The 56,643-nt window shown below is 63.6% G+C and carries 50 protein-coding genes and 4 pseudogenes (2 of these 54 cut by a window edge); 17 read left to right on the top strand and 37 right to left on the bottom strand.

The window, feature by feature from the left end; genetic code table 11:
• From AC0V7N_RS02935 to AC0V7N_RS02915, 5 genes and pseudogenes are all read right to left on the bottom strand, one after another.
• Window positions 1-1,196, bottom strand: partial view of a hypothetical protein gene (locus AC0V7N_RS02935; RefSeq protein ID WP_496627695.1) — the 5' portion only. 1,513 nt of this gene lie to the left of the window's left edge; the window shows 1,196 of its 2,709 coding nt (coding positions 1-1,196); the start codon lies at window positions 1,194-1,196; its stop codon lies beyond the left edge, outside the window.
• Between the two features lie 212 nt (window positions 1,197-1,408).
• Window positions 1,409-3,066 (bottom strand): annotated as a pseudogene (locus tag AC0V7N_RS02930) (FAD-binding dehydrogenase).
• An 85-nt stretch (window positions 3,067-3,151) separates the two neighbouring features.
• Complete coding sequence (locus AC0V7N_RS02925; RefSeq protein WP_475454534.1) at window positions 3,152-4,141, bottom strand: Gfo/Idh/MocA family protein; 990 nt, start codon at window positions 4,139-4,141, stop codon at window positions 3,152-3,154.
• Window positions 4,142-4,225: 84 nt separating this feature from the next.
• Window positions 4,226-4,309: pseudogene (locus tag AC0V7N_RS02920) on the bottom strand (cytochrome b); the annotation flags it as partial.
• Window positions 4,310-4,428: 119 nt separating this feature from the next.
• Window positions 4,429-5,319: a LysR family transcriptional regulator gene (locus AC0V7N_RS02915; RefSeq protein WP_475454532.1), complete on the bottom strand. Its 891-nt coding sequence runs from the start codon at window positions 5,317-5,319 to the stop codon at window positions 4,429-4,431.
• A gap of 96 nt (window positions 5,320-5,415) precedes the next feature.
• Between AC0V7N_RS02915 and AC0V7N_RS02910 the strand changes: the two genes are divergently transcribed.
• Window positions 5,416-6,411, top strand: coding sequence for an aldo/keto reductase (locus tag AC0V7N_RS02910; protein WP_475454530.1), 996 nt, complete (start codon window positions 5,416-5,418; stop codon window positions 6,409-6,411).
• Between the two features lie 255 nt (window positions 6,412-6,666).
• On the opposite strand, the gene AC0V7N_RS02905 is transcribed toward AC0V7N_RS02910, so the two are convergent.
• From AC0V7N_RS02905 to infC, 8 genes and pseudogenes are all read right to left on the bottom strand, one after another.
• On the bottom strand, window positions 6,667-7,269 hold the full coding sequence (locus AC0V7N_RS02905; RefSeq protein WP_475454528.1) for a nucleotidyltransferase family protein: 603 nt from the start codon (window positions 7,267-7,269) through the stop codon (window positions 6,667-6,669).
• Between the two features lie 38 nt (window positions 7,270-7,307).
• Window positions 7,308-9,716, bottom strand: coding sequence for a phenylalanine--tRNA ligase subunit beta (pheT, locus tag AC0V7N_RS02900; RefSeq protein ID WP_475454527.1), 2,409 nt, complete (start codon window positions 9,714-9,716; stop codon window positions 7,308-7,310).
• On the bottom strand, window positions 9,713-10,135 hold the full coding sequence (locus AC0V7N_RS02895; RefSeq protein ID WP_475454525.1) for a GFA family protein: 423 nt from the start codon (window positions 10,133-10,135) through the stop codon (window positions 9,713-9,715). The genes pheT and AC0V7N_RS02895 overlap by 4 nt, the downstream gene beginning before the upstream one ends.
• Window positions 10,132-11,229 (bottom strand): phenylalanine--tRNA ligase subunit alpha, encoded by a 1,098-nt coding sequence (gene pheS, locus AC0V7N_RS02890; protein WP_475454523.1) that lies wholly within the window; start codon window positions 11,227-11,229, stop codon window positions 10,132-10,134. Before pheS ends, AC0V7N_RS02895 begins: the two co-directional genes overlap by 4 nt.
• Before the next feature lie 142 nt (window positions 11,230-11,371).
• Window positions 11,372-11,773 (bottom strand): 50S ribosomal protein L20, encoded by a 402-nt coding sequence (gene rplT, locus AC0V7N_RS02885; RefSeq protein ID WP_023672281.1) that lies wholly within the window; start codon window positions 11,771-11,773, stop codon window positions 11,372-11,374.
• 88 nt (window positions 11,774-11,861) lie between these two features.
• Complete coding sequence (gene rpmI, locus AC0V7N_RS02880; RefSeq protein ID WP_006201248.1) at window positions 11,862-12,065, bottom strand: 50S ribosomal protein L35; 204 nt, start codon at window positions 12,063-12,065, stop codon at window positions 11,862-11,864.
• Window positions 12,066-12,247: 182 nt separating this feature from the next.
• Window positions 12,248-12,873, bottom strand: a pseudogene (locus AC0V7N_RS02875) (methyltransferase family protein).
• Between the two features lie 295 nt (window positions 12,874-13,168).
• Window positions 13,169-13,705, bottom strand: a complete 537-nt coding sequence (gene infC, locus AC0V7N_RS02870; protein ID WP_010912915.1) for a translation initiation factor IF-3 — start codon at window positions 13,703-13,705, stop codon at window positions 13,169-13,171.
• Between the two features lie 222 nt (window positions 13,706-13,927).
• Here infC and AC0V7N_RS02865 point away from each other — a divergent pair.
• The 5 genes and pseudogenes from AC0V7N_RS02865 (at window position 13,928) to AC0V7N_RS02845 (ending at window position 18,255) form a co-directional block, all read left to right on the top strand.
• Window positions 13,928-14,697: pseudogene (locus AC0V7N_RS02865) on the top strand (alpha/beta hydrolase).
• A gap of 2 nt (window positions 14,698-14,699) precedes the next feature.
• Entirely contained in the window at window positions 14,700-15,842 is a 1,143-nt protein-coding gene (locus AC0V7N_RS02860) for a benzoate/H(+) symporter BenE family transporter (RefSeq protein WP_475454519.1), read from the top strand.
• A gap of 117 nt (window positions 15,843-15,959) precedes the next feature.
• A complete protein-coding gene (locus AC0V7N_RS02855) occupies window positions 15,960-16,442 on the top strand; it encodes a DUF2852 domain-containing protein (RefSeq protein ID WP_475454517.1) in 483 nt (160 codons plus the stop codon).
• Between the two features lie 98 nt (window positions 16,443-16,540).
• Window positions 16,541-17,299 carry a M48 family metallopeptidase gene (locus AC0V7N_RS02850; RefSeq protein ID WP_475454515.1) on the top strand — a complete coding sequence of 253 codons (759 nt, stop codon included), beginning with the start codon at window positions 16,541-16,543 and terminating at the stop codon, window positions 17,297-17,299.
• 320 nt (window positions 17,300-17,619) lie between these two features.
• Window positions 17,620-18,255, top strand: a complete 636-nt coding sequence (locus AC0V7N_RS02845) for a macro domain-containing protein (RefSeq protein WP_475454513.1) — start codon at window positions 17,620-17,622, stop codon at window positions 18,253-18,255.
• 35 nt (window positions 18,256-18,290) lie between these two features.
• On the opposite strand, the gene AC0V7N_RS02840 is transcribed toward AC0V7N_RS02845, so the two are convergent.
• On the bottom strand, window positions 18,291-18,509 hold the full coding sequence (locus AC0V7N_RS02840) for a hypothetical protein (protein ID WP_475454511.1): 219 nt from the start codon (window positions 18,507-18,509) through the stop codon (window positions 18,291-18,293).
• A 112-nt stretch (window positions 18,510-18,621) separates the two neighbouring features.
• Here AC0V7N_RS02840 and AC0V7N_RS02835 point away from each other — a divergent pair, with 112 nt between their 5' ends.
• The 6 genes from AC0V7N_RS02835 (at window position 18,622) to AC0V7N_RS02810 (ending at window position 24,358) form a co-directional block, all read left to right on the top strand.
• On the top strand, window positions 18,622-19,281 hold the full coding sequence (locus AC0V7N_RS02835; RefSeq protein WP_475454509.1) for a phosphoribosylanthranilate isomerase: 660 nt from the start codon (window positions 18,622-18,624) through the stop codon (window positions 19,279-19,281).
• Between the two features lie 87 nt (window positions 19,282-19,368).
• Window positions 19,369-20,589, top strand: coding sequence for a tryptophan synthase subunit beta (gene trpB / locus AC0V7N_RS02830; RefSeq protein ID WP_496627694.1), 1,221 nt, complete (start codon window positions 19,369-19,371; stop codon window positions 20,587-20,589).
• Window positions 20,590-20,651: 62 nt separating this feature from the next.
• Window positions 20,652-21,491 (top strand): tryptophan synthase subunit alpha, encoded by an 840-nt coding sequence (trpA, locus tag AC0V7N_RS02825; RefSeq protein WP_475454505.1) that lies wholly within the window; start codon window positions 20,652-20,654, stop codon window positions 21,489-21,491.
• 47 nt (window positions 21,492-21,538) lie between these two features.
• Window positions 21,539-22,465, top strand: coding sequence for an acetyl-CoA carboxylase, carboxyltransferase subunit beta (accD, locus tag AC0V7N_RS02820; protein ID WP_475454503.1), 927 nt, complete (start codon window positions 21,539-21,541; stop codon window positions 22,463-22,465).
• 119 nt (window positions 22,466-22,584) lie between these two features.
• Window positions 22,585-23,910 carry a Mur ligase family protein gene (locus AC0V7N_RS02815; RefSeq protein ID WP_496627693.1) on the top strand — a complete coding sequence of 442 codons (1,326 nt, stop codon included), beginning with the start codon at window positions 22,585-22,587 and terminating at the stop codon, window positions 23,908-23,910.
• Window positions 23,911-23,938: 28 nt separating this feature from the next.
• Window positions 23,939-24,358: a VOC family protein gene (locus tag AC0V7N_RS02810; protein ID WP_475454501.1), complete on the top strand. Its 420-nt coding sequence runs from the start codon at window positions 23,939-23,941 to the stop codon at window positions 24,356-24,358.
• Window positions 24,359-24,469: 111 nt separating this feature from the next.
• Here the strand turns inward: AC0V7N_RS02810 and AC0V7N_RS02805 are convergent, their stop codons facing one another.
• From AC0V7N_RS02805 to AC0V7N_RS02735, 15 genes are all read right to left on the bottom strand, one after another.
• Entirely contained in the window at window positions 24,470-24,883 is a 414-nt protein-coding gene (locus AC0V7N_RS02805; protein ID WP_475454499.1) for a type II toxin-antitoxin system VapC family toxin, read from the bottom strand.
• On the bottom strand, window positions 24,880-25,128 hold the full coding sequence (locus AC0V7N_RS02800) for a type II toxin-antitoxin system VapB family antitoxin (protein WP_475454497.1): 249 nt from the start codon (window positions 25,126-25,128) through the stop codon (window positions 24,880-24,882). The genes AC0V7N_RS02805 and AC0V7N_RS02800 overlap by 4 nt, the downstream gene beginning before the upstream one ends.
• A gap of 124 nt (window positions 25,129-25,252) precedes the next feature.
• Window positions 25,253-25,534 (bottom strand): cupin domain-containing protein, encoded by a 282-nt coding sequence (locus tag AC0V7N_RS02795; RefSeq protein ID WP_027040659.1) that lies wholly within the window; start codon window positions 25,532-25,534, stop codon window positions 25,253-25,255.
• Window positions 25,535-25,762: 228 nt separating this feature from the next.
• Complete coding sequence (trxA, locus tag AC0V7N_RS02790; RefSeq protein ID WP_475454494.1) at window positions 25,763-26,089, bottom strand: thioredoxin; 327 nt, start codon at window positions 26,087-26,089, stop codon at window positions 25,763-25,765.
• 75 nt (window positions 26,090-26,164) lie between these two features.
• Entirely contained in the window at window positions 26,165-29,677 is a 3,513-nt protein-coding gene (gene addA, locus AC0V7N_RS02785) for a double-strand break repair helicase AddA (protein WP_475454492.1), read from the bottom strand.
• Entirely contained in the window at window positions 29,674-32,808 is a 3,135-nt protein-coding gene (addB, locus tag AC0V7N_RS02780) for a double-strand break repair protein AddB (RefSeq protein WP_496627692.1), read from the bottom strand. The genes addA and addB overlap by 4 nt, the downstream gene beginning before the upstream one ends.
• Window positions 32,805-33,533: a nucleotidyltransferase family protein gene (locus AC0V7N_RS02775; RefSeq protein WP_475454490.1), complete on the bottom strand. Its 729-nt coding sequence runs from the start codon at window positions 33,531-33,533 to the stop codon at window positions 32,805-32,807. The genes addB and AC0V7N_RS02775 overlap by 4 nt, the downstream gene beginning before the upstream one ends.
• Complete coding sequence (gene tsaE, locus AC0V7N_RS02770; protein ID WP_475454488.1) at window positions 33,530-35,041, bottom strand: tRNA (adenosine(37)-N6)-threonylcarbamoyltransferase complex ATPase subunit type 1 TsaE; 1,512 nt, start codon at window positions 35,039-35,041, stop codon at window positions 33,530-33,532. Before tsaE ends, AC0V7N_RS02775 begins: the two co-directional genes overlap by 4 nt.
• 8 nt (window positions 35,042-35,049) lie before the next feature.
• The gene (locus AC0V7N_RS02765; protein WP_475454485.1) at window positions 35,050-37,605 is read right to left on the bottom strand and encodes a sensor histidine kinase; all 2,556 of its coding nucleotides are present in this window, start codon (window positions 37,603-37,605) and stop codon (window positions 35,050-35,052) included.
• Window positions 37,606-37,804: 199 nt separating this feature from the next.
• Complete coding sequence (gene ahcY / locus AC0V7N_RS02760) at window positions 37,805-39,205, bottom strand: adenosylhomocysteinase (RefSeq protein ID WP_475454483.1); 1,401 nt, start codon at window positions 39,203-39,205, stop codon at window positions 37,805-37,807.
• A 181-nt stretch (window positions 39,206-39,386) separates the two neighbouring features.
• Window positions 39,387-39,698, bottom strand: a complete 312-nt coding sequence (locus AC0V7N_RS02755) for an HPr family phosphocarrier protein (RefSeq protein ID WP_475436677.1) — start codon at window positions 39,696-39,698, stop codon at window positions 39,387-39,389.
• On the bottom strand, window positions 39,695-40,096 hold the full coding sequence (locus AC0V7N_RS02750) for a PTS sugar transporter subunit IIA (RefSeq protein ID WP_010912939.1): 402 nt from the start codon (window positions 40,094-40,096) through the stop codon (window positions 39,695-39,697). Before AC0V7N_RS02750 ends, AC0V7N_RS02755 begins: the two co-directional genes overlap by 4 nt.
• Window positions 40,097-40,260: 164 nt before the next feature.
• Window positions 40,261-40,707: an HPr kinase/phosphorylase gene (locus AC0V7N_RS02745; RefSeq protein ID WP_475460181.1), complete on the bottom strand. Its 447-nt coding sequence runs from the start codon at window positions 40,705-40,707 to the stop codon at window positions 40,261-40,263.
• 9 nt (window positions 40,708-40,716) lie between these two features.
• Entirely contained in the window at window positions 40,717-42,501 is a 1,785-nt protein-coding gene (locus tag AC0V7N_RS02740) for a sensor histidine kinase (protein WP_475454481.1), read from the bottom strand.
• A gap of 84 nt (window positions 42,502-42,585) precedes the next feature.
• Window positions 42,586-43,287, bottom strand: a complete 702-nt coding sequence (locus AC0V7N_RS02735; protein ID WP_010912942.1) for a response regulator transcription factor — start codon at window positions 43,285-43,287, stop codon at window positions 42,586-42,588.
• Between the two features lie 343 nt (window positions 43,288-43,630).
• On the opposite strand from AC0V7N_RS02735, the gene AC0V7N_RS02730 reads away from it, so the two are divergent.
• Together AC0V7N_RS02730 and arfB are read left to right on the top strand one after the other, a co-directional pair.
• On the top strand, window positions 43,631-45,241 hold the full coding sequence (locus AC0V7N_RS02730) for a phosphoenolpyruvate carboxykinase (protein WP_475454479.1): 1,611 nt from the start codon (window positions 43,631-43,633) through the stop codon (window positions 45,239-45,241).
• A 95-nt stretch (window positions 45,242-45,336) separates the two neighbouring features.
• The gene (arfB, locus tag AC0V7N_RS02725) at window positions 45,337-45,774 is read left to right on the top strand and encodes an alternative ribosome rescue aminoacyl-tRNA hydrolase ArfB (protein WP_475454477.1); all 438 of its coding nucleotides are present in this window, start codon (window positions 45,337-45,339) and stop codon (window positions 45,772-45,774) included.
• A 77-nt stretch (window positions 45,775-45,851) separates the two neighbouring features.
• On the opposite strand, the gene AC0V7N_RS02720 is transcribed toward arfB, so the two are convergent.
• The gene (locus tag AC0V7N_RS02720; protein WP_475460179.1) at window positions 45,852-47,999 is read right to left on the bottom strand and encodes a TonB-dependent siderophore receptor; all 2,148 of its coding nucleotides are present in this window, start codon (window positions 47,997-47,999) and stop codon (window positions 45,852-45,854) included.
• Window positions 48,000-48,011: 12 nt separating this feature from the next.
• Here AC0V7N_RS02720 and AC0V7N_RS02715 point away from each other — a divergent pair, with 12 nt between their 5' ends.
• From AC0V7N_RS02715 to AC0V7N_RS02705, 3 genes are read left to right on the top strand one after another with little or no spacing between them, the layout of a single operon-like run.
• The gene (locus AC0V7N_RS02715; protein WP_475454475.1) at window positions 48,012-48,245 is read left to right on the top strand and encodes a hypothetical protein; all 234 of its coding nucleotides are present in this window, start codon (window positions 48,012-48,014) and stop codon (window positions 48,243-48,245) included.
• A gap of 45 nt (window positions 48,246-48,290) precedes the next feature.
• Window positions 48,291-48,920 carry an alpha-ketoglutarate-dependent dioxygenase AlkB family protein gene (locus AC0V7N_RS02710; RefSeq protein WP_475454473.1) on the top strand — a complete coding sequence of 210 codons (630 nt, stop codon included), beginning with the start codon at window positions 48,291-48,293 and terminating at the stop codon, window positions 48,918-48,920.
• A 56-nt stretch (window positions 48,921-48,976) separates the two neighbouring features.
• Window positions 48,977-50,197 carry a glycosyltransferase family 87 protein gene (locus AC0V7N_RS02705; RefSeq protein ID WP_475454471.1) on the top strand — a complete coding sequence of 407 codons (1,221 nt, stop codon included), beginning with the start codon at window positions 48,977-48,979 and terminating at the stop codon, window positions 50,195-50,197.
• 20 nt (window positions 50,198-50,217) lie between these two features.
• On the opposite strand, the gene AC0V7N_RS02700 is transcribed toward AC0V7N_RS02705, so the two are convergent.
• From AC0V7N_RS02700 to AC0V7N_RS02670, 7 genes are all read right to left on the bottom strand, one after another.
• Entirely contained in the window at window positions 50,218-51,687 is a 1,470-nt protein-coding gene (locus AC0V7N_RS02700; RefSeq protein WP_475454469.1) for a nucleotidyltransferase family protein, read from the bottom strand.
• Window positions 51,687-52,382 carry a glycosyltransferase family 2 protein gene (locus AC0V7N_RS02695; protein WP_475454467.1) on the bottom strand — a complete coding sequence of 232 codons (696 nt, stop codon included), beginning with the start codon at window positions 52,380-52,382 and terminating at the stop codon, window positions 51,687-51,689. The genes AC0V7N_RS02700 and AC0V7N_RS02695 overlap by 1 nt, the downstream gene beginning before the upstream one ends.
• Window positions 52,367-53,119, bottom strand: coding sequence for a glycosyltransferase family 2 protein (locus AC0V7N_RS02690; RefSeq protein ID WP_475454465.1), 753 nt, complete (start codon window positions 53,117-53,119; stop codon window positions 52,367-52,369). Before AC0V7N_RS02690 ends, AC0V7N_RS02695 begins: the two co-directional genes overlap by 16 nt.
• A complete protein-coding gene (locus AC0V7N_RS02685; RefSeq protein WP_475454463.1) occupies window positions 53,116-54,165 on the bottom strand; it encodes a serine kinase in 1,050 nt (349 codons plus the stop codon). Before AC0V7N_RS02685 ends, AC0V7N_RS02690 begins: the two co-directional genes overlap by 4 nt.
• 35 nt (window positions 54,166-54,200) lie before the next feature.
• Window positions 54,201-54,632, bottom strand: a complete 432-nt coding sequence (locus AC0V7N_RS02680) for a PqqD family protein (protein WP_475454461.1) — start codon at window positions 54,630-54,632, stop codon at window positions 54,201-54,203.
• A gap of 157 nt (window positions 54,633-54,789) precedes the next feature.
• A complete protein-coding gene (dhaL, locus tag AC0V7N_RS02675) occupies window positions 54,790-55,449 on the bottom strand; it encodes a dihydroxyacetone kinase subunit DhaL (RefSeq protein ID WP_475454459.1) in 660 nt (219 codons plus the stop codon).
• A gap of 62 nt (window positions 55,450-55,511) precedes the next feature.
• Window positions 55,512-56,643: the 3' portion of a bifunctional sugar-binding transcriptional regulator/dihydroxyacetone kinase subunit DhaK gene (locus AC0V7N_RS02670; protein ID WP_475454457.1), read on the bottom strand. 950 nt of this gene lie beyond the right edge of the window; the window shows 1,132 of its 2,082 coding nt (coding positions 951-2,082); the start codon falls outside the window, past its right edge — the gene reads right to left on this strand; the stop codon is at window positions 55,512-55,514.

Raw genomic sequence — 56,643 nt, 5'->3', positions numbered from 1 at the left:
TGCGATGCGTCGTATCCTTCCTCGTCAATCGACGTCTTCCACCTGACCTGCCCGGTCCGATCGTCGATCACCCACACTGACCGTCCTTCTCCGACCAGAACGAACAAGTGAAAGTCGGTCGAATGGTACTCGACAATTGGGCGACGTACCGAAAGCCTGATGGGCTGGTCTCGGATCAGATAGGAACCGTCGCCCCACTCATAGACCGTATCCGTTCTTAAGCTGCTGCTTGCCCTATCAAATGACTTGAGCCGCTGCCCTGCGAACCGCGCGAGAATGTGCGCTGGGTCACTTTCGCTTTGTGAATGGACAAGCCTCAGCAGGGCCAGGAACGCTGTGGGAACCGACCGGTCGGATTGCATCTGGGTCGCGGCGGTTTGATATTGCCGTCGGGAGCTTTCTTCGGCTGCCGCTCGGCGCGGCTCCAAATAGGCAATGTTCCATACCAAGAGAAAAGTCATCAGATAGGCACAGATCTTGACGGGATCGGCTAGACGCAAAAGAGCGTAGAAAATGCCTTTGGGTATCGTGTTTGAAGGAAGCGCCAACCCGTCACGCGGTTTGGCTTTCGCAGCCAGAACCGGTAGCCACCACTCGCGCATAAAGGCGTCGGCATCGACGCCTGCTGGTTTAAAATAATGCCCATGTCCACCAGGGAAAAAACGGTTCTTCACGTCAACGCCTATAAAGCCATAGAATCCCACTCTTCCGGCCATGCCCGTAAACAGTACGAAAAGCTGACTCAGAATCAGGACGTTGTCGTCCCAGCCACAGTCATTGAGGACCCGTTGGATGCCTTTTCCATTCGTTCGACTTCTGGCGATCACCGCCGACCAGTCGAAGGAAGACCGCAGAACGCTGGCGGCTAGGATGATCGTTTTTATTCGTGGAATATCCTGGGGCTCCATGCCACGAATTGCGTGAGCGACGATATGTGTACCGAAAGAATGCGCTACTATAGAGAAATGAGCCTGGGGATTATCTTTCACCAATTGCTCGAAATGTTGACGAAACGCTCTTACGGCCAGCCAGCGCGCAAACGGTATAAGAAACGCCAGAACACTGAAATATCCGAAGCGATATCGTTCAGTAACAATTGAAGGCTTGGCGACAGCCAGAATATCGCCGAGACGGTCCTGCCATTGACCAAAATCTCGAATCCCATGCACCGCGATGACTATGTGCTTTTCGCCCATTGCTATCCCCGGGAACACAACAGATTAGCCGATGAGCGCCGCGCTGTCATCAATGCGCTATAAAGTAGTTACTCACCACCATTTGCTAGAAATCAACACCGAGTCCGTGCTGTCAACATACTCGACTTGACAGGCGCCTCTATGAAATCGCCGACGAAGAAATGAGCAGCGCCGCTCCGGTATAGCGAGTTCGGTAGCTTTGGCGGAACTCCTCACGCCACCGAACGTCCCGTCGCCCGGCCGGCGCTACGGCCGGAAAAGATGCAGCCGCCAAGGAACGTGCCTTCCAGCGCCGCATAACCATGCACGCCGCCGCCGCCGAATCCGGCCGCTTCGCCGACGGCATAGAGCCCCGGCACCGGCTGGCCATCGGCGCCCAGCACGCGGCTGTCGAGATCGGTCTGCAGGCCGCCCAGCGTCTTGCGGGTCAGGATGTTGAGGCGCACCGCGATCAGCGGGCCATTTGCCGGGTCGAGCATCTTGTGCGGCTTGGCCGTGCGGATGAGCTTGTCGCCGAGATAGGAGCGCGCCCCGCGCAGCGCGGTGATCTGCATGTCCTTGGAGAACGGATTGTCGAGTTGCCTGTCGCGGGCGCGGATCTCGCGCTCGACTTGGGCAAGATCGAGCAGAGGCTCGCCGCCGGCCAGTGCGTTCATGCGGGCAACCAGCGTCGAAAGGTCGGCCTCGACGATGAAATCCTCGCCCTTCTCCATGAACGCCTTGACCGGGCCCGGAATGCCTGACGTGGCGCGGCCGAGCACCTGGCGCCAACTCTTACCGGTCAGGTCCGGGTTCTGTTCGGAGCCCGACAGCGCGAACTCCTTCTGAATGATCTTCTTGGTCAGGATGAACCAGGAATAGTCGAAGCCGGTGCTCATGATGTGGCTGAGCGTGCCCAGCGTGTCGAAGCCGGGATAGAGCGGCACCGGCAGGCGTTTTCCCTGGCATCGAGCCAGAGCGACGACGGGCCGGGCAGGATGCGGATTGCATGCTCGGTCCAGATCGGCGCCCAGTTCTTGATGCCTTCGACATAGTGCCACATGCGGTCGCGGTTGATGATCGAACCGCCGGCGGCCTCGGTGATCGCCAGCATGCGGCCATCGACATGGTCGGGCACGCCGGTGATCATGCGCTTCGGCGCGGCACCCAGCCGCTTGGGCCAGTTTTCCCGCACCAGCTGATGATTGGCGCCGATGCCGCCGGAGGCGACGATCACCGCTTGCGCATGCAGCTCGAAATCGCCTGATATGTCGCGCGAGCTCTTGTGGCCGCGCTCGACCGTGCTCGGCTGCAATATATCGCCGCGCACGCCGGTTACGACAGCGCCCGTCCGTGTCAGTTCATTGACCCGGTGACGGAATTTGAAGCTGATCAATCCACGCTTCTGCGCCTCGCGCACGCGCAGGACAAAAGGTTCGAGCACGCCGGGGCCGGTGCCCCAGGTGATGTGGAAGCGCGGCACTGAATTGCCGTGGCCGATGGCATTGCCGCCGCCGCGCTCGGCCCAGCCGACAACGGGAAAGAATTTCAGGCCGCGTTGCAGGAGCCAGGAGCGTTTCTCGCCGGCGGCGAAGCCGACATAGGCCTCTGCCCATTTGCGCGGCCAGAAATCCTCCGGCCGGTCGAAGGCGGCGGTGCCCATCCAGTCCTCAAGCGCCAGATCATGCGAATCGCGGATGCGCATGCGCCGTTGCTCCGGCGAATCGACGAGGAAAAGCCCACCGAACGACCAGAATGCCTGGCCGCCCAGCGACTGCTCCGGCTCCTGGTCGACGATGATGATCTTCTTGCCAGCCTCGGCAAGCTCGGCGGCGGCAACCAGCCCGGCAAGGCCGGCGCCGACAATGATCACGTCCGCGTCGTCAGCCATTATTCCTCCCAGAATTAGCCGGCTAACGCAATTCCAGGAAAAGTGTGAAGCGGTTTTCCGTCCGGAATTGCGTCAAACAAGAGCCTCAGACGGTCTCCCAGCTGCCGTCCTTGCCGCCGGCGCGGAAGATGGCGTCGATGACCTTCTGGTTGAGCACGGACTCCTCCAGCGTGAACACCCGCTCCTTGCCGCCTTGCGCCGCGCGCGCGAAGGTCTCGACCTCCAGCCGGTACTGCTGCGTGCCGGGGAAGCGGAACACTTGCGCTTCGGTGTGGTTCTGGTTGTGCAGTTCGACGCGGTGATGATCGTAGAGCCCGGCATTGAAGGGCGAAAAGACCTCTATGAAACCCTTCTCGCCGTGGAACACCATCACCTGCCGTGCCGCCATCTGCGTCGACAGATAGAACGACAGTTCGAAGTCGCCGAAATCGGCGCGGATCGAGGAGTAGATGTCGGTGCCGAATTTCTTGTCGCGCTCGATCGTCGCCTGGACACGGCTAGGCTCCTTGCCGGTCGAGAACCGCGTCGACACCGTCGGGTAGACGCCGATATCGGGCAGCGCGCCGCCGCCGAGATCGAGCTGGTTGCGCATGTTGTTGGGGTCGACATTGTAGTAGGAGAACGCACCCTGCACATGGCGCAGCCTACCGATGGCGCCGCTGGCGATGAGGTCGCGCACCTTGATCCATTGCGGGTGGTAGATGACCATGAAGGCTTCGCAGACCAGCACTTTCTTGGCGTCGCGCAGCTTGATCAGCGGCGCGATGTCCTTGGCGTCGAGCGCGAGAGGCTTCTCGACCAGCACATGCTTGCCGGCTTCAATGGCCTTGGCCGTCCATTCGACATGTTGCGAGGTCGGCAACGGGATGTAGACGCCGTCTATATCCTTGGAGGCCAGCAATTCCTCATAGGAGCCGAAGGCATGGCGCGCGCCAAACCGCTCACCCAATGCCTTGGCCTTCGACAGGTCGCGGCTGGCGATCGCCGACAGCACGCCGTTCTCCGCCTCGACGATTGCCGGCAACAATTGCTCGCGGCCGATCTTGGCCGTCGACAACACACCCCATCGGAACATCACGCATCTCCATGTCGATTGTATCAGACGAGGTTTGCCCGAAATCGATGGAAAAGCCAATGCGGAGTGCCGTATCAACTAACCCCGCTTGGTCAGTCGCACCATGATGAAGCCGAGGGCGAACTGGCCGATGAAGATGATGGCGATCAGCCAGTGGAGGATGATCATCGCCCAGCCTTAGCGGGTTGGCGTTTAGGTGATTGATGCCTGCATGGGAGACAAACGTCGGCGGAAGACGCTTTCTTCCGGCGCTCCTCACCCTCCCCCTTGTGGGGAGGGCGCGTTCCCTACCCACTCACCTTGAAGAAATCGACAAACGCCCTGAGCGCTGGCCGCATCTGGCGGTGGCTGGGATAATAGACGAAGAACCCGTCGAAGGGGGGGCACCAGTCGTCCAGCACGCGGATCAGCCTGCCGTCGGCGAGCGGGGCGCGGACATAGGGCTCGAAGACGAAGGCGAGCCCGGCGCCGTCGACCGCCGTCTGCGCGATCAGATGGTCCTCATCGAGGATCAGCGGCCCCTGCGCGGCGATCTCGATCTCCTCGCCGTCCTTGGCGAACTCCCAACGGTAGAGAATGCCACTGGAGAAGCGGAAGCGGATGCAGCGATGGTCGGCAAGATCGCGCGGGTGGTGCGGCTTGGGATTCGCTTCGAAATAGGATGGCGCGCCGACCACCGCGCCGCGAATGTCCGGCCCGATGCGCACCGCGATCATGTCGCGCTGCAGGCTCTCGCCGAGCCGCACGCCGGCATCGAAACCGCCTTCCACCACATCGGTGAAGCGGTCCTCGATGACGATCTCCAGCACGATGTCGGGATAGGCCGATGCAAAGGCGCCGAGCCGTGGCGTCAATACCAGATGGGCGGCTGTACGCGGCACGCTGAGCCTGAGATTCCCGGCCGGCCGGTCGCGCGCCTCGACCGCGGTCTCCAGCGCCAGGTCGATCTCGGACAGCGCTGGCCGCAATCGCTCCAGAAGCTGTGCGCCTTCCTCGGTCGGCGCAACGCTGCGCGTGCTGCGCGCCAAGAGCCGCACGCCGAGCCGCGCTTCCAGGCTGGACACGGCGTGGCTGACCGCCGACGGCGCGATGGCCAATTCCCTGGCTGCGCCGCGAAAGCTGCCACATTGGGCTACGGTTGCCAGTACCGCCAGTTGGGAGAGATGCGCACGATTCATTGATCTATTTTCTAGAACAACCCGTACTAAGGAGAGCCTATTATCGAACATAAGGCAAGACGCTATCTCCTAGGCATCACAACAAGGAGACGCGTGATGCAAACCCGCAAGCTAGGAACCGAACTGAATGTCTATCCCGTCGGCCTCGGCTGCATGGGCATGAGCTTCGCCTATGGCGGCCAGCCGGAGGCAGAGGCGATCGCCACGCTGCACCGCGCTGTCGAGATCGGCGTCAATTTCTTCGACACGGCGGAAGTCTACGGCCCTTACGAGAACGAGATCCTGCTTGGCAAGGCGCTGAAGTCGGTGCGGAACAAAGTGACGATCGCCACCAAATTCGGCTTCAAGATTTTGGAGGAAGGCACGGGCCTCGACCGCATGGCCGGCGTCGACAGCCGCCCCGAGCACGTCAAGGCCGTGGCCGAAGCCTCGCTGAAGCGGCTGGGCACCGATGTCATCGACCTCTACTACCAGCACCGCGTCGACCCCAACGTGCCGATCGAGGACACGGTCGGCGCCATGGCCGAGCTGGTCCGCGAGGGCAAGGTGCGCGCGCTCGGCCTCTCGGAGGCAAGTGCTGCCACCATCCGCCGGGCGCATGCCGTGCATCCGATCGCAGCCGTGCAGAGCGAATACTCGCTATGGAGCCGCGACCCGGAAGACGATGTGTTCGCCGTCTGCCGCGAACTCGGCATCGGCTTCGTCCCCTACAGCCCGCTCGGGCGTGGCCTGTTGACCGGGACCATCGCCAAGCCGGAAACGCTTGACGATGGCGACTGGCGCCGCACCTTGCCGCGCTTCCAGGCCGAGGCCATGGAAGCCAACGCCAAGGTTGTCGCGACGCTGGAAAAAATGGCGGCGGAAAAGGGCGTGACCTCCGCGCAGCTGGCACTGGCCTGGGTGCTGCACCAGGGCGATTTCATCGTACCGATCCCGGGTGCGAGAAAGATACGCCATTTGGAGCAGAACACGGCGACGGCGAGTATCGAGCTGAGCGCTGCCGAGGTCGCGGCGATCGGTGAGGCGCTGTCGCCGGACAAGGTGGTCGGCAAGCGCTATACGGAGGAGTTGCTGGCGCTGGTGAATGGGTGAGCAGCAATTCAGGATACGGAAAGGGGCGCTTCGGCATCCCTTTTTGTTGAAGGGCTAGCGCGAGGCCCCCCTCTCTGTCCTGCCGGACATCTCCCCCTCAGGGGGGGAGATCGGATGTCGCGGTCGCTTTCGCCAATCACCAGCGTTGCAAGGGGAACGCCGTAATCGAAACTGCCAATCTCCCCCCTTGAGGGGGAGATTGCCGGCAGGCCAGAGAGGGGGGCCTCGCGCCGACTTATCTTTATCTCTGCGCCCCTACCACGACACCACCTCAATCTCCGGCCAGGTCTCCCGCGCCCGCGTGCCCTTCTCCTCATGCGTTCGCTGGTTGTCCATCACCCGGTTCGGCGTGATGCGGAACGAAAAAATGTCGTCGAGCCCGAACGGCGCCACCAGCTCCAACTGCCCGCCAGCGTCGAGCCGCACCCCGACCGCATGCGTCTTCGAGGCGAAATGGCTGACCGATTCGCTCGCGCTCGTATAGCGCGGGCAGGGCTGGCCGAATTTCTGCGGGTACCACAGATGCACCCGCGCCTGGTTGCGCACCTCGACCGGCCGCGCCAACCCCTCGAAATGCCGTGCCGCCCGGCGGATCACCGCGTCCTCGGCCTCATAGGACAGGTCGCTGTCATCGAAATAGAAGAGATCAACGTCCTTGATGCCGTAACCTGAGGGCTTTCCGGTCAGATAGTTCCAGACGCTGTTGTAAAGCGCGCCGGAGACGACCAGCCAATCCGGCAGAGCCAGTGCGCGGGCGCGCGCCAGCGCGTCGCCGACCAGCGGGTCGCCCGACACGATGTCGAGAAACGCCGCGCGCTGTGCTTCGAATGGCAGCCCGGAATAGCGCAGATGATCCATCGCCCTTTGGAAGGCGATTCGCCACCTGCTTGCAAGTTTTAACCCCGCAGCACGCCGCCCGTCTGCTTGCCGACATTCTCGACGACGCGCTTGGCCAGCGCCTCGAAATCCTCGTCGGTCAGCGTCTTTTCGACCGGCTGGATCGACACTTCGATGGCGATCGATTTTTTGTCAGCGCCGAGCGACGCGCCTTCGAAGATGTCGAAGACCGAGACGGCGGTGATCAGCTTCTTGTCGGCCGCCAAGGCGGCGCGCACCAGCGTGCCGGCCTCGACCGACTTGTCAACGACGAAGGCGAAGTCGCGCTTCACCGCCTGGAAGGCGGAGAGCTCCAACTTCGGCTTGGTCTTCGTCGGCTTGGCCTTCGGCTCGGGCACAGCATCGACGAACACTTCGAAGCCGCAGAGCGGACCGGAAACGTCGAGCCCTTCCATCGTCTTGGGATGGAACTCGCCGAACGTGCCGAGCACGGTCTTCGGCCCGAGCTTGATCGTGCCGGACCGGCCGGGATGGTACCAGGCCGGGCCACCAGCCTCGATCTGCAGCCGCTCGACCGGCGCGCCGCAGGCCTCGAGCGCGGCGATTGCATCGGCCTTGGCATCGAACACGCCGACCGGGCCGGAATTGCCAGCCCAGCTGCGGCCCGAGCCGTCGAGCTTGGCGGTGCCGCGGCGCACGCCGGCGGCCACGCGCCGCTGCTGGCCGGCGCCGTCGCCTTCATAGGTGCCCGAAACCTCGAACAGCGCCACGTCGCCAATGCCCTTGTCGGCATTGCGCTGCGCGGCGGCGATCAGCCCCGGCAGCAGCGACGGCCGCATGTCGGACATGTCGGCGGCGATCGGGTTGGCAAGCTTCAGCGCCGTCTGGCCGCCGCCGAACAGCTCCGCATGTTTGGCCGGAATGAAAGACCAGGTGACGGCCTCCATCATGCCACGCACGGCAAGCGCGCGCTTGGCAGTGCGGGTGCGGATCTGCAGCGTGGTCAGGATTTTCGAATTGACCGCGTCATGCGCGCCGAGCGGCTGCGGCGCGATGTTGTCGACGCCATGGATGCGCATCACTTCCTCGACGAGGTCGGCCTTGCCGTCGACGTCCGGTCGCCAGGAAGGCACCTTTACCTTGACGATGTCGCCCGAGCCCTGCGGCTCGAAGCCGAGGCGTGACAGGATGTCGAGGCTTTCGGCCTTCGGCACTTCGATGCCCGTCAACCGCTTCACTTCCGACAGCGGGAAGGACACGATCTTCGGCTTGTACCCGGCATAGCCGGCCACTTCCATTTCCGTCGGCGTTCCGCCGCAGAAATTAAGCACCAGCCTGGTCGCGAGTTCGACGCCCGGCACCATGAATTCGGGGTCGACGCCGCGCTCGAAGCGGTAGCGGGCGTCGGTGATGATGCCGAGCGCACGGCCGGTGCGGGCGGTTGCGATCGGGTCCCAGAGCGCCGATTCGATCAGTACGTCGGTGGTGCTCTCATCGCAGCCCGAATGTTCGCCGCCCATGATGCCGGCGATCGATTCGACGCCATTGTCGTCAGCAATCACGCACATCTCCGGCGTCAGCGTGTATTCGCGGCCGTCCAGCGCCAGCACTTTTTCGCCGTCCACGGCGCGGCGCACCACGAGGTTGCCGGCCACCTTCGCGGCGTCGAACACGTGCAGCGGCCGGCCGCGGTCGAAAGTGACATAGTTGGTGATGTCGACCAGGGCGCTGATCGGGCGCAAACCAATGGCGATCAGGCGCTGCTGCAACCATTTTGGTGACGGGCCGTTCTTGACGCCACTCACCATCGTCAGCGCGAAGCCGGGGCAGAGTTCCGGCGCCTCGATCGTGACCTTCACGGGGCACAGGCCCTCGCCGACATGCGGCATGATCGCGCCACCCACCAGCCGTCCGAGCCCGCTCGCGGCGAGATCCCTGGCAATGCCGTAGACGCTGGTGGCATCCGGCCGGTTCGGCGTCAGATTGATCTCGATGACCGGATCGTCGAGATGCGCATAGGACGCAAAGCTGGTGCCGACCGGCGCGTCGACCGGCAGGTCGATGATGCCGTTGTGCTCGTCGGACAGTTCCAGCTCGCGCTCGGAACACATCATGCCATGGCTCTCGACACCACGGATCTTGCCGACCGTCAGCGTCACGTCGATGCCGGGCACATAGGTGCCGGGCGCGGCAAAGGCGCCGATCAGGCCGGCCCGCGCATTCGGCGCACCGCAGACGACCTGGACGGGGGGCTTGCCGTCGCCCGTATCGACGGTCAGCACCCGCAGCCGGTCGGCATCGGGGTGCTGCACCGCCGTCAGCACTTTGGCGATGACGAAGGGTTTCAGGCTCGACTTGTCGTCGACATGCTCGACTTCAAGGCCGATCGACGTCAGCCGCTCGACGATCTCGTTGAGCGAGGCGTCGGTCTCGAGATGATCCTTGAGCCAGGAGAGGGTGAATTTCATGGGATTGTTCCGTCTGGTCTTTTGACGCTTGATTTCAGGTGTCTCGGCAAGTCGTCGGACATATGCAGGAAGGGCAGCTGCTCGCTGACATAGGCGTGGTGCGTCGGCTCGAAATCGGCCGGCATGTCCATGGCGCCGAGCATGAAGTAGATGTCATCCTCCAGCCGCTCGTCGACATAGGCGATCGGCGAGCCGCAGACGCCGCAGAAGGAGCGCGTCACCGGGCCGTTCTCGTACATCTTCAGCGCCTTGCCGGTGAACGCCACCTGGTCGACCAGGAAGCCGACAAAGGCCGAGACCGGCGCGCCGCTCGCCCGCCGGCAATCGCCGCAATGGCAATAGCTGACGTGATGCGGTTCAGCCGAAGCCGCGAACCGCACGGCGCCGCAGCGGCAACCGCCAATGTGGGGCGCTGTCATGCGCTCAACCCGCCGAACAGCGTCGGCATGTCGAGCGGCCTGAAGCCGTAATGCGACAGCCAGCGCACATCCGCGTCGAAGAAGGCGCGCAAATCCGGCATGCCGTATTTCAGCATGGCGATGCGGTCGATGCCCATGCCCCAGGCAAAGCCCTGATACTCGTCCGGATCGAGCCCGCCGGCGCGCAGCACATTGGGGTGCACCATGCCGCAGCCGAGGATCTCCATCCAGTCGGAGCCTTCGCCGAAGCGCACTTCGCCGGGCCGCGAGCGGTCGCACTGGATGTCGACCTCGAGGCTTGGCTCGGTGAACGGGAAGAAGGACGGACGGAAGCGCATCTTGACCGACGGCACTTCGAAGAACGCCTTGCAGAATTCTTCCAGCACCCACTTCATGTTGGCGACATTGGCCGTCTTGTCGATCACCAGACCCTCGACCTGATGGAACATCGGCGAGTGCGTGGCGTCGGAATCCTGGCGGTAGGTCTTGCCCGGAATGACGATGCGGATCGGCGGCTTCTGCTTCTCCATGGTGCGGATCTGCACGGGCGAGGTATGCGTGCGCAACAGCTTGCGCTCGCCCTTCTCGTCCGGCTGGAAGAAGAAGGTGTCGTGCATCTCGCGCGCCGGATGGCCTTCCGGGAAATTCAGCGCGGTGAAATTGTAATAGTCGGTCTCGATATCGGGACCTTCGGCGATGGCGAAACCGAGATCGCCGAAGATCGCCGCGATCTCGTCGATGACCTGGCTGATCGGATGGATGCGGCCGCGCTCGGCCGGCGACTGCCGCACCGGCAGCGTCACGTCGACCTTTTCGGCGGCCAGCCGCGCGGCGATCGCCACATCCTTCAATTCGGCCTTGCGGGCCGTCAGCGCCTCGGTGACGCGGTTCTTGAGGCCGTTGATGACAGGGCCCTTGATCTGGCGCTCCTCGGCGGTCATGGCGCCGAGCGTCTTCAGCATTTCGGACACGGTGCCCTTCTTGCCGAAGGCAGCGATGCGCACAGCCTCGATGGCCGGCTCGTCGGCGGCCGATGCGATGTCGGCCAGAAGTGAGCTTTCAAGCGTATCCAGGCCGGTGGTTGCGTCGTTCACGGTCAAACTCGCTACGTTGGAAATCTGCGCTAACGTGAAAGTCACGTTCAAGTTGGGTGTTCAGGCATAAGAAAAACCCGCGCCAGCCGTGCCAGCGCGGGTTCCCCAAATCAGAATTGCGAATGCTTGGGAAGCGCTGGTCTTAGGCGACAGCGCTTTCAAAAGCGTTCGGCGTGGTGTTCTTCAGATATTCGAGCGCCACCTTGGCCTTGGCGACCAGGGCTGCGAAAGCCTGCGGCTCGTGGATGGCCATATCCGACAGGATCTTGCGATCAATCTCGATGCCCGACTTGTTGAGCCCGTCGATGAAGCGGCCATAGGTCAGGCCATGCTCGTGCGTCGCGGCGTTGATGCGCTGGATCCACAGCGCGCGGAACGAGCGCTTGCGGTTCTTGCGGTCGCGATACGCGTACTGCATCGACTTTTCCACCGCCTGCTTGGCGATGCGGATGGTGTTCTTGCGGCGGCCGTAGAAGCCTTTGGCGGCTTTCAGGACCTTCTTGTGCTTGGCGTGCGAGGTGACGCCTCTCTTTACGCGTGCCATGTCATGATCTCCTTAAAAGCAATCCCAGGTGCCTGTCGGCTTTCCGTTCCGAATTGCGTAAAACTAATGCGTGTCCGGACCGAATGCCTTAGAGGCCGTTCGGCAGAAAATTCTTGATGACCTTCTTGCCATCCGGTTCAGCCAGAACCATCGTGCCGCGGGCATTTCGAATGAACTTGTTGGAACGCTTGATCATGCCGTGACGCTTGCCGGCCGCAGCCGACAGGACTTTACCCGTACCTGTGATCTTGAACCGCTTTTTGGCGGCGGATTTGGTCTTCATCTTGGGCATTTTGCTACTCCGTCTCGTTGGCGCACTATCGCGCTTCTTGTTCGCTTCGGGCCGACCAAAGCCCGAAAAGCAAATGAAACCGCCACGGCATGCCCTGCCGGGCGGTTTTCTTGAACGGCGGTCCTATACGTCAAAGACGGCTTGTACGCAACACCTCAGGCCATGCGACGCTCTGTCCCCCGTCAGGGCAGCGTGAACCACACCGGCAGCATGCCCGACTGCTGCGCGCCGTCGATCAGTTCGAAGGCCGGCAGCGCGATCAGGAAAACCAGGCCGTCGAGCAGCGTGGTCAACAACAGGCGCGGCTTGAAGCTGCCGGTATCGCCCTCCTGGTAGAGGGAAAGCTTCGGGAAGAAGCGCGGTACCCTTGCCAGGTACGCCGCATAGGGCGCCCCGAGCGCTTCCTTGAGGAATTTCTCCTCGCGCAAGATGACGATGTGGAAGGCGCCGGCGCAGAGCAGCGCAAACAGGATGATGCCCGAGAACGAGCCGATCTGCGCGCCGACGCCGGCCGCGGCCACGGTCGAGAACACATAGAGCGGGTTGCGGGTGATCGAGTAGGGTCCGCCCGTCACCACCTCGGAGGATTTACGCCCGCCAATATAGAGCGTCGCCCAGAGGCGCCCGACGATGCCGAGGAAAATCAACAGCACGCCGAACATCTCGATCGTCTCGTGCACCGGCGTTTCGGCGGGAAGGTCGATTGACCGAACAGCAGCGCCAAGAACAGCACCACCACGAGCACGGCAAGCACCAGCCGGCGCATCTGCTGGTAGTTGCCCAGCCCGTATTTCAGTTCGTTATCCAAGGGGGTGTCCGATCGTCGAGGAGCCTATTGCATGTCGCCCAAAAGTGGCCCCGGTTTTGGGAAGACGACATGCATAAAAACAAAGCCGGCGATCGCAGCTGTGGCCGAGAAACAGGCGTCCCGCCGATCGTCGGGACGCCCTGTAACACAATTCAGGCGAAATTGGAGCGCGACCGCAACGCCTAACCTTAACGTGATCCAGGCTCTGAAAAAGTGTCCCGCGGTTCTGCCATGGCAACCTGAGACAACCAGGAAACCTGAGCAGACGACGCCCGGCGAAGCGGGCGAAGTCCGCCTAGCGCGGCGCCAGCACCATCATCATCTGGCGGCCTTCGAGTTTCGGCTCCGCCTCGACCTTGGCGATGGTTGCCACTTCCTCGCGCACCTTGTTCAGAAGCTGCATGCCGAGTTCCATATGCGCCATCTCGCGGCCACGGAAGCGCAGCGTCAGCTTGACCTTGTCGCCTTCCTCGAAGAAGCGGCGAACAGCCTTCATCTTGGTCTCGTAGTCATGGCTGTCGATGTTCGGGCGCATCTTGATCTCCTTGATCTCGATGACCTTCTGATTCTTGCGCGCCTCGGCTGCCTTCTTCTGGTTGGCGTATTTCAACTTGCCGAGATCGAGGATCTTTACGACGGGGGGCACCGCATTGGGCGATATCTCGACGAGATCGAGCCCGGCCTCTTCGGCGAGCAGCAATGCGTCGTTGATGGAAACATCGCCGCGGTTCTGGCCTTCGGCGTCGATAAGCTGGACCCGGGGAACCCGGATGTCACGGTTGGAGCGCGGCCCATCCTTGGTCGGCGCCGCTGCTTTGAAAGGTCTGCGAATGGTCGTGGTCTCCTTGGCCGTTTCGTTCAGGATTTGTCAGTGTGGATGCGTGGACGCGCCAATGTGGTGAGCGCGCGGGCGGAGTCAATACCACAGCATTGACAGAAAATCACCCTGATCACTGGCCTGCACCAAACAAAGAAACAACGCGAGCACTTTTCGCCGCGCCTGTGGCTGTGCCACAAGAACCCCGAGCCAAAAGAGGGGCCTGAGGAAAAAGCCATGACCATCACGCCCCCAACCTTTCTCGATGTCGATGGGTCAAGCATCGCCGTGCGCCATACGGCAGGTTCGACGCCCGGCATTGTCTGGCTGGGCGGCTACAAGTCGGACATGCTGGGCACGAAAGCGCAGACATTGTCGGACTGGGCGACAAAGAGGGTCGCGCCTCCCTGCGCCATGACTATTCCGGCCATGGCGAATCCGGTGGCGCCTTTGCCGACGGCACGATTTCGACATGGCTGTCGCAGAGCCTTGCCGTGTTCCGCCATTTCACCAGGGGCGATCAAATCCTGGTCGGCTCCTCGATGGGCGCCTGGATCGCGCTGCGCATGGTGCAGGAATTGCGCAAGGCGGGTGACGCAAATGTCGTCGGCCTGGTGCTGCTGGCGCCGGCGCCGGATTTTACCTCTGAGCTGGTCGAACCGGTGCTGACCGAAGCGCAGAAGCGCGACCTTGCCGAGAAAGGCTTCTTCGCCGAGCCGTCGGACTATTCCGCTGAGCCGTACATCTATACCCGCGCCCTGATCGAGGACGGGCGCGACAACCGGGTGATGACCGGTCCGATCGACACGCACTGCCCGGTGCACATCCTGCAGGGTCTGGCCGATCCGGACGTGCCGTCGAGCCACGCGCTGAAGCTGGTCAGCCTGCTGCCGGCCGACGACGTCACGCTGTCGCTCATTCCCGACGGCGACCACCGCCTGTCGCGGCCACAGGATCTCGACATGCTGCTGCGGGCGGTCGGTGACATGGCCGGGCGGGGCAGGTGACGATGCGCCTCTCCATCCCGATCTCGGCCTTTGTCGCTGCCATCGTCGGCTTTGGCGGCACGCTGGCCATCGTCATTGCCGCGGCCCACGCGGTTGGTGCAACGCAAATCCAGACGGCGAGTTGGGTGACGACCATTTGCCTCGCCATGGCGATCGAAAGCCTGTGGCTGTCCTGGCGCACGAAAATGCCTGTGATCACCGCCTGGTCGACGCCGGGCCTGGCGCTGATGGCGGCATCGAGCGGTTTTTCGATCGGCGAGGCCGTCGCCGCCTTCATCGTCACCGCCATCCTGTTGATCGCCACCGGCCTGTTTCGGCCGCTGACGCAGCTGATCTCCAGGATACCGCCCTCGGTCGCTTCCGGCATGCTGGCCGGCATCGTCGTCACCTTCGCCCTCAATGCGGTCAAGACCATTCCCGTCGACCCCTGGCTGATCCTGCCGCTGATCGCGGCCTTCTTCATCATCCGCCTGTTCAACCCGGCGCTGTCGGTGCTGGCGGTGTTGATCGGTGGCGGTCTCGCCGCGTTTCTTACCGGCCGCGTCGGCGGCCTGCCGACACCCGAACTGTCGACGCTGACGCTGATTGCGCCTGATTTCACCGCCAAAGCGATGATTGGTCTGGCGCTGCCGCTTTACCTCGTCACCATGGCCTCGCAGAACCTGTCTGGCCTCGCCGTGCTGCGCGCCGCCGGCTACCACCCGGAGCCCGGCCCGCTGATCGGCGTCACCGGCTTGTTTTCGCTGCTGTCGGCGCCGTTCGGCGGCTCGACCACCAATCTGGCGGCGATATCGGCGGCGATCTGCACCGGGCCGGACGTCCATTCCGACCCCGCCGAGCGCTGGAAGACCGGTCCGTTCTATGCGCTCGCCTATCTCGTCTTCGCGATGTTCGGCGCGTCGCTGGTGGCGATCTTCGCCGTCCTACCGCAGAGCCTGATCGTGCTGGTGGCGGGTCTGGCGCTGATGGCGTCGCTTGCCAATGCGCTGGCGATCGCGCTGAAGGACGAGGGTGACCGGATGGCCGCCACCGTCACCTTTGTCGTCACCGCCTCCGGCCTGACGCTGTTCGGCGTCGGCGCCGCCTTCTGGGGCCTGATTGCCGGGCTGGTCGTTCTTTTCCTCGACATGCTCAAAAAGCGATAATCATTTCAGGCCCTTGTCCGGTTTTGGCCGACATTGTCTTGAATCGCCGTTTTCGCCTTCCCATTTCGATTCCACGCAGCCCGTCTTGGCTGTCTCCAACCGAAGGAATGGGAGAAAATGAACACATCTGCATTGATCCGCCCGGCCTGGACGCCGGCAACCATCGCGTTGATGGTGATCGGCTTCATGGTGTTCTGGCCGCTCGGCTTCGCCATGCTCGCCTACATCATCTGGGGCGACCGGCTCGACGGCTTCAAGCGTGACGTCAACCGCGCCACAGACGGCATCTTCGCCGGCTGCCGCCGCGGTTCCGACAAGGCCGCGCGCTGGGGCAATGGCTCCGCCCGCACCGGTAACGTCGCGTTCGACGACTGGCGCGAAAAGGAGCTTGAGCGCCTGAACGAAGAGCGCCGCAAGCTCGACGAGATGCTGACGCAGTTCGACGAGTACGCCCGCGAATTGCGCCGCGCCAAGGATCAGGACGAGTTCGATCGCTTCATGGCGAACCGCAACAAGTCGACTGCGCCTGCGAAGACCGATCCGAGCACCGGAACGACCCCCACCAAGCGTGGCAAAGGCTCGAACCTGCTTGACGACTGAGGCCTAGCGACAGGGCCAAGGTACGATGACGGCGTCGCGCGAGCGGCGCCGTTTCTTTTTGTTCTAGTCGTTTTTCTCGAATCGCGTATCGTCCCGCCATGACCCTCGGATTCTTTCGCAATCTGACGAAGCCCAAGCCCACACCCGTCGTGGAGCGAGAATACTGCGTTGCCGGCCGTACGCTGCCGCTCAAGATCGTCGAGAGCGCCCGGGCGCGGCGCCTGACGCTGCGCATCGATTCCGGCGGCCAGGGCTTGCGCATAACCGTGCCGCCAGGCTTGCGCCGGGGCGAGGTGGACAGGTTCCTCGACCGCCATCAGGACTGGCTGGAACAGCGTCTGGCCAAGGTGCCGACGCGGCCGCAGGTGCGGCCGGGCATCAAGATCCCGGTGCGCGGCGTGCCGCACCGCATTGTCCACGAACCGTCAAAGCGCGGCACCGTCACGGTGTCGCGCGACGAGCGCGGGCCGCTGCTGATCGTGCATGGCGACCGGATACATTTGCCGCGCCGCATCGCCGATTTCCTGAAGCGTGAGGCCAAGAAGGAAATCGAGAAGCTGGTGATCAAACACACCGAGGCGCTCGGCAAGCGCGCCAAGGCGATCCGCTACAAGGACACCTCCAGCCGCTGGGGCTCCTGCACCTCGGAAGGCAATCTGTCGTTCTCCTGGCGCATCATGATGGCGCCGCAGCCGGTGATAAACTACCTCGTCGCGCATGAGGTGGCGCATCTCAAGGAGATGAACCACGGCCCGAAATTCTGGAAACTGTGCGAAAAACTCTGCCCCGACACCGACCGCTGCAAGGACTGGCTGAAGCGCAATGGCGGGGCGCTGCAGGCGATCGTGTTCGAGTAGGGCGCTAGAGCAAGCGTTTGGGATTGGCGAACCCATCTCAATTTCGTCATCCTAGGCGAAGCAAGGAGCGAGGCGACTCGGCACAGCCCCTGAGATCCATGCCGCGACGCTAATTATGCTCCAGCGGTGCAGAAAACCGAGCGCACCCGGTTCCCCGAAAGACCTCAAAACACTCCGTGTTGGCCTTTTCGAGGCAATGCGCGACTTGATTTTCGTGACATGAAGCTTGCCTTGGCCTGCGTCTAACCTTTGGGGATCGACCCACATAAGATCGATCCACATAAGAAAGTTGGCGCTCGCTCTTAAAGGGAGGAATGGTTTTGAAATTGATCCTGACGGCGATGGAACCGGACCTAGCTGACGCCTGGGCGAAGGAATTTCGTGGCGTAGCCAATGTGCAAATTCATAAGGGGTCTATTTTCGACGTTGAGGCGGACGCGCTTGTCAGCCCCGCGAACAGCTACGGTTTTATGGATGGTGGCATTGATGCTCAGTACTCCCGCGTTTTTGGCTGGGATCTCCAGCTTCGACTGCGACGGGTCATTGTCGACCATCACTATGGGGAACTCCTGGTTGGAGCCGCCGAAATCGTCTCGACGGGAAATCACAACCATCCCTATCTAATTGCAGCACCGACCATGCGGGTGCCGATGGTGCTCGATCAAAATACCGTCAACCCGTTCCTCGCCACCCGGGCGGCCTTGCTGCTGGTCCGGCATGGAACGTTCCATGTCGAGGCCCTTTCCGGGGCGAAGGTGCGGGAGCATGTCCGGACGATTGCCTTCCCAGGGATGGGAACCGGCGTTGGCCGCGTTCCCGCCGCGCGGTGTGCTAGACAGATGCGGGCGGCATTCGACCAGGCGCGGCGAGAATCAATCGTCCTGCCCTCCAGTTGGGCCGAGGCTAGTGAGGAACACCAGCTTCTTTACACGGATCGGCCCCGCAGGTTGCAGTAGTTGGAGTTTCGCACGCTTGCCCACATATGGCGGCCTCAATCATCATTCGCCGCGTTGAGCTCATCCGGCCGCAGCCCCTCATCGCCATGATGTGGCCAGGGCAGGAAATTCCGGTCAAACGCGTCGCCGCCGAAATAATCCAGCGCGCGGTGCGCTTCGGCGCCGTTGAAGGCGGCCTTGTCCATCAGATGCGTGATGACCTCGCGCGCCTGGGCGATCTTCTGCCTGAGTTCGGCGATGGTTCTGTCGGCCATGATCTTTCTCCCGCCTGGCAAGCTGTCCATCCATAGGTAGCGCCTTTGGCGTTGCTGGCAAACAGCATGCTTTTTCTCGACTCTTGGCGCGTTTCATGCCAATTCCCGCGCCATGGCGCTCGATATAAAAATCTGCGGCTTGAAGACTGACCAGGCAATGGCTGCGGCATTGGCTGGCGGCGCCAGCCATGTCGGCTTTATTTTCTTTGCCAAGAGCCCGCGCTACGTCGAGCCGGTGGAAGCCGGGCGTCTGCGCGAAGCGGCGCGCGGCAAGGCCTTGGCGGTCGCCGTCACCGTTGACGCCAGCGACGCCTTCCTCGACGAGATCGTCGCGGCCATGCAGCCGGACATGCTACAGTTGCACGGCTCGGAAACACCGGGACGGGTGGCCGAATTGAAGGTCCGCTATGGCCTGCCGGTGATGAAGGCGCTGCCGCTCAGCGAGGCTGCCGATCTCGACCGGATCAAGCCGTTCATCGGCGTCGCCGACCGCTTCCTGTTTGACGCCAAGCCGCCAAAGGGCTCCGTATTGCCGGGCGGCAACGGCGTCGCCTTTGACTGGCGCATCCTTGCCGGCCTTGACGCCGGCGTTGATTACATGCTTTCCGGTGGGCTCAACGCCGCCAACATCGGCGATGCCCTTCGGCTTGCCAACCCGCCCGGAATAGACATTTCCTCAGGCGTGGAAAGCGCGCCGGGCGTCAAGGATCCGGCGCTGATCGAACAGTTTTTCCGGGCCGTCCGGGCAGCACGCGACGACCGCGCCGCCTAAAGCCCTAAATGAGAGCATGTCCCGGAAAAGTGGGAACCGGTTTTCCGACAAGGACATGCTCAGACATCAAGATGCAGGAGATCGGCGATGAACAAGCCGGCGACACCCAATTCCTTCCGTACCGGACCCGACGAACAGGGCATGTTCGGCATTTTCGGCGGTCGTTTCGTCGCCGAAACGCTCATGCCTTTGATCCTCGACCTCGAGCGGAACTGGAACGAAGTCAAGAACGATCCGGATTTCAGGGCTGAGCTGACCGATCTTTCGACCCACTATGCCGGTCGGCCGTCGAAGCTCTATTTCGCCGAGGGCCTGACGAAGCATCTCGGCGGCGCCAAGGTCTATTTCAAGCGCGAGGACCTGAACCACACCGGGTCGCACAAGATCAACAACTGCCTCGGCCAGATCCTGCTGGCCAAGCGCATGGGCAAGAAGCGCATCATCGCAGAGACCGGCGCCGGCCAGCATGGCGTGGCATCCGCCACCGTCGCCGCCCGCTTCGGCTTTCCCTGCGTCGTCTATATGGGCGCCACCGACGTCGCCCGTCAAAGCCCCAACGTCTTCCGCATGAAGCTGCTCGGCGCCGAAGTGCGGCCGGTTACTGCCGGCCACGGTACGCTGAAGGACGCCATGAACGAAGCCCTTCGTGATTGGGTGACCAATGTCGAGGACACCTACTACCTGATCGGCACCGCCGCCGGCCCGCATCCCTATCCGGAACTGGTGCGCGACTTCCAGTCGGTCATCGGCATCGAGGCGCGCGCGCAGATCCTTGAGCAGGAAGGCCGGCTGCCCGACACCATCATCGCCGCTGTCGGCGGCGGCTCCAACGCCATCGGCCTGTTCCATCCTTTCCTTGATGACAAGGATGTTCGCATCATCGGCATCGAAGCCGGCGGGCGCGGTCTCGACGGCATCGAGCATTGCGCCTCGATGAATGCCGGCGCGCCCGGCGTGCTGCACGGCAACCGCACCTACCTCCTGCAGAATGCCGACGGCCAGATCATGGACGGCCATTCGATCTCGGCCGGTCTCGATTATCCCGGCGTCGGCCCGGAGCATTCCTGGCTGCGCGATTCGGGCCGCGTCGAATATGTGCCGATCCTCGACGACGAGGCGCTGGAGGCTTTCAAGCTGACGACGCGAGTCGAAGGCATTATCCCGGCGCTGGAATCCGCACACGCCATTGCGCATGCGGTGAAGATCGTACCGGCCATGGACAAGGACCAGATCGTCATCGTCAACCTGTCCGGTCGTGGCGACAAGGACGTGCATACGGTAGCCTCGATGCTGGGCATGGAGATCTAGGCCCTTTGGACAGTTTCGACTTGGGAGTTGATTATGAGCAAAATTCGTCCAAAGGGCCAGACATGACGACCCGCATCGACCGCCGCATGGCGAAGCTCAAGACCGAAGGCCGCCCGGCGCTCGTCACCTATTTCATGGGCGGTGACCCCGACTATGACACCTCGCTGTCGATCATGAAGGCGCTGCCCCCGGCCGGCGCCGACATCATCGAACTCGGCATGCCGTTCTCCGACCCGATGGCCGATGGCCCGGCGATCCAGGCTGCCGGCCTGCGCGCGCTGAAAGGCGGCCAGACACTGGTCAAGACGCTGAAGATGGCGGCCGAATTCCGGACCAGTGACAACGAAACACCGATCGTGCTGATGGGCTATTACAACCCGATCTACATCTATGGCGTCGACCGCTTTCTCAAGGATGCCATTGCCAGCGGCATAGACGGCCTGATCGTCGTCGACCTGCCGCCGGAGATGGATGAGGAACTCTGCATTCCGGCGCTGAAAGCCGGCATCAACTTCATCCGCCTGGCGACGCCGACCACCGACGACAAGCGCCTGCCCAAGGTGCTGCAGAACACGTCGGGCTTCGTCTACTACGTGTCAATGACCGGCATCACCGGCTCGGCACTTGCCGACACCGGCAAGGTGGCGGCGGCGGTCAAGCGCATCAAGGGCCATACCGATTTGCCGGTCTGCGTCGGCTTCGGCGTCAAGACCGCGGAGCAGGCACGCGTGATCGGCGCCAATGCCGATGGCGTCGTCGTCGGCACCGCGATCGTCAATGCGGTCGCCAATGTGCTAGGGCCGAAGGGCGAAAAGACCGCCGACCCAGCCGAGGCCGTCGCCACGCTGGTCAGCGGCCTGGCGCAAGGCGTGCGCTCGGCCCGCCTTGCTGCTGCCGAATAGTCTTCCTACGTCTTACCCAACTCTTCGTCAGGACAGGAGCCGAAGCGATGAACTGGATCACCAATTACGTTCGCCCGAAGATCAACTCGATGCTCGGCCGGCGCACCGACATGCCCGAGAATCTCTGGATCAAGGATCCCGAGACCGGCGAGATGGTGTTCCACAAGGATCTGGAATCCAACCAGTTCGTCATTCCGTCCTCCGGCCACCACATGAAGATCTCGGCCAAGGAGCGGCTGAAATTCTTCTTCGATGACGGCAAGTACGAGCAGCTCGAGAACCCCAAGGTGGTTCAGGACCCGTTGAAATTCCGCGACGAGAAACGCTATGTCGACCGGCTGAAGGATGCCAAGGTCAAGACCGGCCTCGAAGACGCCATCATCAACGCGCTGGGCACCGTCGAGGGCCTGCCGGTGGTGGTGACGGTGCAGGACTTCGCCTTCATGGGCGGCTCGCTTGGCATGGCCGCCGGCGACGCCATCGTGCACGGTTTCGAAGCAGCCTTGCAGCGCAAGCGGCCGCTGATCCTGTTTGCCGCTTCCGGCGGCGCCCGCATGCAGGAAGGCATTTTGTCCCTGATGCAGCTGCCGCGCACCACGGTCGGCGTCGACCGGCTGAAGGAAGCTGGCCTTCCCTACATCGTCGTGCTGACCAACCCGACCACCGGCGGCGTCACCGCCTCCTACGCCATGCTGGGCGACGTGCACATCGCCGAGCCTGGCGCGCTGATCGGTTTTGCCGGGCCGCGCGTCATCGAACAGACCATCCGGGAAAAGCTGCCGGACGGCTTCCAGCGCTCCGAATATCTGATGGAGCACGGCATGGTCGACATGGTGGTGTCGCGGCTTGAGATGCGCGAAACGATCGCACGGCTGTTGAAGATGCTGCTCAAGATGCCGGTCGAGCAAAAGCCGCTGGAGCCGGAAATCCTGCCGCCGGCGGTGATTTCTGCCGAAGCCCGGCCGCAGGCCTGACGCGACACCAAGCGCCGCGACCGCGATTGCACGAGGGCGGTCGCGCGCTGTAGCCTTTTGATTGCCATGGCCATTCCGGGATTGATTCTGGTCCTCGGGCCATGCGCCGGGATTCTGCCATGACAACGCTTGCCGCCGACCGCGAAATCGAAGCCCTGATGGCGCTTCACCCGAAAGGCTTCGACCTTTCGCTCGACCGCATCACGCGGCTTCTGGAGCGGCTGGGCAATCCGCAGGAGTTGCTGCCGCCGGTCATCCATATCGCCGGCACCAATGGCAAGGGCTCCTGCGCCGCCTTCTCCAGGGCATTGCTGGAGGCCTCCGGTCGTCTCGTCCACGTCCACACCTCGCCGCATCTGGTCAGCTGGCACGAGCGCTACCGGCTCGCCGCCGAGGGTGGCGGCAGGCTGGTCGACGACGATGTCTTCGCCGAGGCCATCGCCCGCGTCGCCAAGGCCAATGACGGCCAGAAGATCACCGTCTTCGAGATCCTCACCGCCGTCACCTTCATCCTGTTTTCGGAACACCCGGCTGATGCCGCCATTATCGAGGTCGGCCTCGGCGGCCGCTTCGATGCCACCAATGTCGTGGCGAGGCCCGCCGTCTCGGTGATCATGCCGGTGTCGATGGACCACGAGGCCTATCTCGGTGACCGTGTCGAACTGATCGCGGCCGAAAAGGCCGGCATCATGAAGCGCGGCTGTCCGGTGGTGATAGGCGCGCAGGAAAGCGAAACGGCGCTGCAGGTGCTGATCGAAACCGCCGAGCGGCTGGAGTGTCCCACCTTCGTCTACGGCCAGGATTTCCTCGCCTTCGAGGAAAACGGCCGCATGGTCTACCAGGACGAGGACGGCCTGATGGACCTGCCGCCACCGCGCCTGCCCGGGCGTCACCAGTTCGCCAATGCGGCGGCGGCGATCGCCGCGGTCAAGGCGGCCGGCTTCGAGATCAGCCACCGCGCCGCCGAGAAAGCGATGACCAATGTCGCCTGGCCCGGCCGCATGCAGAAACTGGCGCAGGGCCGGCTGGCGGAGCTGGCGCCGAAGGGCGCCGACATCTGGCTCGACGGCGGCCACAATCCGGGCGCCGGCGTGGTCGTTGCCGAAGCGCTGGCCGAGCAGGAGGAAAAGAACCCGCGCCCGCTCTTCCTCATTTCGGGCATGATCAACACCAAGGACCAGAGCGGCTATTTCCGCGCCTTCAAGGGCCTCGTCCGGCATGTCTATACGGTACCGGTGAGCCTGAGCGACGCCGGCGTGCCCAACGACGAACTGGCGATCCGCGCCACCGAAGCCGGGCTGAGCGCCGAGCCGGTAAGCTCCGTCGCCAGCGCGCTGATGTTGCTGCGCGATACCTGGGACGGCCCGCCGCCGCGCATCCTGATCGGCGGATCGCTGTATCTGGCTGGCGCGGTGCTGGCCGAGAACGGCACGCCGCCAACCTGAGGTGCGTGACGGCCAACAGGAGCCTGTGATGATCAAGGTGAAGCAACTCGCCCATGTCTGCATTTTCGCGCATGATCTGGAAGCGACGCGAAGCTTCTACCGCGACGTGCTCGGGCTGGACACGCGGTTCAATTTTCTACGCGACGACAGGATTTTTGGCTTCTACCTCGATTGCGGCGGCCGCAGCCATGTCGAAGTGTTCCAGAAGGATGCTACGGCCTACAGCGAACTCAACCAGATCAACCATTTCTGCCTGGAAGTCGAAGACATCGACGCCGCGATCGCTCATATCAAGTCGAAGGGCATCGACGTGACCGCAAAGAAGCACGCCTGCGACGATACCTTTCAGGCCTGGATCCGCGATCCCAACGGCGTGAAGATCGAGCTGTTCGAGTACACCGCAAAAAGCGCGCAGTTCACCGGCGGGGACCGGATCGCCGACTGGTGACTAGAGCAATTCCAGGAAAAGTGTGAGCGGTTTTCCGTCTGGAATTGCGTTAAACAAAGAGTTAGAGCGGTTCGCCGTTTCCATGAAACGGTGAAACGCTATAGATCTGCTTCAGAAATCCCATGGTGAGATCAGGTCCAGGCTGGTGGTGCCAAAGTCGTTGAGATTGCGGGTTGCCAGCCGGCCTCCATTCACGCGCGCTATTGCCGCGATCATGCCATCGGGAGCCGACATGCCGCGACCTTGGCGTGTCGCGGCCCCCATGATCTCGCCGTAAGCCAAGGCAGCCTCTTCCGTCAGTCCAAAAATCCGGCCGGCAAATCGATGCCGCCATCGGGAAAGTCCCTGTTCCAGCCGCTCGGCACGCTCGTCGGGTCGTATCTTTTGAATACCGAAGGCGATTTCAGCAATTGTCACTGTGGGAAGGGCCAGTTCAGCGTCATTACGGACAAGCCACGCCAGCACTGCCGAGTTTGGCGCCTTCTTCAGAGACTCCGAAATCACGTTGGTATCGACGAAAATCAAAGCTCAACTCCTGGATGAACCTCGCGCCCTTCGCGAATAACTTTCTCCAGATCGATGTCAACACCATTGCTTGTGGTTAGGCTGGCGTAGAAGGTGGAGGCGGGTTCGCGTCCAGCTTCACGAATCTCGTAGGATTCAAGCGCGCGTTCGACCACGTCGGCTATCGAACGATTTTCACGACGAGCAAGCCTATGAGCCAGGTCGCGTGCTTTTGCGCTGCGGACTGAGAGCTGTGGTTCGGCCATGTCAAACTCCCTCTTTCTGAAGGAATATAGGCTCATCCATCTCTGCCATCAAGATGGCAGTTGATGGCAAGCCATCATGCATAGGCCAGCCGATGGAGCGCTGCGACCAGCGGCCAACGGGCTGCTACTTCAGCTCGATCTCGATGAAAGCATATTCGCCCTCATTGGCGCTGATGACGTCGTGCTCGACGCCCTCCTTGCGGAAATAGGGCGCGCCTTTCTTCATTTCGGCGAAGGTTTCGCCGTCCTTGGTCACCAATTTCAGCTTGCCGTCCATCAGCGGCACCACGACATAGTCGTGCCCGTGGCGATGCCAGCCGGTGTTGTCGCCCGGCTGGAAGCGGTATTCGGTGACGATGACGCGCTCATTGTCGATGAAGACGGTGGCCTTGGCGGATCCGGTCATGTCGCTCTCCCTGTTTCTGCTTCCCAGCAGAGGACATGGCGTGCCCTGATGTGAGGGCCAGAGCGGGCCAGCGCATGACCCAGAAAATCGGAATCGATTCTCTGGGTCATGCGCCAATCTAGTTGCTACAGCGTCCTTTGCGCGTCCAAAAGACGCGCGGCGCTGTAGGTGACGCCAACAAAAAGCCCGGCGCAACGGCCGGGCTTTGAGGTCAGGAATTCAGTTGGATCAGGCGAGGCTGCCGTTGATCCAGTGCGACAGCGCTGTCTTGGGCGCGGCACCAACCTTCATGTCGGCCACTTCGCCGCCTTTGAAGATCATCAGAGTCGGGATCGAGCGCACGCCGAACTGGGCGGCGAGCTCGGGATTCTCGTCGATGTTGAGCTTGGCGATCTTGACCTTGGCACCGAGCTCGGTGGCAATGTCCTCAAGCGCCGGCGCGATCATCTTGCACGGGCCGCACCATTCAGCCCAGAAATCCACCACGACCGGTACGTTGGCGTTGAGCACGTCGGCCTGGAAATTGTTCTTGTCGACCTTGACGGTGGCACTCATGCGGAAATCCTTTCGAGAGTTCTTTGTCGCACCAAATGTGGTGGTTGTTACGCCCTTCTTCAAGCAGGTCTTGTGTCACGCTCCTGTGAGTCGAGCAAGGGCGTCATCCATGGCCCGGGCCGGCAGTTCGATCAGCCGTGGCGCTTCGGTAAACAGCAGGGCCGCCTTGACCTCGCGCCCGGGATAAAGCGGCTGCAAGAGGGCGCGATAGAGTGCCAGCTGCAGCAGATAGGCCGATGGAACCTCGGCCAGCGAGGCGGGCGCCGGCCGGTTGGTCTTGTAGTCGACGATCGACACCGCATCCGCTGTCACCGTCAGCCGGTCGATCTTGCCCGAAATCGAGCGTATTTTGCCCCTCACCTCCAGGCTGCCCATGATCGCCACCTCGGCGCGCGACGATGGCGCAAACAGCTGGCCGAGACGCGAGTCGGCAAGGATGGCGATGACCGATGCCAGAGCCTTTTCCCGCTCTGACGCAGGCCAATCTGCGCCGACCCGTGCCAGGTAGCGCTCAGCCGCGCCGTGGCGAACCTCCTCGGCAATGCCGGGCAACATCTGCAGCAGTTTGTGCAAAGCGAGCCCACGCAGCACGGCAAAGCCCGGCTCGGCGTCGGCGTCCAGCACGGGCGAGGCCTTGTCGACCACCGCTTCCTTGCCTTCGTCGATCAGCGCCGAGGCACCGGAGGGCGACAGCGGACGCGGCAGATCCTCGAAAGGCGGCAAGTGCCGAAACAGGGTCGCCGGCAACGGGCCGAAAGCATCGGCCTGCCGCGCCTGTTCGTCGGCGCTCGGCGCGACGGGCGGCAGCTTGGTGACGTGGAAACGATGCACCGGCTCGCCGCCGGAAGGATGCGGACGCTGTTCGCTCTCGGGCGCACCGATCAGCGAGCGGCTGACGATCGAATGCCAGGTGCCCGCATTCGGCGCTCGCTTGCCATGGTAACCGCAGACGATCAGCCGGTCCTCGGCGCGGGTCATGCCGACATAGAGCAGCCGACGGTATTCGTCGTCGGCGAGTTCCCGTGCCCGCGCCGCCGCCGCTTTCGAAAAACCGTTGGCGACATCGCTGGCAGAACGCCAGAGATAGCCCTTGCAGTCAAAGTTGCGGCCCGAGCCGCCGAAGGGCATCAGGCGGGGCAGATGCTGGTCGCTGAATGGGGCCGAGCCGCCATCGACCAGGAACACCACCGGCGCCTCCAGCCCTTTGGCGGCGTGCACGGTCATGACGCGAACCTCGTCGCGCGTCTGGTCCATCTCGCGCTTGATCTCGGGGCCGGCATTTTCCAGCGTCGACAGAAAAGCTTCCAGTCCGGGCAGGCCGGTCCGTTCCTCGGCCAGGCAGAAACTCAGGAATTCATCGAGAATATCGCCGGCTTCCGGCCCGAGCCGGGCGATCATTTTTCTGCGCACGCCATCGCGTGCCAGCAAGCCGGCATAGAATTCGAACACCGGCTTGAAGGCGGCCTCATCAGCCCAGAGGTCAAGCTGGGCGACGACCTTTGCGAGCGTTTCGTCGACGGCGGCATGCTGGCGCAGCGACGCGGCCAGCGACACGCCGGGTGGCCTCCGCGCGGCGAGCGTGAACAGCGTCTCCTCCGGCAGGTCGAAAATGGGACTGCGCAGCACGGCGGCGAGCGACAGATCGTCCTGCGGCTGGATCAGCAGATGGCCGAGCGCGATCAAGTCCTTGACGGCGATATGACCGGGCAGGCTCAGCCGGTCGGCACCGGCGACCGGGATCTGTCTATCCTTCAGACTACTAGACAAAGCCTGCACGAAACGATCGCGTTTGCGAACCAGAACCAGAATATCGCCGGGGCGTAGCTTGCGTCCTTTGCCCTCGATAACTTCCCCGGTGCCAATCCATTTTTGGATTGTCGCCGCGACATTCTCAGCAACACGCACCGCCGGTGCGTGAGCATGGTCGATCGCTTTCGTCCAGTCATCGGGCTCGTCGACGATATCGGCGCCGATCGACGGCCAGACCTCGACATAGCCCGGCGCATCGGTGCGGATCGCCTTGTGGCTCAGCGGATCGGGGTCGTGGCTGATGCCGCGCCGCACGATCGGATCGGCAAAGACGCGATCGACGGCGGCCAGCACGTCGTCGGTCGAGCGGAACGACCAGGTCAGCTTGAGGTCGGCGAAGGATGCCTCGGCATCGCGCACTCTGCCGGCGAACAGCAGCCGGCTGTCGGCGAACGAGTCCGGGGCAGCCCCCTGGAAGGAGTAGATCGACTGCTTCTCGTCGCCGACGGCAAAGACCGTGCGGTGAACCCGGTCGCGTGCACCGAAGCCGGCGAAAAATTCCTCCGCCAGCCGCTTCACCACCTCCCATTGATCCGGGCTGGTGTCCTGCGCCTCATCGAGCAGGATATGATCGATGCCCTGGTCGAGCTTGTATTGCACCCAGGGGCCGGCATCGGGCCGCGCCAGAAGGTTGACCGTGCGGGTGATCAAATCGTTGAAGTCGAGAAAGCCACGGCTGCGCTTCAGCACCTCGTAGCGGGCGATCAGCCAGTCGGCGATGGTCAGCGCAGCGCGCGTGCCTTCCAGCATCCGGAACAGCGCCAGCCGGTCGACGGTTTCGATGATGGCGCTCGACGCCGAGAGGTAGCGCTCGGCCAGATCGGGCAGGCGATCGGTCAGGGCTTTCTTGAAGGCCTTTGACGGATCGTAGGGATCGCCATCGGTCTTGAGGAAGGCCCTTGCAAGCAATTGCAGCCGGCGAACGGGATCGCTCTCGGCGAAAGCCTGGCGCGCATAGGGCAGGATGTTGTTCAGCAGGGATCTGGCGTCGGTGGATTCGGCGGCCTGGGCAAAGCCGGCGAAATAGTCGGGCAGGAAGCCCGGCAGTGGCCACAGCGATGCCGCCAGCCCTTCAGCGGTCTGGCCGGGGTGGAAATGGAATTCATCGAACAAAGGCTGGAAGCCATCAACCCCGACCGCATCGAGGAACTGGCGCAGCCCGTCGCGCTTGCGCACGATCTCGCCAAGCAAGGCATCGAGACCGGCCTCGCCGCCACGTTCGAGCACAGTGGCGAAGGCGTCGGCCAGATCCGCGTTGCCGGCAGCTGTGCCCGAAATCATCTCGCGGCGCGCCGAGGCAAACAGCGATGCCTCCATCTGGCCGTCGAGCATCTCGAAGTGGGCCGGGATGTTGGCCTCCAGTGGGAACTGGTGGAGCACGGATTCGCAGAAGGCGTGGATGGTCTGGATCTTCAGCCCGCCTGGCGTTTCCAGCGCCTCGGCGAACAGGCGCCGCGCCCGGCGCATGGTGTCGCGATCCGGCCGGCGTCCCTCCAATGCCTCCACCTTTGCCGCCAGCTCAGCGTCGCCGAGGACCGTCCAGTCCGACAGCGTGGAAAAAACCCGGTTCGACATGTTGGCGGCGGCGGCGCGCGTATAGGTCAGGCACAGGATTTTCGACGGGTCGGTGCCGTTGAGCAGCAGCCGGATGACGCGCTGGGCCAGCACATGGGTCTTGCCGGAGCCGGCATTGGCCGACACCCAGGCGGAATTCTGGGGATCGGCGGCACGGGCCTGGCTGTTGGCGGTATCGGTTGGGATGGGATAGGCCTTCTTCATGCCTCCCCTCCCTCATCGCCGGCGTCGCCGCCGGCGGACCATTCGAGCACGCGGGCGAGATGGTCGTAGTCGCCGTCGGTCTCGCCTTCGCGAAACGGCAGCGCGCGCGACAGATAGCCGGTCGCCGGATCGGCATAGTGGATCAAAAGCCTTTCCAGCCGTCCCCAAGCCTCTTCGGCAAGATCGGCGGCGGTCCTTGGCTGGCGGTTGTGCTCGAGAATGGACTCCTCGAACACCTCGCCATTCGGCTTCAGCCTGATGAAGGCCAGTTGCGACGGTTCGCGCGCGCCCAAATCCTTGAAGGCGCCGCGCCGCAGCAGCGCGCCTTCCAGCGCCAGCTGCGGCGCCAGCAGCGTGTGCGCCTGCGCCTTGGAGGGCGAGGAGCCCGTCTTGTAGTCCAGAATATCGGCCATGCCGCCGGCCAGCAGGTCGACGCGGTCGGCGTAACCGGACAGCGTCACGCCGGACTGTCCGACGACGGTCTTCCCCGCGCGCTCCTCGGCATGCCGTTGGACCACCGCGTCGGCCCGCGTTCGCTCCCACCCGATAATGTTGGTGGCGAGTTTTTCGAAACGTGGCCACCACACCGCCTCGACATCGACCGGAAGGGCGGCCTCGGCAAAACAGGCGCGGCCGGCGGCAATGAGGCTGGTCAGCGCGTCCGGCGCGCGCGGGTCGGCCACGCGTGAGGAGAACAGGTGAAGGATGGCGTGGAACAGTGTGCCACGCTCGGCGGCACCGGGATCGCGGATCACCGGATCGAGCGCCATCAGGCCGAGGATGCGTCTTGCATAGACGGCGTAGGGATCACGACGCAACGTCTCGATCTCGGTGACCGAGAAATGCGTTGGGCGCACCGACAGCGGCGGCTTCGGCTGCGGCCGCGGCGCGAAATCCTGCTTTGGCCCGGTATCGAGCGCTCGTGCCCAGGCGAGCAGTTCGTCGCCACGCCGGCGCAGTGTTGCCGCCTGGTCGTTGCCGATGAAGGTGAGCAGCCGCTGCAGCCAACGCGACGGCACGGCGGGTGCGTCGCCGGAGCGCGCCGAGCGGGCCAGCACCACATGTCTCGCGCCCATGGCCATCTGGAAATCATGTGCGGCCAGGCCGATGCGCCGTTCGGGCGGTTCGAGGTCGATGCCGGTCTTCATCAGCCGCGACATGAAGCGGTCGCTCTCCGGCTTGCGCGGCCAGACACCTTCGTTGAGGCCGCCGATGACCAGCGTGTCGACATCCTGCAGCCGCGCTTCCAGCGCACCCCAGATGGCGATGTTCCTGTCGGTGCCTTGCGCCGGCTTGACCGTCTCGGGCGCGATCAGCGCGTCCATCACGTCGGGCCACTCGCTCGTCGCGAACGACAGCGAGGCCGAAGCCGCGACTAGCCCGCGCAGCAATTCGGCAAGCTTTTCGCCGGCATCGCCGGCATAGAGCTCGCCCAGGCCGCCATCGGCGGAACGGCCGAGATTTTCAAGGGCTACGACGCTGGCTTCGACCAGTGCGGCAAGGTCGGCATCCGCCTGGTCGCGAAAGGCGGAAAGCGGCGCCAGCGCTTCTGCCAGGCGTGCGAGGAGGTTACGCGAATCCTCGATGGAGCGGACGGTCAGGCGGGAAAACCAGAAGGGCGGCCGGCTGTCATCGCCGAGGCCGGTGAGGCGAGCCTCGAACAAGCTCGGCAGCGAAACGATGTCGGGGCGGCCGGTGCCGCCACGCAGCGCCACCAGTTCGACCAGTCCGGCCGCGTTGCGCACATCGGCACGTTCGAGGCCGAGGCCGAGCAGCGGATGCTTGAGCAATGACAACAGGCCGACCGGGTCGCCCGGCCGGAACACTGCCTCGAGCGCCAAGCGGAGCAGGCTGGCTGCCGCGCTGTTGGCGAGCGGCGTGCCGCCGGAATCGTCGGCAACGACGCCGAAGCGCTGGAGTTCGACCGAGACGCGCCGCGCCAGCGCGCGGTCGCCAGTGACGAGCGCCGCCCTTTGGCCGGGCTGTTCGACGGCCTGCTTCAGCGCGACGGCGATGGCGACGGCCTCATCGCGTTCGCTGGCCGCCTCGAGCAGCGTGACGTCGGCGAAGGCGCCGGCAATATCAGTCGGCGAAAACCCGTTGCGCGTCTCGGCCCACAATTCGGTGGTCTCGGCCGGCCGCAGCGCTTCGCCGACAAGGGCGGCGCGTAGCGCCAGCCGCGGTTCGGCTATGCCGATCTCCTCGACATCCGAGCGCAGCACGCCGATCTTGCCGATCAGCCTGGCCAGGCCATATTGCGGGTGGCCAAGCACGGCCGGCCGCGCGCCGGGTGCGACGAGCGCCTGGAAAGAGGCTTCGTCCAGCGTCCGGTCGAGCCCGGGCAGCACGATGGCGCCGGCAGGCAAGCGGGCGATCGCGGCAAGCAGTTCGGCCGTGGCGGGGATAGAGCCGGTTGACCCTGCGGCGATGACCGGTCCGGCCGGCGGATTGCGGCGTAGTCGCGCCGCCTCGGCGCGGATCAGTGCGCTGCGATGCGCGGCCGGGTTGGAGCGGTCGCTCTCGCTCAGGAATTTCGGCCAGGCATCGGTGACGATGCCGAGGAATTCGAGCGTCACTTGCCACCATCCGGCAAGGCTGCCGGTCACCAGGTCCTTGAGCTTTGCCCAGTCCGTGCCCTCCGTCTCGATTTCATCCATCAGCCCGGCAAGATCGCGCGCCAGCCAGATCGCGTCGGCGGTGGAGGCGGGGATGACGATTTCCTCCGCGAAAAGCTTCACCACATGTTCCGGCAGCCGGCGTTTCCAGGCGCGCACCAGCGGCGTCAGCAGCAACAGGCGTTCGGTTGCCGAGATCGGCGGCGCAAGGTCGATTGCTGCCGCCGGTTCGGCGTCGAACAGGGCTTCGTCCTCGTCGAACTCGCCGAGCGGACGGATAACCGGCAGGATCGCCGAACCGCCGCCGCCGTGTGCTCTCAGACTATCGACGAAGACACCGCGCAAGGCGCGCGCGGCGCGGCGCGTCGGCACATAGATGGTGACATCAGCCAGGGCGAGCGGGTCGCCGTCGAAACGAAATCCGGGAATCAGGCGGCCGGCAAGCAGCGCCTCGGCAAGCGTCGGCAGGAACGGCGCTCCGGGGGGAATGGAAAAAACGCGGCTCGAGCCGCTCATTGCGACTCGGTTAGCGCGCCGGCGACGGCTTCTTCCGCCAGCGGGATGGCATCGGGCGTGCCGACGGTGATCCAGTGGCCGTGCATCGGCATGCCGAACAGGCGGCCTGCGGCTATTGCCGTGTCGAAATAGGCGTTGAGCGAATGCGGTTCGGCCGGGGCACCCTTGAACAGGCGCGGATGGATGATCGCGGCACCGGCATAGATCAGCCCAGCCGGATCGCCTTTCGAACGCCGCAAGGCGCCGTCCGGCGCAACCAGGAAGTCGGTTGAGCCGCAGTGTCCTGTCGCCTGATGGAGATCCGCCAGCATCAGCAGAATATCCATTTTCGCGGCGTCCCATGCAAGGGCGAGGCGGCCAAGATTGAGCGGACCGTGGTCGATCCAGAAGGTGTCGGCATTGAGGATGTAGAAGGGCTGCTCGCCCAGTTCCGGCAGCGCCTTGACGATGCCGCCGGCGGAATCGAGCAGCCGGTCGCTCTCATCGGAAATGATGATGTGGGGCGCATGGCGCGCGGCGACATGGGCGACGATCTGTTCAGGCAGATAGTGGACGTTGACCACGGCCTTGGCGACGCCGGCGGCGGCGAGGCTGTCGAGGCCCCAGTCAAGCAACGTCTTGCCGGCGATCCTGACCAGCGGCTTGGGGATGGTATCGGTGATCGGCCGCATGCGCTTGCCAAGCCCGGCGGCGAGTACGATGGCAGTGTCCGGTCTTGCTGTCACAGCGTTCGTTCCTCAAGCAAGCCGTGCGCGTGATAGAAATCCCGCAGGCCGGCAAGCGCCGGGTGGGACAGTGCCCGACGCAGATAGTCGCGGATGCGCGGCAGGTGCTTCAGATAATAAGGTTTGCCGTCGCGCTTTTCGAGCCGCACGAAAATGCCGAGGATCTTGGAATTGCGCTGTGCGGCCATAATTGCGTAGGCTTCCAGAAAGCTTACTTCGTCGAAAGCGCCGGCTGTATGACGCGCCGCTATATAGGCGTCGAGCGTCCGCTTTTCGATTTCGGGCGATAGGGTGATGCGGGCATCCATGGCCAGTGAAGCCACGTCATAGGCTGAAGGCCCGATCAGCGCATCCTGGAAATCGACGATGCCCAGCCGGTCATGGCCAGCGCGGTCGCCACGCCAGATGATGTTGGGCGAATGGAAGTCGCGCAGCATCAGCGTGTATTCGCTGCCATGCAGCCGGTCGAAAAGCGCGTTCCATTCCCTGGCGTAGCCAATGCGCAGATCGTCGCTGGCCGGGCCGCCCGATATCGCCGGCACATACCAGTCGACCAGCAGGTCGGCTTCGATCATCATCGCATCGCGGTCGAAGGGCGGCACCTCGTGGAAGCTGCCGGGTCCGGCTTGCAGGCGCTGCGGCCAGGTCTTGCCGTGCATCATGGCCAGCAGCTCGGCCGCCGCCGCGTAGCGCTCGGCCAGCGGCTCGCCGTCCTGGCCGAGAAATCCTTCAGCACCGAGATGTTCGAGCAGCAAAAAACCCTGGTCCTGGTCCTCGGCATGGATTTCGGGGACACTGACACCACCGGCCATCAAGGCTCGGTCGATGGCGACGAAGGCGGAGACCGACTGGGCGGTGTGGGCGATCACCGCATAGGGTTTGCCGTCGCGCACGGGCGGCCCGAGCACCAGCCGCGGCGAGTTCATCAGCACTTGCGGCTTCTGGCCGGCCAGCGTCACGATCTCATAGGAGCGGGCCGAGGCGTCGCCGATGAAATGACGCCGCCGCGCTTCGCCCCAGCCGGCATCTTCCAGAAAACCGCGCATGGCCAGCGACCTGGCTGCGCGGTCGAAGGCCGCCCCTTGGCCCGACAGTCGCGCCAGCCGGCCCTCGCCATGCTGGACGAGTTCGATCGAAAGCGTTGTCTTCGGCAGATAGCCCTCGGCCCTCTCGGGCCATTCGACCAGGGCAGCACCTTGCGTCAGCGCTTCGTCGAAACCGAGCTCGTCGATCTCGGCCGCCGAGGACAGGCGGTAGAGATCGAAATGATGGACAGGAATACGCGTGTCGTAGCTCTGCACCAAAGTGAAGGTCGGGCTTGGCACGTCGAGGCTGGCGTCGTCCGCCAGCGTCCGGATCAGGGCCCGTGCGAGAGTGGACTTGCCGGCGCCGAGATCGCCCTTGAGCGCCAGCACGTCGCCGGCGCGCAGCGCCAGCGCCAGATCCTCGCCCAGCTGCGCTGTCTGTGTCTCATCGGTGAGCAACCGCTCCAGCACCAGGCCCTTCATCGAGCGCGCTACTCGGCCGCGGCGCGGATACCCGGCATGTCGGGGAAGGTGCAGATGACGGTCGTGCCCTTGTCCTTGCCGGTTTCAATGCGAACGTGGCCGCCATGCAGTTCGACAAAGCTCTTGACGATCGACAGGCCGAGGCCGGCGCCCCGCCGGCGGCCGCCATTGGTACGCGGTTCGAAGCGGCGGAACACCGAATCCAGGACATCCGGCGGCATGCCGGGACCGTCGTCATGAACCGAGAACTCCACCCCGTCCGCCAGATGGCGGCAGGCGAGACGGATGGTGCTGGCTTCCGGCGCGTAGTTGGCGGCGTTGCTGAGCAGATTGTAGAGGATCTGGCGGATGCGGATTTCGTCGCCGTGGAACGTCTTCGGCGCGGCAGCGGCATCGACCTCGAGCCGGATCGAATGCTCCTGCAGCCGGTCGGCGACGAGTTCCGCGGCCGCCGCGATGGTGCGGTCGACATGCACCTCGGAAATGTCGAGCTGCATGATGCCGGCGTCGACTGTCGCAAGATCCAATATATCGTTGACGATGGTGAGCAGGACCGAGGAGGACGAGCTGACATGCTCGACATACTCACGCTGCTTTTGATTGAGCGGTCCGGTCGTGGGCACGGAAAGCAGTTCGGTGAAGCCGATGATGTTGGTCAGCGGCGAACGCAGTTCGTAGGACACGTGCTGGACGAAGTCGTTCTTGAGCTGGTCTGATTTTTCCAGCGCCTCGTTCTTGTCCTTCAGCGCGCGTTCGACATTCACGCTGTCGGTGACGTCGACGAAGGTCATCATCACTTGCCCGTTGGGGAGCGGAATCACGGCGTAGCGCAGCACGATGCCGTTGTTGAGCTCGGTCTGGCCATGGCGTTCGCGGCGCTCGTCGTCGAACCCGGTGATGGCGGCAACGAAGCCAGGCCAGGGGCTGTCGACCGCCTGCCGGTCGCTAAGATCACGGATCGTCGAGACGTGCACATTGGGCTTGGCGGCGTCGCCACTCAATCCCCACAGCGTGGCAAAGGCCGGGTTCGACAGGCGGAGCCGACCATCGGGCCCGAACACCGCTACGCCTTCGGCGAGATTGTCGAGCGTCTCGCCCTGGACCCGCACCGCTGTGCGATAGCGGCTTTCCAGGTCCATCTTCTCGGTCAGGTTCTCGAACACCCAGGTGACGCCGCCCTTGGGCTGCGGGTTGGCGACGACGCGGATGGTCTTGCCGTCGGGCAGATGCCACCAATGTTCCTGCGATTCGACCGCGCGGTAGGCGCCGAGCAGGCCTTCCTTCCAGCGGCGCCATTCGGGCTGCTCGGCGATCTTGCCTTCGCTGCGCAGCCGGTCGAGCAAAAGCGCGTTGTCGGGCGCGCTGTGCAGGAAGCCGCTGTCGAGGCCCCACAGTTTCTGGAAGGCCTGGTTGAAGAAGCGCAGCTTCTCGTCGGTGTCGAAGATGGCGACGGCGGTGTTGAGCTGGTCGAGCGTGTCGGCGTGGCTGCGCACCGTGCGCTCATATTCGCCGCGAATGGTCTCGATGGCGCTGGTGTCGCAGGCAAGGCCGGCTGAACCGTCGGCACCGGCGAAGTCGGTCACCGCGAACACCCGGCGGTCGCCTTCGATCACCGTGGAGAGCGACTGTTCGAAAACTGGATGCAGTTTGTGCTGGGCGCCGATCGCCTCGCGTGCCTGGCCGCCGAGGAATTCCTTGGCGTCGCGGACGGCGGCTTCAGCGCTTTCAGCTTCGACCGCGTCGGCATAGGCCCGGTTGACCCATTTCAGGCGTCCGTGCTCGTCGCGCAGCCATGCCGGCATCTTCAGCGCTTCGAGCAGGCCGATCATCGTGTCATGGTCGGCGGCCAGCCTCTGGTTGTCGATCTTCAGCCGGGCCTGGCTGCGCTGTGTCTCGGAAAGCGAGACAAACCGCACCAGGATGTGCGCGGCGCTCTTGCGGCCATGCACCTCGAGCGGAGCGCCGGCCTGCGATTCGATGACCAGGTCGAACGGCCTCGCCTTTTCGCGCAAGCCAGCGATGGCATTCTCGAGCGCTGCCGCCGAGCGCGGCATCAGCCAGCGGCCGAAGGCCAGAAATGCTGCCCGCTCCTCTGGCGCGCCGCTTTCGACCGGCAATGTGCCGATGAGTTCCGGTTTCTTGTTTTCCGAGGCCCAGACGACCACACGCTGGTCGCGCAGATTGAGCAGCGCTTCCGAACGGCGCAGTGCCGCGTTGACGTCGGCGACGCGGCTTCTCAGTTCGACATTCTCCGCCGAGGTGCGGGCCCGTTCGCGGATGAGAACGATGGCCGACAGCAATGCCGCGCCGGTCACGCCGACGAACACGGCAAGCTGCATGACTTCGACCGTGTTGATCGACAGCCCGGCGGTGGCGACAGTGGCGTTCTCGGCATGTGCCACGGCGCTGGCCAAGGGACCGGCCAGCGCGGAGCTGGCCAGGAACAAGCCCGCGCGGGCACGCCATGAAAGGCGCCCGCCGTGGGTGGTCGAGCTTACGGTCCCCGAATCGTCATGGCCGCCGGAAACGGCCGATCCCGCTCCGTGCGGGTTTTGCCCCGGCATGTCTTGGTCCTCTCCGCCGCCTGAATGCAAGACCGCCCTGATACGCGCCTCTCTGATCCCCTCTCGGGCCGGAAGCGTCGCGAATCACCTGACAATAAACCCTCGCCGAATCGCCGTGAAGGCTGATCGCGCGCAAAAATAAAGCCGGGCGAAAAGTCAATCGCCCGGCGTCAATATCTGGTAGTAAATTTAGCTTTGGTTAATAGCGGTAGTGTTCCGGCTTGAACGGACCCTGCGGCGTGACGCCAATATAGGCGGCCTGCTCACCCGACAATTCGGTCAGACGGGCGCCGAGCTTGTCGAGGTGCAGGCGCGCGACCTTCTCGTCGAGATGCTTGGGCAGGACATAGACCTGGTTCTGGTACTGCTCGCCCTTGCTGAACAGCTCGATCTGGGCCAGCACCTGGTTGGTGAAGGATGCCGACATGACGAAGCTCGGATGGCCGGTGGCGTTGCCGAGATTGAGCAGGCGGCCTTCCGACAGGAGGATCATCCGCTTGCCGTCCGGGAAGGTGATCATGTCGACCTGCGGCTTGACGTTGGTCCATTTCAGATTGCGCAGCGACGCCACCTGGATCTCGTTGTCGAAGTGGCCGATATTGCCGACGATCACCATGTCCTTCATCGACCGCATATGGTCGAGGGTGACGACGTCCTTGTTGCCGGTCGTGGTGATGACGATGTCGGCGGTCGGAGCCGCGTCTTCCAGCGTGACGACTTCAAAGCCGTCCATGGCCGCCTGCAGGGCGCAGATCGGGTCGACCTCGGTGACCTTGACGCGGGCGCCTGCGCCCTTGAGCGAAGCCGACGAGCCCTTGCCGACGTCGCCATAACCGCAGACGACCGCGACCTTGCCGGCCATCATCGTGTCGGTGCCGCGACGGATGCCGTCGACCAGCGATTCCTTGCAGCCATACTTGTTGTCGAACTTCGACTTGGTGACCGAATCGTTGACGTTGATCGCCGGGAACGGCAGCAGGCCCTTCTTCTGCAGCTGGTAGAGCCGGTTGACGCCGGTGGTCGTCTCTTCGGTGACGCCGCGGATCGCCGCCTTCTGCTTGGTGAAGAAGCCGGGCGAAGCCTTCAGGCGCTTCTTGACCTGGGCATAGAAATATTCCTCTTCCTCGCTCTGCGGGTTGGACAGCACGTCCTCGCCGGCCTCGGCGCGGGCGCCGATCAGGATGTACATGGTGGCGTCGCCGCCATCGTCGAGGATCATGTTGGAGAGGCCGCCGTCGGTCCACTGGAAGATGCGGTCGGTGTAGTCCCAATACTGTTCGAGGCTCTCACCCTTGACGGCGAAGACCGGAATGCCGGCCTCGGCGATCGCCGCCGCCGCGTGATCCTGCGTCGAGAAGATGTTGCAGGAGGCCCAGCGGATGTCGGCGCCGAGTTCTTTCAGCGTCTCGATCAGCACCGCGGTCTGAATGGTCATGTGCAGCGAGCCGGTGATGCGCGCGCCCTTCAGCGGCTTCTTGGCGCCGAATTCCTCGCGGCAGGCCATCAGGCCCGGCATTTCGGTTTCGGCGATATCGAGTTCCTTGCGGCCCCAGCCGGCAAGCGAGATGTCGGCGACCACATAATCCTTGCTACCCGTCATGGCAGTGCTCCGATGCGAATTGTTATGCTGCGAATTGGTTGCGGATGCGCCCACGCCGGTCGGCGCGTCGAAGGGCGCGAATTGCCGGCCTGACTAGCAGATCAGGCTCAAGACGACAATGGGATATAAAGAAATCTTTATCCCTGCATGTCTCTCGGACATGTCTTGGAGGTGTGCGAGGTCAGCATTCCTCGCCGAAGCGGGAGGCGACGAGTTGCTCCAGCGCGTCCATGACCTCGAGCGCCTCCGGTCCGCTGGCGGTGACGCGGATCGAGTAGCCCGGGCTGGCGGCAAGCATCATCAGGCCCATGATCGATGTGCCACCGACCTTGACGCCGTCCTTCTCGACATGGACCGCGGCGTTGAAGCCGCTGGCGAGCTGGACGAACTTGGCCGAGGCGCGCGCATGCAGGCCGCGCTGGTTGACGATCGGAAACTCCCTGGTGATCGGATCTTTGGCGATCTGGTCTTTTTCCGGGGATAGCGCGTTCATTTGCTGCTCAGAAGCTGGCTGGCGACATTGATGTATTTGCGGCCGGCGGCCTGCGCCTCGTCGAGCGCGGCCGCCATGTTGTCGCCCTTGCGGATCGAGGACAGCTTGATCAGCATCGGCAGGTTCATGCCGGCGATCACCTCGGTGCGGCCGGATTCCATGACTGAAATGGCGAGGTTCGACGGCGTGCCGCCGAACATGTCGGTCAGCACGATGACGCCCGCTCCGGTATCGACACGGGCGACGGCGTCGACGATGTCGCGGCGACGCTGTTCCATATCGTCGTCGGCACCGATCGCCACGGTTTCGAAATTGTCTTGTGGCCCGACGACATGTTCGACGGCATGTCGGAACTCGGTGGCCAGTTGACCGTGCGTTACAAGCACGAGTCCGATCATTCTTTGGTGGCTCCCGTCATCGCCGCTTCACAGGCGCATTTTATGCTCGCCAGCCATTCCAGGCGGCGGGAGCGCTATCTTGTCGACGCGCGGCCCGTTGACAAGCCCAAAATTGCGCCGGCCCATGCCATTTTGACGCATTGCAACAAAAAACCCAAGGCGGATCATAGAAAAGGCATGATGGAGAGCCGCGCCATCACGGCGGGCAGGGCCGCCTGGAGGTTGCGCTCGGCCAGATCGATCCGCGGCACCGCGCACCCGGCGATCTCGTCGCTGGCGTCCTCCTGGAAGCGTGCGATTTCGCCGGCCGGCAGCAGGCGTACATGCAGGTCGACGACGCAGGCCGGTTCGAACGGCAGCTTCCGTGGTCCCAGTCCCGGCACTTCGGCGAGACCTCTTATGGTGGCGGGCGCGCGGCACACCAGCCGCCCCGCATGCGCTTCGACGAAAAGCTGATCGTCGCCGACCAGCCGCGCGAACAACCCGCGCCGGCCGCAATGGTCGATCAGCGCCAGCGCCAGCGTCGTCTTGCCCGAACCGGATGCCCCGCTGATCAGAATGCCGCGTTCGCCAATGAGGATCGCCGTTGCGTGAACGTTTTCAGGCTTCACGGCCGGCAATCACGCTTCGGCCGGCAGCGTCACGACGAAGCGCGCGCCCTTAATCTCGCCGGGCTTGGTGCCGGGGATGTTCTCGGCGGTCAGCGTGCCGCCATGCGCCTCGACGATCTGCCTGGAGATCGACAGGCCAAGGCCCGAATTCTGGCCGAACGCTTCGCCGGCCGGCCGGTCGGTATAGAAGCGTTCGAAGATGCGGTCGATGTTGTCGGCACGGATACCGGGACCATTGTCGTCGACGGTGAGGATGTTGAACTTGCCGGCACGCGCCAGCGACAGGCTGATGTGGCCATGGTCCTCGGGAACGAAGGAGCGCGCATTCTCGATCAAATTGGTGACGACCTGGCCGATGCGCAGATCATGGCCGACGACGATATAGCCTTTGACGCCTTGCGGCAGCTTGGCGACCTTGAGCTCGATCTCGACCGCCTTCTTGTTGCGCGTGGCTTCGCGCGACACGGCGACGAGGTCGGTGATGAATTTCTTCAGGTCCACGGTTCCAGCGTCTTCGCGCGCGAGTTCGGCGTCGAGACGGGAGGCGTCGGAGATGTCGGTGATCAGCCGGTCCAGCCGCCGGACGTCATGCTGGATGATGTCCATCAGCCGGCTGCGCGAATTGTCGTTCTTGGCCAGCGGCAAGGTTTCCACCGCGCTGCGCAGCGAGGTCAGCGGGTTCTTCAACTCATGCGACACGTCGGCGGCGAAGCTCTCGATCGCCTCGATCCGGGCATAGAGCGCGTTGGTCATGTCGCGCACGGCGATTGACAGATTGCCGATTTCGTCCTGGCGGTCGGAAAAGTCGGGGATTTCCTCGCGGTTCTTGACGCCGCGCCTGACCCGTACCGCCGCCGCCGACAGCCGGCGCAGCGGATTGGCGATGGTCGAGGCCAAAAGCATCGACAGGATGGCGGTCACGAGTGCGGCGATGCCGAAGACGCGCAGGATCGCCTTGCGCTCGGCGGCGACGATCTTGTCGATGTCGCCGCCTTCCGTCGACAGCATCAGCACGCCGAGAACGGCGCGGAAGCGCTGGATCGGCACCGCCACCGAAACGATCTGCTCGCCCTGTTCCGAGACGCGCACGATGGTCGACGGGCTGCCGGTCAGCGCCTTGACCACTTCCGGGAAGGCGGCGCCATTGCCGCCGGGCTGCTCGTGATAGACAGGCAGGTCGGTGTTGCGGAAGAAGTCGAAGATGAACTTCTGGACGCGCTCGACAAGGTCGGGCTGTTCCTCCTCGACCGGCGGCAGGTCGTAGCGCAGGATCTGGCCGCGCGAATAGAGGTGGCGCGAATCGAGCAGCAGATTGGCGTCTCGGTCATAGATGCGGGCCCGCGTCCGCGTAGGCGAGATCAGCCGCCGCAGCACCGGCGCGACACGCTCGGGATTGATCGGAAAGTCGAGATTGTCGAGCTGGTCCGAGCCCGGCCCCAGGCTTTCGCCGGCCTGCAGCTCAAGCAGTTTTTCCGGGTCGATGCTGATCGAGTCCGTCTCGACCGTCGCCGACGCCGCGATCGCCCCGGCGATGATCTCGCCCTGCGTCATCAGGCTTTCGACGCGGGCATCGATCAGCCCGTCACGGAAGGTGTTGAGGTAGAGGATGCCGGTGACCAGGACGGCCAAGCCGGCAAGGTTGAGGAACAGGATACGGCGTGTCAGGCTGGAAAAGATGTGATGGCCGAGGAAGCGGCGCATCGGCACAGTGATTTTCGACACAAAGGACGGCATGATGCGCGACGGCCGCCTGGCGGCGCCCGTCGGCCTGCTTCGCTGTGCTTCCACTGCCATCGAATAGCAGCTCCCGCCTAGTCCGTGGTTTGACGCATGTCGCGGCCCCAAACGCGGGACCGCTTATGGGCGACATACATCAAATTACGCTTCGCGGAACCGATATCCGACTCCGTAAAGGGTTTCGATCATCTCGAAGTCGTCGTCGACAGCCTTGAACTTCTTGCGCAGTCGCTTGATGTGGCTGTCGATCGTGCGGTCATCGACATAGACCTGCTCATCATAAGCCGAATCCATCAGCGCATCACGGCTTTTTACGACACCGGGACGCTGCGCCAGCGAATGCAGGATCAGGAATTCGGTGACGGTGAGCGTCACCGGTTCGCCCTTCCAGGTGCAGGTATGGCGTTCCTGGTCCATGACAAGCTGACCGCGCTCGAGCGAGCGGGCCTGCTGGCTGGGCGCCTTTGCCGCAGCCTCGCGGGCGCTGGCACGGCGCAGCACGGCGCGCACCCGCTCAACCAGCAGGCGCTGCGAGAACGGTTTGCGGATGAAATCGTCGGCGCCCATCTTGAGGCCGAACAATTCATCGATCTCGTCGTCCTTGGAGGTCAGGAAGATCACCGGCAGGTCGGACTTCTGGCGCATCCGGCGCAAGAGCTCCATGCCGTCCATGCGCGGCATCTTGATGTCGAGGATGGCAAGATTCGGCGGACGCGCCGCCAGGCCTTCCAGCGCGGACGCACCATCCGTGTAGGTCTCGACGCGATATCCCTCGGATTCGAGGGCGATCGACACCGACGTCAGAATGTTGCGGTCGTCATCGACAAGCGCGATTGTTGCCATTTCAAGCGGCTCCCTCATGAGCTGTCCCTTCTTTCGTAGAGAAGGGGCTTTTGCAGGACAAATTAGGTACAAAATGTGGCATAGGCCTTGTCCGCTGTCACGCGCGGGGTGCCGCCGGCCACAATTCAACCTCGACATGGATTGGACGAACGAACATCGCCAATCCTTTGGGCAACCGTGAAACTTTTCGCATATATAAACGATTTAAACAACTTTCAAAATATTTAAATCGATTAATGATTTGATATCATTTGGCTTTTCTGGTTTTGACCATCTCAGCCTGCGTAGCGGGCGTGCCGGAAAGACGCCGGCAAAGATGCGGAAAATCGTAGAAGGGACACCAATGTCGGAAGTCGGCAAACGCAATCCTGCTTGCCCGATCGATCGTATCGGCCTGAAAACCACCGGCGTGGTGCGCTACAATTTCGGTGCGGCCGCCCTATACGAGGACTCGATCCGGCGCGGCGAGGCTCGACTGACCGCACATGGCGCGCTGGTCGCCGAGACCGGCCAGCACACCGGCCGTTCGCCCAAGGACAAGTTCGTCGTTCGCGATGCAGCCACCGAACAACATGTCTGGTGGGACAACAACAAGGCAATTTCGCCGGCCCAGTTCGAGACACTGCTTGCCGATTTCCTCGCCCTCGCTGCGGACAAGGATCTCTATGTTCAGGATCTGGTCGGCGGCGCCGATGCGGAGTTGAAGCTCCCCACCAGGGTGATCACGGAATTTGCCTGGCACTCTTTGTTCATCCGCAATCTGCTCATCCGTCCGGACAAGGCCGAGCTCGAGCAGTTCGTGCCCGAGATGACGATCATCGACCTGCCATCCTTCCGCGCCGATCCCGCCCGCCATGGCAGCCGCACCGAAACGGTGATCGCCGTCGATCTCACCCGCAAGATCGTGCTGATCGGCGGCACCTCTTATGCCGGCGAGATGAAGAAGTCGGTGTTCACCATGCTCAACTATCTGCTGCCGCAGAAGGGCGTGATGCCGATGCACTGCTCCGCCAATGAGGGGCCGGCCGGCGACGCCGCCGTCTTCTTCGGCTTGTCGGGCACCGGCAAGACGACGCTGTCGGCCGATCCGTCGCGCACGCTGATCGGCGACGACGAGCATGGCTGGGGGCCGCACGGCATCTTCAACTTTGAGGGCGGCTGCTACGCCAAGACGATCAAGCTGTCGGCTGAAGCCGAGCCGGAGATCTTCGCCACCACGCAGCGTTTCGGCACGGTGCTGGAAAATGTCGTGCTCGACGCCGACGGCGTGCCGGACTTCAATGACGGCCGTCTCACCGAAAACACCCGCTGCGCCTACCCACTCGACTTCATCCCCAACGCCTCGAAGACCGGGCGCGCCAGTCACCCCAGAAACATCATCATGCTGACCGCCGATGCCTTCGGCGTGATGCCGCCGATCGCGCGGCTGACCCCGGCGCAGGCGATGTACCATTTCCTCTCCGGCTACACGGCCAAGGTCGCCGGAACCGAAAAGGGCGTCACCGAGCCCGAAGCGACGTTCTCGACCTGTTTCGGCGCACCGTTCATGCCGCGTCATCCATCGGAATACGGCAATCTACTGCGCGAGCTCATCGCCAGCCATGGCGCCGATTGCTGGCTGGTCAACACCGGCTGGACCGGCGGCGCCTATGGCACCGGCAAGCGCATGCCGATCAAGGCGACGCGCGCTTTGCTTGCCGCCGCACTCGACGGCTCGCTGAAGACAGGTGAATTCCGCACCGACACCAATTTCGGCTTCAAGGTGCCGGTGACCGTGCCTGGTGTCGACAGCGCCATTCTCGATCCGCGCTCGACCTGGGCCGACAAGCCTGCCTATGACCGGCAAGCGGCAAGACTGGTCGGCATGTTCGCCGTCAACTTCGAGAAATTCGAGCCGCATGTCGATGCAACCGTCATGGGTGCGGCGCCCCGCATGCAGGAAGCGGCGGAGTAACAGCCAATCGCTCGGCATCATTGCCGCTCAGCATCAGAAAAGGCCCGGTTTCGATCGGGCCTTTTCTTTTCACGCCGCCGCGCCATGACTGCGGCATGCCGATCGACGACAACATCATCATTGCGGCCGAAGCCGTGATCCACCCAGGCGACCTGCACGAGGATTTCATCCGCTCGTCGGGTCCGGGCGGCCAGAACGTCAACAAGGTGGCGACCGCCGTGCAGCTACGCTTCGACGCGGCCAACGCGGCCGGCCTGTCGGAACGCGTGCGAGAGCGGACGATCAAGCTTGCCGGCCAGCGCGCCACCAAGGACGGCGTCATCGTCATCGAGGCCGGGCGCTTCCGCACCCAGGAACAGAACCGCGCCGACGCCCGGGCGAGGCTCACGGCATTGGTCGCCAAGGCCGCTGAACCGCCGCCACCGCCACGCAAGAAGACGCGGCCCTCGAAAGGCTCGGTCGAGCGGCGGCTGAAGAGCAAGGCAGGGCGCGGGACGATCAAGAAGCTGCGCGGCCGGGTGGATAACGATTAAGCGCCACCGGCCGGGCCGTTTCGAGACGGCAAAATCAAGACGCCGCGCATCCGAATGGACGCGCGGCGTTTCCGATTCTACCAGCTGCGCTTCAGCGAAGCTGTAATGTTGCGGCCCTGGCCCAAATAGCAATAGCCGCTGTTGCACACGACAGGACGTTCATCGGCGATGTTGCGGACGGCGAAGGCGGCGCTGACACCTTCATATTTCTTGTCGATGGCGCCGAAATCATAGGACGCCGAGGCATCGAGATAGACCGCGGCGTCATTCTTGGCGGTGTTGGTGGTGTCGGTGTGGGTGGCGCTCTGCAACCTTACACCCGCGCCGACCGAAAGGCCCGGGGCGGCACTGCCCTCGTCGAACTTGTAGTTGGCCCAGAGGCTCGCGACATGCGCGGGCGTAACAGCCGGAACCTTGCCGATCTCCGCAGCCGCGCCGTCGGTGATCTCAGCATGGTTGTAATTGTAGGGCGCGACCACATCCAGCCCATCCATGATGGCCGCGCGCGCCTCGAGCTCAAAGCCGTTGCCGGTGACTTCGCCCAACGCCCGGTAGGTGCCCATGTTGGCGTTGACGACAACCGGCTTGTTCTTCTCGACAAGATGATAGGCGACCGCCGACAGCAGGATGTCGGTTCCCGGCGGCTGGTACTTGACCCCCAGTTCGAATTGCTCGCCCTTCGTTGGCTGGAGAATGTCGCCTGACTCGGATCGGTTCGTGACCGGCTCGAACGAGGTCGCATAGCTCGCGAAAGGCGCGACGCCATTGTCGAACAGATAGAGGGCGCCGGCCTGCAGGCTGAAGGCGTTCTTGTTCAAGCCCTCGGAAGTGCCGTCACCGTATTGGCGCGTCTGCTCGACCCAGGTCTGCCGGCCACCGAGCGTGAAGCGCCATCTGTCAAGTTCGACCTGATCCAGCGCATAAATACCGGTCTGGCGCAGATCCGCATCGGACGTCGTGAAATTGTAGTCCGGCGTTGGGCCGGAAACACCGTAGGTCGGATTGGCGATGTCGAAATCATAGGCAGGATTGACGGGACCTATCCCATAGCCGAAGGACGAGGTCAGGTTGGTGTAGTCGAGGCCGAGAAGCACAGTGTGGGCGAGCGCGCCGGTGTCGAGCTTGGCTTCGATCTGGTTGTCGGCCTGGAATACGTTCATTTCGTCGCGGATCGAATTCGCATAACGATGTGCGACGGTGCCCGTCCAACTCGCGACCGCAAGATAGCGCGACCTCAGGTCGAGATGGGAATACCGAACGTTCTGGCGTAACGTGATGCCGTCGCCGAAATCGTGCTCGAACTTGTAGCCGATCTGCTGCTGCCGGATCTTCTGGTAGTCGTAGTCCGGGTCGCTCTCGCGCAGAGCGTGGATCTTTCCCGACGGGTCCGTGATCACGCCGACATTGGCATCCGTCTCGTCGGCCTGCACCAGCCCGTAGATGGTGAAGGAGGTCGCGGCATCCGGATTCCAGGTTAGCGACGGCTGCAGGAAGTAGCGGTCGTCGGCGATGTCGAAATTGGTGTCGCCGTTCCGCGCCAGGCCGACGATCCGGTAGAGGAACTCGTCGCTGCCTTCCGTGACCGGCCCGCCGAAATCGAAGGCCGCCTGGGCCCTGTCCTTCGTACCATAGAGCAACTGGACTTCGCGAATCCTGTCCTCGGTCGGCAGCTTGGGCACCTTGTTGACGATGCCGGCCGGCGTTCCCGCACCGTAAAGCACCGACACCGGTCCCTTGATCACCTCAACCCGTTCGAGCGAATAGGGGTCGGTGCGGAACGTGCCGTAATTGATGTAGGGCTGGCGCAGGCCGTCCTTGTAATCGCCGAGCGTCGTGGCGTCGTAGCCCCGGATATAGATCTGGTCGAAGCGCGGATCGAAGCCGTAGGCGCCGGTGCTGACGCCCGCCGAATAGCGCACCGCCTCGATGATGTCCTGCGCGCCGCGCTCCTCGAGTTCCTTGCGCGTCACCACCGAGACGGAGCGCGGCGTTTCGATGAGCGGCGTATCCGTCTTGGTCGCACCGGAGCTGCGCTTGGCCGCCACCGTCTTGTCGTCCCCGGAAGTGACCCGACCGCCCTTGCCGCTGACCGTGATCGGCTCGAGCGTGCCGTCTTGTGTCTGGGTGGCGGCTTGCTGCGCGTGCGCCTGATGAGCACCGAGCAGCGTTACAAGGCACGTCGTGGCGAGCAATCCCCGGCACCAAACCCCACCACCCCTGACCATGTTGGATCCCTCATGAAACGTCACGTCGATATGCCTCGCTCTTTGCCATTCGCTGCCAGCGACCTCTCCCTCTCGCCGGCATCCATATTGTTGCCCAAAACACTCAAGTTCAAAAACTTGACTATGGAATTCATGTTTACTCGTCAACCGTCTTTCGCCGAGCCGGGGCGTGAATCCGTCGCCCATCTCCACATCGGCAAGCGCAATGAGATCGGCGACGGCTTTCGGGTCGCCGTTTTCCTTTGATGGTGGCATCTTGCGGGCTCGAACCATCTCAAGGTGCGTTATTCCATGCTCGTTCTGCCCAACGGCGTCCGCCACATGCCGGCCTACCTCTCCCGCACTGTTCAGGAGGCGTTGGTCGAGGCGGTGAGAAGCATCGTCCAGCAGGCGCCGCTGTTCGTGCCGGCCATGCCGCGCACCGGCAAGGAGATGAGCGTGCGCATGACCAATTGCGGCCCGCTCGGCTGGGTCACCGACAAGGAGCGCGGCTATCGCTACCAGCCGACGCATCCGCTGACCGGAGAGCCATGGCCACCGATCCCGGAGGGTCTGCTCGATTTGTGGCGGCAGGTGTCGGGCTATCCGAATCCGCCGCAGGCCTGCCTGATCAATTTCTACACGGCGGACGCCAAGATGGGCCTGCACCAGGATCGCGACGAGGCCGATTTCTCGGCACCCGTCGTCTCCGTCTCGCTGGGCGATGATTGCCTGTTCAGGGTCGGCCAGACGACGCGCGAGGGCGCCACCAAGTCGTTCAGGCTGAAGAGCGGCGACGTCGTCGTGCTCGGCGGCGAGGGCCGCCTTGCCTTCCATGGCGTCGACCGCATTTACCCGTCGACCTCGGCACTGCTGAAGAACGGCGGCAGGATCAATCTGACGCTGCGGCGGGTGACGAAGCCGCACGAGAGCCCCGTATAAGCCGATCTTAACGCACATCCCTTATCAAGGCTGCCAGGGTCTTGGAAAACAAAGCAATGGCACCGGTCGATCAGACTGCCCGCAATCGATCCGATCTCCGTTTCGCGGCACTTGTGCTGTGCACCGGGATTTTGGTCGGCCTGCGCTACCACCTTGCTTTGTGGACCTTCGACGAGCACGGTTTTTCTGAACTCAGCGACCGGCTGCCCTACTGGGATTTCACCAATCTGTGGGCCGGCGGGCGCATGGCACTCGACGGCCATGTCGCCTGGCTGTTCGACGTCGACACTTATCGCGCGGCCTTGCGGCGGATGTTCTCGTCCGATCTTCCCAACCAGGAATGGAGCTACCCGCCCAGCATCCTCATCTTCGGCGCGCCGCTGGCGCTGCTGCCGATCTTTTCGGCCTATTTCATCTGGACTTTCGGCACCGTCTTCTGCCTCTGGTTGGCGGTGCGGCCATCGAAAATGGGCACGCTTGCCGAAGCGGCCATCTGTGTGTGTCCGGCCGTATTCGTCAACGCCATCTTCGGTCAGAACGGCGCCTTGACCACCGCCTTCCTCATCGGCGGACTGGCCGTCGCGCCAAAGCGGCCGATCCTTGCCGGGCTGCTGTTCGGGTTGCTGACGGTCAAGCCGCATCTCGGCATTCTGGTGCCGTTCTGCCTGCTGGCCAGCGGCAATTGGCGCGCCATCGTCGCCGCGGCTCTGTCATCGGCGGCGCTGTTCATTTTGACCGGCGCTGCGCTCGGCTTCGACGTCTGGCATCTGTTCTGGACGCAAACCCGCCCCTTGATGACGGCGATACTGGAAGCGCCCTATCCGCAACCCTACCAGGCCAATGCCGCAACCATGTTCTTCCTGGCGCGCGCCTGCGGCGCGGGACTGACGGTCGCCTATGCAATGCAGGCCGTTGCGACGATCGCCGCCATCGCCGCCGCCATTTGGGTCTGGCTGCCCTGGCGGCAGGTCCAGCATGGCGAAAGAGTGGTTCTCACCGCCGTGCTGGCAACTGTTGCGACGCCTTATGGCTACAGCTACGACACGGTCGGTCTTGCCGTTGCTGTCGCCTATCTCTTTTCGACGCGTGCCAACGTACCTCGGATTTTCCTGGCGCTCGTCTGGCTCTACCCTGCCATCGCGCATCTGGTGAACTTTGTCGGGCTTGGCATTGGTGTTTTGGTGCCATTGTCGCTGTCGGCATGGATGCTTGCCGACATAAAAGGCCGTGAACGCGGCCCCCTTGTTTCCACGGCGATAGACGGCCAGACATCATAGCCTCAGAGCCGCGCGATATCTCAGCGCAGCGGCGAAAAAATCGCCGAGATCAGATGGAAGGGCAGTGCGCCATAGGCCGCCACTGTCGCGTCATCGTCCCATTGACGGAATTGCCGGGACGGTCGCGCCTCCAGCGTCACCGCGTGCCTTTGCCCGTCAAGCGTCACCTTGCCGCGAAAATGCAGCACGCGTTCGCCACCGGACCGGCTGATGGCCATGGCGCGCAGGCGCGCAATATGGTCGTCATCGGCATTGATCTCCATTTCGATGCGGCGGCGGACCGGTGGAACACGGATTCTGACCGTGATGTCCAGCATCATGTCCCCCGGCGTTCGCGGACAAGGTATGGCCTGTGAGAACACCGATGGCGGCGCCGTTTCCGACGGCTCGTTGCGGGTTGGCTTGCCACGCCAGGCCTTGGCCGGCGGCTCCTGCCGCAGCCGGCCGCTCTTGCGCCTCAGCCGCAACTGCTTGGCAAGGCCGCGTGACAGCCAGACCAGCCTGCCGAAATCGGTCCGCGGCTTGGCCTGCAGCACGGCCGACCAGCGCGAGAGGCCGCTGCGGTCGGCCAGCTCCAGCACGCGCCCCAGCACCTTGTCCGGCACTGCCACGCCTGTTTCAAGCGCCAGATAGGAGAGCGCCACCGCTGCGGCAACGGCAAGGCCGCGCCTGGCGACAACATCGAGGAATACATGCCAGTCGACACCGCCGCCGCGCATAGCCACCGCGCAATCGACCAGCCAGTCGCTGTGGGTGTGGGCGTCGAGCCCGCCATGCGCGATGGCAAGCGCGATGCGGTCGGCAGGCGACGGCACCAGCACGCCGACGCCGCTGAACTCGGCGGGATCAGCCCGTTGCCAGATGGCCAGGTCGTCCTCCTCGCTTCGCTGGGAACCGTCATAGGCGAGTTGGTGGAGGTCGATGTCGCCAAGATTGCCTTTGAAGAAATTCATCGAGCGCAGCGACGCCAGTCTCGTCCGCAGATATTGCGGGCTGACGCCGGTGGCGATCTGCCAGTCGCCGTCGCGCAGCACATCGAAGGCCGTTTGTATGTCCTGCGGCCGCACCAGTATGTCGATGTCGTGCGCCACCCTGCCGCGCTGGGCCGAGGCGTTCAAGGCGATGCGGCTGGCACCCTTGATCAGCATCACCTGGCAGCGGGCATCCGCCATCGCCTTCAGCGCCGGTTCGGCTTCGCGCATCGCCATGCGCGATTTGGTCCACAACATCTTCTGCAGGCCGACGAGGCGCGGATAAGCGGAATGACCGGCGAGCTTCCTGCCGAACCTGTCGCAGATCGCGGCCAGCAGCCGGTGCTCGCGGAACGAGACGTGGTCGATATCGTTCTCGTCCAGCCAGCGGCCGGCGCAAGCGGCAGCAGCGTCCTCGTCGGGAAGGAGTGCGGCCTTGAGCAACTGGTCGAGCCCGCCCGTTGGCCATGACCAGCCATAGTCCGGGAAGCGACGCTCGATACGGCGGATATCAGCCATCAGCTCGAGCCGGCCTTGTTCCGCGCCCGCCGCAGCATGGCGAGCCGAGCCACCTCGAGATAGCCGCGGTCGCGGGCCGCATCGCGCCCGTAGGACAGGCTGCCCGGCCGGATGCGGCGCAGCGCCAGCGCCTCGTCCAGCATGTCGAGGGCGAGGCCCGCCTCGCGCGCCCGAGCGATCCAGTCGATCATTTCGCCACGGCCGCCCGGCGGATCGACGATGGGTCCAATGGTCTCGGCGACCTCGCGGCGGATCATCATGGTGGTCCGCGACCAGCCGGGCACGGCCTCGGCCTCGGGCGCGTCGGGCCGGTCGTTGCGGAAATTCCGCCAATGACAGAAAACCCCCGCTGTCGCGGGACATCTGTCGAGATGCGCGAGCTGTCTCTCGACCTTGCTCGGCAGCCAGAGGTCGTCCGCATCGAGCGTCGCGATGAGCGGCGTCGACAGCGCCGCAATGCCCCTGTTCGTGGCGCTGCCAGGCCCGGCATTTGCCTGGCGCAGCAAGCGCACCGGCAGGTCCGTTCCGCCGATCGCGGAGGCCAGCTCGTCTGTCGAACCATCGTCGACGATGATCACCAGTTCAGGCCGCACCGTCTGGGCGGCGACGGATCGCAGCGTCTCGGCAATGGTGCCGCTGGCGTTGAAGGTCGGGATGACGACGCCATAGTTCCACATGGCTACGTGAAGCGCCAATTGGCGAGTTCCTTGACATCGAAAATGCCTTCGATCCCGCACAGTGAAGGGTCGGCCTTACGCCGTTTCATCGATTTGTGGATGGCCCGCATGAACTCCCGAAGGGATGTGTCGGCCTGCTTCGTCATGTTGCCGGGGTGACGTCTGTAGTAAAGCGCCACAGTATCCGGCATGACGAATCTGGGGCCGCTTTCAAAGGTGCGCAGCAGGTAATCGGTGTCTTCGGCCTGGCTGAAGGCCTCGTCGAAGCCGCCGATCCGGTCAACGAGCTTGCGCGAGAAAATCGCCGCCGACAGATGAATCCCCCGCACGGTCATGAAATGGCTGTCAGGCCCGGGTTCCAGCCTGTCGTCGTCAATGCCGTCGACCAGCATCATGAGGGAATAGGTAAGCTCGAGACCGGGGTCGGCCTGAAAGCAGGCGATATCGGCCTTGAATCGCCCGGCAGGCGAGACATCGTCCGAATCGAGGAACGACACGAGCTCCGTTTCCGGTTTGAGCAGCTTGAGACCAGCATTGCGGGTTCGGGTCACGCCTATGTTGTCCTGCCGGAAAAGGCGGATGCAGGGGTTCTCGACCATCATCGAACGCACGACCTCCGCCGAACCGTCGGTCGAGCCGTCGTCGATGACTATGATGTCGAGATCGGCGGCATCGCGCTGCCGCAGCAGTGAGCGCAAGGCCGAAACGACATAGCGTTCGCGGTTGTAGACGGGCATGATCACGCTCAGCTTCACGAAACAACCCGTGTTAGAAAATCAGCAACAGTGCCGGCAATCTCCTCAGGACGCGTTCCCAAGGACAGGCGGTAGCTTGGCAGCAGGCGGGTGAGATCGCCGAAGAAGCGGAAGCCGCTTTCACGTTCCCCCGGCATCTGCATGATGCCCGACGGCGCCAGTGCTATCATGGCGTCTCGACGCGACACCGGCACGATCGAACTCGTCTCGCCACCGCCGATATGTGGCACCACCAGCGCAACGATGTCCAGCGCTGCAGGCACGGGCCGGGGCGCGATGTCGGCAATGTGAAACGTGTGCTTGCCCTGCCAGTTCAAGGGGCTCTCGATCTTCAGCCGCTGCTTCAGGCCCAGCCGCGCGAAACCTTGCGGGTCCTGCTTCAGCGTTGAAAACAGTGGCCGCGCGGTCACGCCGGCGCCGAGATCGATCAGCACATAGTCATCGCCGACGCTGTCCAGCCCGTTGAGCAGGCCGGCGGCGACGGTGCCGGATTTGCCGGCTCCGCCCGCGCCGGCCAACAGCACGCCCTTGCCATTGGCGCCCAGCGTGCCGGCATGGGTCAGCCGCATGCCGCGCGCCGCATAGTCCCAGTGCAGGAAGGCCCGCAGCGGCGCTGCCGGCTCCCAGGGCGGAAAGGCATCGGCCGATTCCATCAATTGCACGCCAACGCGGCGTTGCGGATCGTAGACCTGCCAGAAATCCAGATCGTGAAAATAGTGGCCACGCAGCCCGGCTTCGGCGAGCCGTTCGGCAAAGCCGTATTCGGTGAAATGCGCGTCGCCCCACCGTGCCGGCTCGGGGATGCCGTCGATTCCAGGTTGCGCGATGAAGATACGGCATGCCGACGGTTCCGCATCATCATGCGCGGCCTCCACGAAGGCGTGGCCAAGCGCCTCCGCAAGCACACCGGGACCGACATGCGCGGTCAGCTCCAGCCGGGGCAGGCGGACCGTCCGCGTGGCCGGATTGTCCGTGGCCGCGTCTTCAGCGGCGGTGATGAGATACCGGGCGTAATCCGGCAATGTTTCGAGCGTGACGCGCGGCATTCCTGCGCCCCTCTATCTCAGACGCAACCGGCTCGTCAGGATGCCTGCTTGACCGCTGGCCAGCCGAGGGGTTCCTCGACCTCGTGGATGGGATCCACGATGATCAGGTCGGCAAGGTCGTCGTGAATGCTCACCTTGAGCGGCTCGTTCGCGGTGGCAAGCTCGGCAGCCAAATCGACCGGCAGGGGTTGTGCCGCCGCTTCCGAACGCACCAGCAACCCCAGTTCGAGCAATTGCGAGATGAAGTGTTCGAGTTCAGCCGCGCCGAGTGTCGAACCACCGGCGGTGAGGCCGGTCAGGGCCTGGGCATCGACCCCCGAAGAGAGCGCCTGCCAGACCCTGCTGCCGGAATCGGAGAAGCCGAAATACTTGCCGTTGGCAAGGTTGAGCACCACGGCCTCGCCGTCGAAGGATTCGAAGACGATATCCCTGCTCGCAACCGCATAGGCGTCGCAATCACGCATCATTGTTGCCCCGCTTCGCAAGTTCCGCCCTCCAGCGGTACTGCTTCCACCCACAACGCCTGTAAACGCTCGGTTCTTCGTTGGCAAGGTAAGTGGTGCAGGCAAGACGTCGGCCATTTTTGGGACCAATCGATGCCTGAGCGGGATCGCGGCGTGATTTTCAGTGCCCGCGAGGCTCGCTTTCGGTGAAGGTGTCCTTCATCGCGCGCAGGATGATGACGGCCGAAGCCGCGCCCGGGTCCATGTGCCCCAGCGACCGCTCTCCGAGCCGCGCCGCCCGTCCGCGCGCCGCCACCATGGACCGCGTCGCGTTCGCGCCTGCTTCCGCGGCTTCGAGGATGCTGCTCCACATATCCAGGTCACCGGCATTGCGGGCCTGCGCGTTGAGCGCTGCTTCGGTGGCGGGGATCCACACGTCCAGCATGGTCTTGTCGCCGCGCTGCCCCTTGCCGCGTTCCATGATGCCGGCCGTCATCGCCTTGATGATCGCCGCCTGGTCGGCGAGCGAGAGGCATTCATCCTGCTTGAGCGCCTGTCCGGCCCTTCGGAACGCGGTCGCGTAGAGCGGTCCGGTCGAGGCGCCGACGGCGTCGAGGAAGGCCGAGGCAGCGGCCGTGAAGATCTCCGAGGGAGGCGTGTCGTCGAGATTGAGCTTGGCCAGATAGGCATTCACGGCCATGAAGCCGAGCGACATGGTTATGCCGTGGTCGGCGTCGCCGATGGCGCCGTCCAGATCGGACAGTCGATCCTTTCCCGCCTCGATGGCGATCGATATGCGGTAGAACATCCTGCTCAGGCGTCGTGCGGCATTGTCCGACATCATGGTCCTCCCAGTTCAAGCAGGATGCGGCCTTCGTCCGTAAGACGCATCTCTTGTTGTCCTCAACCGATCCGCAGCACGGCCGTATCGCAAGGATGGCGCAAAAGCTCCGACAGCTCATTGTCGAGATGCAGGATCGATATGGATGCGCCGACCATGTCGAGCGATGTGCAATAGTGGCCGACCCAGTTCGCCTCTATCTGGATGCCCTTCGCGCTCAGCCGCTGCTCGACGCGTCGGAACAGAATGTAGAGTTCCATCAGGGGCGTCGCGCCGAACGAATTGATCAGCACCGCCACGCGGTCGCCCGCTGCCGGCTTCATTTCGGCGAAGATGCGGTCCATAACCCGGTCGGTGATCGCATCGGCGCTCATCATCTTTTCGCGGATGACGCCGGGTTCTCCGTGGATGCCCATGCCGATCTCGATATCGTCGGGGCCGATCTCGAAATTGTGGCGGCGGGTCTGCGGCATCGAGCAGGGCTCCAGCGCGACGCCCATGGTGAAGGTCCGTGCATTGGCCTTGCGTGTCACTGTCTCGCAGGCATCGAGCGAGAGGTCACGGTCGCAAGCGGCCCCGGCGATCTTGAACATGAAAAAGTTGCCGGCGACACCGCGGCGGCCATCCCTGTCCTCCAGCGGAGAGGAGGCGATATCGTCCGTCGTCACCACGGTCCGGACCTCGATGCCGTTGTCCGCCGCCATCTCGGCCGCCATGTCGAAGTTCATGACGTCGCCGGCATAATTGCCGTAGACGAAAAGCACGCCCGCGCCGCCGGATGCCGCCTGGGTGCATTCGAGGATCGGCCCGGGAGGAGGCGACGAAAAGATGTTGCCGACGGCCACGGCGTCGGCGAGGCCCTTGCCGACATAGCTGAGAAAACAGGGCTCATGTCCCGAGCCGCCGCCGATCACCAGCCCGACCTTGCCGGGCCTCGGCCCGGTGCGGGCGACCAGGGCACGATTGGAGCCCTTGATCGGCTTGATGTAGGCGGCATGGGCCTTGACCACGCCGTCGAGCATTTCCTCGACGACATCGTCGGGGTCGTTGAGGAATTTCTTGATATGGGTCCGGTAATTGCTGGGCAAGGCAATCGTGTTGTCGACCCGCGGGCGCTGCGACAGCTTCTGGTCGAGTTCCGTGACGCCGTCGGCATTGAGGATGCCGCGGCCGGTGGCGGCGTCAGTGATCAGC

Source organism: Mesorhizobium kamtschaticum (assembly GCF_056174585.1).
The sequence above is the reverse complement of the archived record's forward strand: the minus strand, read 5'-3'. Positions and strand labels throughout refer to the sequence as shown.

What these genes read in the sequence shown, in the direction of transcription:
- AC0V7N_RS02755 (WP_475436677.1), bottom strand. Translation starts at nt 39,698, where the DNA reads ATGAACGCGCTATCCCCGGAAAAAGACCAGATCGCCAAAGATCCGATC.
- AC0V7N_RS02835 (WP_475454509.1), top strand. Translation starts at nt 18,622, where the DNA reads ATGGCGCTCGATATAAAAATCTGCGGCTTGAAGACTGACCAGGCAATG.
- AC0V7N_RS02840 (WP_475454511.1), bottom strand. Translation starts at nt 18,509, where the DNA reads ATGGCCGACAGAACCATCGCCGAACTCAGGCAGAAGATCGCCCAGGCG.
- AC0V7N_RS02765 (WP_475454485.1), bottom strand. Translation starts at nt 37,605, where the DNA reads ATGCCGGGGCAAAACCCGCACGGAGCGGGATCGGCCGTTTCCGGCGGC.
- AC0V7N_RS02720 (WP_475460179.1), bottom strand. Translation starts at nt 47,999, where the DNA reads ATGGTCAGGGGTGGTGGGGTTTGGTGCCGGGGATTGCTCGCCACGACG.
- AC0V7N_RS02815 (WP_496627693.1), top strand. Translation starts at nt 22,585, where the DNA reads ATGACAACGCTTGCCGCCGACCGCGAAATCGAAGCCCTGATGGCGCTT.
- arfB (WP_475454477.1), top strand. Translation starts at nt 45,337, where the DNA reads ATGCCGATCGACGACAACATCATCATTGCGGCCGAAGCCGTGATCCAC.
- rpmI (WP_006201248.1), bottom strand. Translation starts at nt 12,065, where the DNA reads ATGCCCAAGATGAAGACCAAATCCGCCGCCAAAAAGCGGTTCAAGATC.
- accD (WP_475454503.1), top strand. Translation starts at nt 21,539, where the DNA reads ATGAACTGGATCACCAATTACGTTCGCCCGAAGATCAACTCGATGCTC.
- AC0V7N_RS02750 (WP_010912939.1), bottom strand. Translation starts at nt 40,096, where the DNA reads ATGATCGGACTCGTGCTTGTAACGCACGGTCAACTGGCCACCGAGTTC.
- trxA (WP_475454494.1), bottom strand. Translation starts at nt 26,089, where the DNA reads ATGAGTGCCACCGTCAAGGTCGACAAGAACAATTTCCAGGCCGACGTG.
- AC0V7N_RS02730 (WP_475454479.1), top strand. Translation starts at nt 43,631, where the DNA reads ATGTCGGAAGTCGGCAAACGCAATCCTGCTTGCCCGATCGATCGTATC.
- AC0V7N_RS02850 (WP_475454515.1), top strand. Translation starts at nt 16,541, where the DNA reads ATGACCCTCGGATTCTTTCGCAATCTGACGAAGCCCAAGCCCACACCC.
- dhaL (WP_475454459.1), bottom strand. Translation starts at nt 55,449, where the DNA reads ATGTCGGACAATGCCGCACGACGCCTGAGCAGGATGTTCTACCGCATA.
- addA (WP_475454492.1), bottom strand. Translation starts at nt 29,677, where the DNA reads ATGAAGAAGGCCTATCCCATCCCAACCGATACCGCCAACAGCCAGGCC.
- AC0V7N_RS02710 (WP_475454473.1), top strand. Translation starts at nt 48,291, where the DNA reads ATGCTCGTTCTGCCCAACGGCGTCCGCCACATGCCGGCCTACCTCTCC.
- trpA (WP_475454505.1), top strand. Translation starts at nt 20,652, where the DNA reads ATGACGACCCGCATCGACCGCCGCATGGCGAAGCTCAAGACCGAAGGC.
- AC0V7N_RS02895 (WP_475454525.1), bottom strand. Translation starts at nt 10,135, where the DNA reads ATGACAGCGCCCCACATTGGCGGTTGCCGCTGCGGCGCCGTGCGGTTC.
- AC0V7N_RS02705 (WP_475454471.1), top strand. Translation starts at nt 48,977, where the DNA reads ATGGCACCGGTCGATCAGACTGCCCGCAATCGATCCGATCTCCGTTTC.
- AC0V7N_RS02910 (WP_475454530.1), top strand. Translation starts at nt 5,416, where the DNA reads ATGCAAACCCGCAAGCTAGGAACCGAACTGAATGTCTATCCCGTCGGC.
- AC0V7N_RS02855 (WP_475454517.1), top strand. Translation starts at nt 15,960, where the DNA reads ATGAACACATCTGCATTGATCCGCCCGGCCTGGACGCCGGCAACCATC.
- AC0V7N_RS02795 (WP_027040659.1), bottom strand. Translation starts at nt 25,534, where the DNA reads ATGACCGGATCCGCCAAGGCCACCGTCTTCATCGACAATGAGCGCGTC.
- AC0V7N_RS02905 (WP_475454528.1), bottom strand. Translation starts at nt 7,269, where the DNA reads ATGGATCATCTGCGCTATTCCGGGCTGCCATTCGAAGCACAGCGCGCG.
- trpB (WP_496627694.1), top strand. Translation starts at nt 19,369, where the DNA reads ATGAACAAGCCGGCGACACCCAATTCCTTCCGTACCGGACCCGACGAA.
- AC0V7N_RS02700 (WP_475454469.1), bottom strand. Translation starts at nt 51,687, where the DNA reads ATGGCTGATATCCGCCGTATCGAGCGTCGCTTCCCGGACTATGGCTGG.
- AC0V7N_RS02925 (WP_475454534.1), bottom strand. Translation starts at nt 4,141, where the DNA reads ATGTTCCGATGGGGTGTGTTGTCGACGGCCAAGATCGGCCGCGAGCAA.
- pheT (WP_475454527.1), bottom strand. Translation starts at nt 9,716, where the DNA reads ATGAAATTCACCCTCTCCTGGCTCAAGGATCATCTCGAGACCGACGCC.
- AC0V7N_RS02735 (WP_010912942.1), bottom strand. Translation starts at nt 43,287, where the DNA reads ATGGCAACAATCGCGCTTGTCGATGACGACCGCAACATTCTGACGTCG.
- AC0V7N_RS02680 (WP_475454461.1), bottom strand. Translation starts at nt 54,632, where the DNA reads ATGATGCGTGATTGCGACGCCTATGCGGTTGCGAGCAGGGATATCGTC.
- AC0V7N_RS02740 (WP_475454481.1), bottom strand. Translation starts at nt 42,501, where the DNA reads ATGGCAGTGGAAGCACAGCGAAGCAGGCCGACGGGCGCCGCCAGGCGG.
- ahcY (WP_475454483.1), bottom strand. Translation starts at nt 39,205, where the DNA reads ATGACGGGTAGCAAGGATTATGTGGTCGCCGACATCTCGCTTGCCGGC.
- AC0V7N_RS02800 (WP_475454497.1), bottom strand. Translation starts at nt 25,128, where the DNA reads ATGGCCGAACCACAGCTCTCAGTCCGCAGCGCAAAAGCACGCGACCTG.
- AC0V7N_RS02810 (WP_475454501.1), top strand. Translation starts at nt 23,939, where the DNA reads ATGATCAAGGTGAAGCAACTCGCCCATGTCTGCATTTTCGCGCATGAT.
- rplT (WP_023672281.1), bottom strand. Translation starts at nt 11,773, where the DNA reads ATGGCACGCGTAAAGAGAGGCGTCACCTCGCACGCCAAGCACAAGAAG.
- tsaE (WP_475454488.1), bottom strand. Translation starts at nt 35,041, where the DNA reads ATGAAGGGCCTGGTGCTGGAGCGGTTGCTCACCGATGAGACACAGACA.
- addB (WP_496627692.1), bottom strand. Translation starts at nt 32,808, where the DNA reads ATGAGCGGCTCGAGCCGCGTTTTTTCCATTCCCCCCGGAGCGCCGTTC.
- AC0V7N_RS02860 (WP_475454519.1), top strand. Translation starts at nt 14,700, where the DNA reads ATGCGCCTCTCCATCCCGATCTCGGCCTTTGTCGCTGCCATCGTCGGC.
- AC0V7N_RS02715 (WP_475454475.1), top strand. Translation starts at nt 48,012, where the DNA reads ATGAAACGTCACGTCGATATGCCTCGCTCTTTGCCATTCGCTGCCAGC.
- AC0V7N_RS02685 (WP_475454463.1), bottom strand. Translation starts at nt 54,165, where the DNA reads ATGCCGCGCGTCACGCTCGAAACATTGCCGGATTACGCCCGGTATCTC.
- AC0V7N_RS02915 (WP_475454532.1), bottom strand. Translation starts at nt 5,319, where the DNA reads ATGAATCGTGCGCATCTCTCCCAACTGGCGGTACTGGCAACCGTAGCC.